The 55,979-nt window shown below is 67.3% G+C and carries 52 protein-coding genes and 1 pseudogene (2 of these 53 cut by a window edge); 29 read left to right on the top strand and 24 right to left on the bottom strand.

The window, feature by feature from the left end; genetic code table 11:
• The 3 genes in view from argH to VHA82_RS15285 are tightly spaced (at most 19 nt apart) and all read right to left on the bottom strand, a layout consistent with a single transcriptional unit that may run on beyond the window.
• A protein-coding gene (gene argH / locus VHA82_RS15275; protein WP_325545175.1) for an argininosuccinate lyase crosses the window boundary here: on the bottom strand, positions 1-766 show its 5' portion. The gene continues 728 nt to the left of window position 1, outside the view; the window shows 766 of its 1,494 coding nt (coding positions 1-766); the start codon lies at positions 764-766; its stop codon lies beyond the left edge, outside the window.
• Entirely contained in the window at positions 763-1,674 is a 912-nt protein-coding gene (locus VHA82_RS15280) for an arginase family protein (RefSeq protein WP_325545177.1), read from the bottom strand. Before VHA82_RS15280 ends, argH begins: the two co-directional genes overlap by 4 nt.
• A 19-nt stretch (positions 1,675-1,693) precedes the next feature.
• Positions 1,694-3,121 (bottom strand): MmgE/PrpD family protein, encoded by a 1,428-nt coding sequence (locus tag VHA82_RS15285; RefSeq protein WP_325545180.1) that lies wholly within the window; start codon positions 3,119-3,121, stop codon positions 1,694-1,696.
• Between the two features lie 154 nt (positions 3,122-3,275).
• Here VHA82_RS15285 and VHA82_RS15290 point away from each other — a divergent pair, with 154 nt between their 5' ends.
• Genes VHA82_RS15290 through VHA82_RS15310 form a run of 5 tightly spaced genes read left to right on the top strand, consistent with a single transcriptional unit; the run spans position 3,276 to position 8,261 of the window.
• A complete protein-coding gene (locus VHA82_RS15290; RefSeq protein WP_325545182.1) occupies positions 3,276-4,442 on the top strand; it encodes an amidohydrolase family protein in 1,167 nt (388 codons plus the stop codon).
• An 11-nt stretch (positions 4,443-4,453) separates the two neighbouring features.
• Complete coding sequence (locus tag VHA82_RS15295) at positions 4,454-5,476, top strand: ABC transporter substrate-binding protein (protein ID WP_325545184.1); 1,023 nt, start codon at positions 4,454-4,456, stop codon at positions 5,474-5,476.
• Entirely contained in the window at positions 5,477-6,535 is a 1,059-nt protein-coding gene (locus VHA82_RS15300; RefSeq protein ID WP_325545185.1) for an ABC transporter ATP-binding protein, read from the top strand.
• Positions 6,532-7,386 carry an ABC transporter permease gene (locus VHA82_RS15305; protein ID WP_325545187.1) on the top strand — a complete coding sequence of 285 codons (855 nt, stop codon included), beginning with the start codon at positions 6,532-6,534 and terminating at the stop codon, positions 7,384-7,386. The genes VHA82_RS15300 and VHA82_RS15305 overlap by 4 nt, the downstream gene beginning before the upstream one ends.
• On the top strand, positions 7,383-8,261 hold the full coding sequence (locus VHA82_RS15310; RefSeq protein ID WP_325545188.1) for an ABC transporter permease: 879 nt from the start codon (positions 7,383-7,385) through the stop codon (positions 8,259-8,261). Before VHA82_RS15305 ends, VHA82_RS15310 begins: the two co-directional genes overlap by 4 nt.
• Before the next feature lie 39 nt (positions 8,262-8,300).
• On the opposite strand, the gene VHA82_RS15315 is transcribed toward VHA82_RS15310, so the two are convergent.
• The 7 genes from VHA82_RS15315 to VHA82_RS15345 form a co-directional block, all read right to left on the bottom strand.
• Positions 8,301-10,265 (bottom strand): esterase-like activity of phytase family protein, encoded by a 1,965-nt coding sequence (locus VHA82_RS15315; RefSeq protein ID WP_325545191.1) that lies wholly within the window; start codon positions 10,263-10,265, stop codon positions 8,301-8,303.
• Between the two features lie 267 nt (positions 10,266-10,532).
• A complete protein-coding gene (locus VHA82_RS15320; protein WP_325545192.1) occupies positions 10,533-10,694 on the bottom strand; it encodes a DUF1328 domain-containing protein in 162 nt (53 codons plus the stop codon).
• A 162-nt stretch (positions 10,695-10,856) separates the two neighbouring features.
• Complete coding sequence (locus VHA82_RS15325) at positions 10,857-12,566, bottom strand: AMP-binding protein (protein ID WP_325545193.1); 1,710 nt, start codon at positions 12,564-12,566, stop codon at positions 10,857-10,859.
• A gap of 9 nt (positions 12,567-12,575) precedes the next feature.
• Complete coding sequence (locus VHA82_RS15330) at positions 12,576-13,559, bottom strand: Bug family tripartite tricarboxylate transporter substrate binding protein (RefSeq protein WP_325545194.1); 984 nt, start codon at positions 13,557-13,559, stop codon at positions 12,576-12,578.
• A gap of 16 nt (positions 13,560-13,575) precedes the next feature.
• Positions 13,576-14,559, bottom strand: coding sequence for a tripartite tricarboxylate transporter substrate binding protein (locus VHA82_RS15335; protein WP_325545196.1), 984 nt, complete (start codon positions 14,557-14,559; stop codon positions 13,576-13,578).
• 9 nt (positions 14,560-14,568) lie between these two features.
• Positions 14,569-15,702, bottom strand: a complete 1,134-nt coding sequence (locus VHA82_RS15340) for a mandelate racemase/muconate lactonizing enzyme family protein (protein ID WP_325545198.1) — start codon at positions 15,700-15,702, stop codon at positions 14,569-14,571.
• Between the two features lie 9 nt (positions 15,703-15,711).
• Positions 15,712-17,199, bottom strand: a complete 1,488-nt coding sequence (locus tag VHA82_RS15345; RefSeq protein ID WP_325545200.1) for a hypothetical protein — start codon at positions 17,197-17,199, stop codon at positions 15,712-15,714.
• A 109-nt stretch (positions 17,200-17,308) separates the two neighbouring features.
• Between VHA82_RS15345 and VHA82_RS15350 the strand changes: the two genes are divergently transcribed.
• From VHA82_RS15350 to VHA82_RS15400, 11 genes are all read left to right on the top strand, one after another.
• Positions 17,309-17,953, top strand: coding sequence for a TetR/AcrR family transcriptional regulator (locus VHA82_RS15350; RefSeq protein ID WP_325545203.1), 645 nt, complete (start codon positions 17,309-17,311; stop codon positions 17,951-17,953).
• 88 nt (positions 17,954-18,041) lie between these two features.
• Positions 18,042-19,106: an NAD(P)-dependent oxidoreductase gene (locus VHA82_RS15355; RefSeq protein ID WP_325545205.1), complete on the top strand. Its 1,065-nt coding sequence runs from the start codon at positions 18,042-18,044 to the stop codon at positions 19,104-19,106.
• The gene (locus VHA82_RS15360) at positions 19,093-19,992 is read left to right on the top strand and encodes a GNAT family N-acetyltransferase (RefSeq protein WP_325545207.1); all 900 of its coding nucleotides are present in this window, start codon (positions 19,093-19,095) and stop codon (positions 19,990-19,992) included. The genes VHA82_RS15355 and VHA82_RS15360 overlap by 14 nt, the downstream gene beginning before the upstream one ends.
• Before the next feature lie 135 nt (positions 19,993-20,127).
• Entirely contained in the window at positions 20,128-21,696 is a 1,569-nt protein-coding gene (locus tag VHA82_RS15365; RefSeq protein ID WP_325545209.1) for an AMP-binding protein, read from the top strand.
• On the top strand, positions 21,693-22,487 hold the full coding sequence (locus tag VHA82_RS15370; protein WP_325545211.1) for an enoyl-CoA hydratase/isomerase family protein: 795 nt from the start codon (positions 21,693-21,695) through the stop codon (positions 22,485-22,487). Before VHA82_RS15365 ends, VHA82_RS15370 begins: the two co-directional genes overlap by 4 nt.
• Before the next feature lie 64 nt (positions 22,488-22,551).
• Positions 22,552-23,340 (top strand): IclR family transcriptional regulator, encoded by a 789-nt coding sequence (locus tag VHA82_RS15375; protein WP_325545213.1) that lies wholly within the window; start codon positions 22,552-22,554, stop codon positions 23,338-23,340.
• Positions 23,341-23,485: 145 nt separating this feature from the next.
• Complete coding sequence (locus tag VHA82_RS15380; protein WP_325545215.1) at positions 23,486-24,457, top strand: ornithine cyclodeaminase family protein; 972 nt, start codon at positions 23,486-23,488, stop codon at positions 24,455-24,457.
• Positions 24,458-24,467: 10 nt separating this feature from the next.
• The gene (locus VHA82_RS15385) at positions 24,468-25,811 is read left to right on the top strand and encodes an acyclic terpene utilization AtuA family protein (RefSeq protein ID WP_325545217.1); all 1,344 of its coding nucleotides are present in this window, start codon (positions 24,468-24,470) and stop codon (positions 25,809-25,811) included.
• A 1-nt stretch (position 25,812) separates the two neighbouring features.
• Positions 25,813-26,172 (top strand): DUF4387 domain-containing protein, encoded by a 360-nt coding sequence (locus tag VHA82_RS15390; protein WP_325545219.1) that lies wholly within the window; start codon positions 25,813-25,815, stop codon positions 26,170-26,172.
• On the top strand, positions 26,165-27,139 hold the full coding sequence (locus tag VHA82_RS15395; RefSeq protein WP_325545221.1) for a tripartite tricarboxylate transporter substrate binding protein: 975 nt from the start codon (positions 26,165-26,167) through the stop codon (positions 27,137-27,139). The genes VHA82_RS15390 and VHA82_RS15395 overlap by 8 nt, the downstream gene beginning before the upstream one ends.
• 22 nt (positions 27,140-27,161) lie before the next feature.
• The gene (locus VHA82_RS15400; RefSeq protein ID WP_325545223.1) at positions 27,162-27,884 is read left to right on the top strand and encodes an aspartate/glutamate racemase family protein; all 723 of its coding nucleotides are present in this window, start codon (positions 27,162-27,164) and stop codon (positions 27,882-27,884) included.
• 31 nt (positions 27,885-27,915) lie between these two features.
• On the opposite strand, the pseudogene VHA82_RS15405 reads toward VHA82_RS15400, so the two are convergent.
• The 5 genes and pseudogenes from VHA82_RS15405 to VHA82_RS15425 form a co-directional block, all read right to left on the bottom strand.
• Positions 27,916-30,168 (bottom strand): annotated as a pseudogene (locus tag VHA82_RS15405) (molybdopterin cofactor-binding domain-containing protein); the annotation flags it as partial.
• Positions 30,165-31,121 (bottom strand): xanthine dehydrogenase family protein subunit M, encoded by a 957-nt coding sequence (locus VHA82_RS15410; RefSeq protein WP_325545227.1) that lies wholly within the window; start codon positions 31,119-31,121, stop codon positions 30,165-30,167. The pseudogene VHA82_RS15405 and the gene VHA82_RS15410, both read right to left, overlap by 4 nt.
• Complete coding sequence (gene paoA / locus VHA82_RS15415) at positions 31,118-31,753, bottom strand: aldehyde dehydrogenase iron-sulfur subunit PaoA (RefSeq protein WP_325545229.1); 636 nt, start codon at positions 31,751-31,753, stop codon at positions 31,118-31,120. The genes VHA82_RS15410 and paoA overlap by 4 nt, the downstream gene beginning before the upstream one ends.
• A 200-nt stretch (positions 31,754-31,953) precedes the next feature.
• Positions 31,954-32,886 (bottom strand): flavin reductase, encoded by a 933-nt coding sequence (locus tag VHA82_RS15420; protein ID WP_325545231.1) that lies wholly within the window; start codon positions 32,884-32,886, stop codon positions 31,954-31,956.
• A complete protein-coding gene (locus VHA82_RS15425; RefSeq protein WP_325545233.1) occupies positions 32,879-34,003 on the bottom strand; it encodes an LLM class flavin-dependent oxidoreductase in 1,125 nt (374 codons plus the stop codon). The genes VHA82_RS15420 and VHA82_RS15425 overlap by 8 nt, the downstream gene beginning before the upstream one ends.
• A 182-nt stretch (positions 34,004-34,185) precedes the next feature.
• On the opposite strand from VHA82_RS15425, the gene VHA82_RS15430 reads away from it, so the two are divergent.
• Genes VHA82_RS15430 through VHA82_RS15455 form a run of 6 tightly spaced genes read left to right on the top strand, consistent with a single transcriptional unit; the run spans position 34,186 to position 40,214 of the window.
• Positions 34,186-35,157, top strand: coding sequence for a tripartite tricarboxylate transporter substrate binding protein (locus tag VHA82_RS15430; protein ID WP_325545235.1), 972 nt, complete (start codon positions 34,186-34,188; stop codon positions 35,155-35,157).
• A 5-nt stretch (positions 35,158-35,162) separates the two neighbouring features.
• Complete coding sequence (locus VHA82_RS15435) at positions 35,163-36,545, top strand: MmgE/PrpD family protein (protein ID WP_325545238.1); 1,383 nt, start codon at positions 35,163-35,165, stop codon at positions 36,543-36,545.
• 35 nt (positions 36,546-36,580) lie between these two features.
• Positions 36,581-37,522 (top strand): MBL fold metallo-hydrolase, encoded by a 942-nt coding sequence (locus VHA82_RS15440; protein WP_325545240.1) that lies wholly within the window; start codon positions 36,581-36,583, stop codon positions 37,520-37,522.
• Positions 37,523-37,527: 5 nt separating this feature from the next.
• A complete protein-coding gene (locus tag VHA82_RS15445) occupies positions 37,528-38,343 on the top strand; it encodes an amidohydrolase family protein (RefSeq protein ID WP_325545242.1) in 816 nt (271 codons plus the stop codon).
• Positions 38,344-38,392: 49 nt separating this feature from the next.
• Positions 38,393-39,223 (top strand): HpcH/HpaI aldolase family protein, encoded by an 831-nt coding sequence (locus tag VHA82_RS15450; protein WP_325545244.1) that lies wholly within the window; start codon positions 38,393-38,395, stop codon positions 39,221-39,223.
• A 25-nt stretch (positions 39,224-39,248) separates the two neighbouring features.
• Positions 39,249-40,214 carry a tripartite tricarboxylate transporter substrate binding protein gene (locus VHA82_RS15455; protein WP_325545247.1) on the top strand — a complete coding sequence of 322 codons (966 nt, stop codon included), beginning with the start codon at positions 39,249-39,251 and terminating at the stop codon, positions 40,212-40,214.
• 66 nt (positions 40,215-40,280) lie between these two features.
• Here VHA82_RS15455 and VHA82_RS15460 read toward each other — a convergent pair whose 3' ends face one another.
• A complete protein-coding gene (locus tag VHA82_RS15460; RefSeq protein WP_325545249.1) occupies positions 40,281-41,063 on the bottom strand; it encodes an SDR family NAD(P)-dependent oxidoreductase in 783 nt (260 codons plus the stop codon).
• A gap of 39 nt (positions 41,064-41,102) precedes the next feature.
• Positions 41,103-42,221 (bottom strand): TauD/TfdA family dioxygenase, encoded by a 1,119-nt coding sequence (locus tag VHA82_RS15465; RefSeq protein WP_325545251.1) that lies wholly within the window; start codon positions 42,219-42,221, stop codon positions 41,103-41,105.
• 148 nt (positions 42,222-42,369) lie between these two features.
• Between VHA82_RS15465 and VHA82_RS15470 the strand changes: the two genes are divergently transcribed.
• Complete coding sequence (locus VHA82_RS15470; RefSeq protein ID WP_325545253.1) at positions 42,370-43,143, top strand: SDR family NAD(P)-dependent oxidoreductase; 774 nt, start codon at positions 42,370-42,372, stop codon at positions 43,141-43,143.
• 60 nt (positions 43,144-43,203) lie between these two features.
• Here the strand turns inward: VHA82_RS15470 and VHA82_RS15475 are convergent, their stop codons facing one another.
• Positions 43,204-44,259, bottom strand: a complete 1,056-nt coding sequence (locus VHA82_RS15475; RefSeq protein WP_325545256.1) for a tripartite tricarboxylate transporter substrate binding protein — start codon at positions 44,257-44,259, stop codon at positions 43,204-43,206.
• A gap of 126 nt (positions 44,260-44,385) precedes the next feature.
• Here VHA82_RS15475 and VHA82_RS15480 point away from each other — a divergent pair, with 126 nt between their 5' ends.
• Positions 44,386-45,162: an HpcH/HpaI aldolase family protein gene (locus VHA82_RS15480; protein WP_325545258.1), complete on the top strand. Its 777-nt coding sequence runs from the start codon at positions 44,386-44,388 to the stop codon at positions 45,160-45,162.
• Between the two features lie 109 nt (positions 45,163-45,271).
• Here the strand turns inward: VHA82_RS15480 and VHA82_RS15485 are convergent, their stop codons facing one another.
• The 3 genes from VHA82_RS15485 to VHA82_RS15495 are packed head-to-tail and all read right to left on the bottom strand — an operon-like array spanning position 45,272 to position 47,885.
• Positions 45,272-46,297 (bottom strand): aldo/keto reductase, encoded by a 1,026-nt coding sequence (locus VHA82_RS15485; RefSeq protein WP_325545260.1) that lies wholly within the window; start codon positions 46,295-46,297, stop codon positions 45,272-45,274.
• Positions 46,297-47,148 carry a fumarylacetoacetate hydrolase family protein gene (locus tag VHA82_RS15490; RefSeq protein ID WP_325545262.1) on the bottom strand — a complete coding sequence of 284 codons (852 nt, stop codon included), beginning with the start codon at positions 47,146-47,148 and terminating at the stop codon, positions 46,297-46,299. Before VHA82_RS15490 ends, VHA82_RS15485 begins: the two co-directional genes overlap by 1 nt.
• Positions 47,145-47,885: a 4-carboxy-4-hydroxy-2-oxoadipate aldolase/oxaloacetate decarboxylase gene (locus VHA82_RS15495; RefSeq protein WP_325545265.1), complete on the bottom strand. Its 741-nt coding sequence runs from the start codon at positions 47,883-47,885 to the stop codon at positions 47,145-47,147. Before VHA82_RS15495 ends, VHA82_RS15490 begins: the two co-directional genes overlap by 4 nt.
• A 222-nt stretch (positions 47,886-48,107) precedes the next feature.
• Between VHA82_RS15495 and VHA82_RS15500 the strand changes: the two genes are divergently transcribed.
• The 4 genes from VHA82_RS15500 (at position 48,108) to VHA82_RS15515 (ending at position 52,462) form a co-directional block, all read left to right on the top strand.
• Positions 48,108-49,460 (top strand): Rieske 2Fe-2S domain-containing protein, encoded by a 1,353-nt coding sequence (locus VHA82_RS15500; RefSeq protein WP_325545268.1) that lies wholly within the window; start codon positions 48,108-48,110, stop codon positions 49,458-49,460.
• Positions 49,457-50,428 (top strand): PDR/VanB family oxidoreductase, encoded by a 972-nt coding sequence (locus VHA82_RS15505; RefSeq protein WP_325545270.1) that lies wholly within the window; start codon positions 49,457-49,459, stop codon positions 50,426-50,428. The genes VHA82_RS15500 and VHA82_RS15505 overlap by 4 nt, the downstream gene beginning before the upstream one ends.
• A gap of 98 nt (positions 50,429-50,526) precedes the next feature.
• Entirely contained in the window at positions 50,527-51,342 is an 816-nt protein-coding gene (locus VHA82_RS15510; RefSeq protein ID WP_325545272.1) for an IclR family transcriptional regulator domain-containing protein, read from the top strand.
• A 124-nt stretch (positions 51,343-51,466) separates the two neighbouring features.
• The gene (locus VHA82_RS15515; protein WP_325545274.1) at positions 51,467-52,462 is read left to right on the top strand and encodes a tripartite tricarboxylate transporter substrate-binding protein; all 996 of its coding nucleotides are present in this window, start codon (positions 51,467-51,469) and stop codon (positions 52,460-52,462) included.
• A gap of 36 nt (positions 52,463-52,498) precedes the next feature.
• Here the strand turns inward: VHA82_RS15515 and VHA82_RS15520 are convergent, their stop codons facing one another.
• Positions 52,499-53,317 carry an enoyl-CoA hydratase/isomerase family protein gene (locus VHA82_RS15520; protein WP_325545276.1) on the bottom strand — a complete coding sequence of 273 codons (819 nt, stop codon included), beginning with the start codon at positions 53,315-53,317 and terminating at the stop codon, positions 52,499-52,501.
• Between the two features lie 138 nt (positions 53,318-53,455).
• On the opposite strand from VHA82_RS15520, the gene VHA82_RS15525 reads away from it, so the two are divergent.
• Positions 53,456-54,322 carry an isocitrate lyase/PEP mutase family protein gene (locus VHA82_RS15525; RefSeq protein WP_325545279.1) on the top strand — a complete coding sequence of 289 codons (867 nt, stop codon included), beginning with the start codon at positions 53,456-53,458 and terminating at the stop codon, positions 54,320-54,322.
• 106 nt (positions 54,323-54,428) lie between these two features.
• On the opposite strand, the gene VHA82_RS15530 is transcribed toward VHA82_RS15525, so the two are convergent.
• Positions 54,429-55,412 (bottom strand): aldo/keto reductase, encoded by a 984-nt coding sequence (locus VHA82_RS15530; protein ID WP_325545281.1) that lies wholly within the window; start codon positions 55,410-55,412, stop codon positions 54,429-54,431.
• 34 nt (positions 55,413-55,446) lie between these two features.
• Positions 55,447-55,979, bottom strand: the end of a protein-coding gene (locus VHA82_RS15535) for a hydantoinase/oxoprolinase family protein (RefSeq protein WP_325545283.1). The gene runs 1,540 nt beyond the window's last position; 533 of the gene's 2,073 nt are visible here — the last part of the coding sequence; its start codon lies beyond the right edge, outside the window; the stop codon is at positions 55,447-55,449.

The following is a 55,979-nucleotide window of genomic DNA, read 5'->3' on the forward strand; positions in this document are numbered from 1 at the left end:
CGTCGGCGATGCGGCCCAGGTTCTGCGCGAGCACCGCGAGCACGCCGGCATATTCCATCTCCAGGTCGTGGCTCATGATCGCGTCCCACGTGTGGGGCAGCGGCTCGTCGAAGCCGAGCAGGTTGGATACGCGCTCGCGGTTCAGCGGGAAGTCGCTGCCCGTCATGATGGCCGCGCCGGCCGGCGACCGGTTCAGCCGCTCGTGGAACGACAGCAGCCGCGCGGTGTCGCGCGCGAACACTTCCTCGAACAGCGTGGCCCAGTGCGCGAACGTGCTGGGCTGCGCATGCTGGCCGTGCGTGTAGCCGGGCATGATCGTGTCGAGATGCGCCGCCGCCAGTTGCAGCAGGCCCTCGCGCGTGTCGCACAGCGCCGTGAGCATGGCATGCACGTGCCGGCGGAAGGTGAAGCGGCGCGCCACTTCCACGAGGTCGCCCGAGCTGCGGCCCAGGTGCAGGCGTCCGCCGACTTCCTCGCCGCGCGTCTGGATGAGGTAGTGCTCGCCCGAGTGCATGCCGCCGCCGGCCTGCTCGCGCGCCTGCACCATGCCCGAGCGCTCCATCTCGGCGAACGCCTCGAGGATGGCGCGGCCGGTTTCGCGCGTGTTGATGCCCTCCTCGGACAGCATCAGTGCATGCGCCTTGTCGAAGGCATGGATGCCGTCGATGGATTCGCCGAGCAGCCCCGACTTGTGGAATTCCACGTGCGGCAGCGGCGCTTCGGTGAGGCGCGAGCCTACGCCGCGAAAGCCCTGGTAGCCGCTCACGCCCGGCCTCCCCGGCGCTGCGCGGGCGTGGCGCCGTGCACGGCGAAGGTGAACGCCAGGTAGGCAGCGACCATCGACGTCTGGTCCATGTGGTCGGTGGCCGGATTCACTTCGGTGATGGCCATTGCCGCGCAATGCGGCGCCAGCAGTTCCACCATCTCCATCGCCTCGGCTGAGCTGATGCCGCCCGGCTCGTGCGCGCCCGCGCCGGGTGCGTAGGCGGGGTCGATGGCATCGATGTCGAACGAGAGGAAGAGGTGGTCGGCGCCCGCCGTGCGTTCGAGGACGCGCCTCACGGTTTCCTCGGGCCCGATGCGCAGCACCTCGCGCGCCGACAGATGCGCGAGGTCGTTGTCCTTCTTGAACTGGCCCGACGCCGGAAAGTTGAAGAGCCGCTCGCACACCTGGATGCAGTCGCGCGGGCTCACGCGGTCGAGTTCCAGCGCGCGCCGCATGCCGCTCGACTGGCTGTAGCGGCCCTGCTTCTCGCTCGTGTCCATCAGGTCGAGATGCGCGTCGAAGTGCACGATGCCGATGCGGCCGGCAAGCGCATCGTGCACGCCTTGCGCCACCGGAAACAGGATCGAGTCGTCGCCGCCGATCACGATGGGGACCCGGCCGGCGTCGAGTGTTCCCTTCACGCCGCGCACGGTCGAATCGAATGTGGCCAGCACGTCGTGCGGGAACACGGGCAGGTCGCCGCGGTCCACGAGCAGGTTGTCGCCGACTTCGATGTCATCGTTGCGCTCCAGGCTGTAGATGCGGCCGCCCTGGATGCGCATGTTGATCCAGCCGGCGCACTTGCGCACGCGCTCGGGCGCGTCGCGCGAGCCGGGGTAGCCCAGCGTGGACTGGCCGTCGTACGGGACGCCCAGGAGGTCGAAGCCGCGAAGGGAGGGGGAGGCCATGGTGTTCAGGTCCTTCGGTTCAGGTGTTGCGTGCGAGTTCGGCGAGGCTCGTGGCGGTGGCCGCGGTGGCCGCGGTGGCCGCGGTGCTGGCGCTGCCGAGCGCCATGATCCGCTCCTCGAGCGCTCGCGCGCGGAGCGCGCCGAGCACCGGCGCGGCGAGCGAGCGGTACTTCTCCAGCAGCTGCGCCTGCGGCAGCGCATTGCCGGGCGATCCGAGCGGCACGTCGACGGCGAGGCGAGCGCTGCGGCCGTCGTGCGAAGCGATCCGCACGCGCGCCGCGACATTGCTCGGAAGCGTCTCGGCGGCTTCGACGTCCACGCGCTCCATCAGCGCGCGCACCCCGGCACTCGATCGCGTCGCTTCGTCGAAGAGGTCGATGCCGGCGCCGCCGTGGAGCAAAGCGATGGCCACGGCATAAGGCAGACTCATCTGCGCATCGACGACGGTCGCCACGTGCTTGTTGCGGCACATCTTCTCCACCGTGGGCGTCACCGTCACGGTGATCCGCTCGATGGTCTCCGCGGGGAAGTCGCCGCGCAGCTTCAATGCCGCTTCCACTGCGGCGTGCGTGCCGCGGCACGAGGCGAAGGGCTTGATCGACGAGCGGTGGATGCGCCATTCGCGGCCGAGGTCGGCGGTGAGGAGATCAGGCTGCGCCGAATCGCGTGCGTAGGTGCGGAAGAAGCCGCCCCATGGCGCTTCGAACACTTCGGCAGGGCCCGTCAGCCCGGCGCGGGCCATCTCGACCGCGACGAGGCCCGAGCTCGCCGCGTGGCCGGGATGCATGCGCTTGGTCATCGCGCCGTCCGCGAGAAACGCCCAGGTGCCGGATGCGAACGAGCCCGCGATGCCCAGCGCGTTCGCCGTGGTCGCGGCGTCGCAGCGCAACACGCGCGCGACGGCTGCCGCGGCGGCGAAGGTGCCGCAAGTTCCCGTGGAGTGCCAGCCCGCGCCGTTGTGGCCGTCGTAGCCGCCGCTTGCTTCCATCACGCGGCGGCCCACGTCGTAGCCCGCGACGATCGCGGCGATGACGTCGCCTTCATCGGCGTCGCAGTGTTGCAGGCCGAGCGCGGCGAACACCGCGGGCACCACCACGGCACCGGAGTGGTCGCAGCCGCTCGCGTCATCGAGTTCCAGCGCGTGGGCCGCGGTGCCGTTCACGAGGGCCGCGAGCGCCGGCGGCGCGCGATGCGGCGTGCCCCACACGGGCGAGCCGCCACCCTTGCCGAAGCAGACGAGGCCCGCGGCAAGAGCGGCACGCGGCTCGGGACGCGCCGCGCCGGCGAGCGCCGCGCCGAGCGTATCGAGCGTGTGCCGGCGCACCGCGTGCACGGTGTCGGAGGGCAGAGCGCCGCTGCGCAATCCCGCGAAGAATTCGCCGAGCCGGCCGGAAAGAGTCTGCGTCATCTCGATGGAAGTGTACTTCTGCGAAACTTTTTCGATCAAGGGAAAGTTTCGTCATGGGAAACCCTTGGATCGATTTTGACCGACAGCGAGCGTTTTCTCTATGGGGGATACGCCAAACGGCGCATGCGGCGAGGTGCTTGGTGCGTCACAAAGCGATTGACATGCGGAGTTTCTCGTAAGTACACTTTTTTGCATGCTTCGCGAACCTCCCCTGCTGCTGTTGCGTGCCGCCGAAGTCTTCGCGCCCGAAGCCCTCGGCGCGCAGGACGTCCTGGTGGGCGGCGGCAGGATCCTCGCCGTCGGGCGCGACCTCGACGCGCGCGACTGGGGCGCGCTGGTGCGCGTCGAAACCGTGCCGCACGCGAAACTCGTGCCGGGCTTCATCGACCAGCACGTGCACTTTCTCGGCGGCGGCGACGGCGACGGCGCCCGCATGCCGGAGCTCGCGGCGCAGGCGTTCGCATCGGCGGGCATCACGACCGCGGTGGGCCTGCTCGGCAGCGACATCGAGACCAAGACGCTGCCGCAACTGCTTCGCAAGGCGGTGGAACTCGATCGCGAAGGGCTCGATGCGCGCATCTATACCGGCGCGATGGCGCTGCCCGCGCCGTACATCACCACGAGCCCGCGCGCGGACATCGTGCTGATCGACCGCGTGATCGGCGCGAAGAGCGCGATCGGCGAACGCACGGTGCCCAACCTCGACTTCCCCGCGCTCGCGCAACTCGCCGGCAGCCTCGTGCAGGCCAAAGGCATGAGCGGCAAGGCCGCGCCGTTGCACCTGCACGTCGGCCGGATGAAGGAAGGCATGCAGGCCTTGTTCGATCTCGTGGACAAGCTCGACTTCGCACCGGCGCAGGCCGTGCCGAGCCACGTGAACCGCGCGCCCGACCGCTTTCCGGTGTTCGAGCAGGGGCTGCGCTTCGCGAAGCTGGGCGGCAACATCGACTTCACGTGCTGCCTCGGACCGCGCAATCATCTGCCGGTGGGGCTCGACCCCGTGGAGGCCGTGATGCGCGCGCTCGACGCGGGCGTGCCCGCGGAGCGCATCTCGCTCTCGTCGGACGCGGGCGTGGCCGTGCCCGACGGACGCGGCGGCGCCGAAGCCGTGCCGCCGGCCATCCTCTATCGCGACGTGCTTCGCCTCGTGCAGGAAGCGCGTCTCGGCTGGCCCGAGGCGCTTGCCTTCGTCACCACGCACGTCGCCCGCATGCTGGGGCTCGCGGCCACCAAGGGCGCCATCGCACCGGGCATGGACGCCGACCTCGTGCTGATCGGGGAGGACCACCGCATCGTTCGCACCCTTCGCGCCGGACGCACCGTGTTCGACGCCGCAACTTCCCACGTTACCGCCCACTGAAAGGAATTTCGATGAACACCGCCTCCCGCTTCACGCGCCGCACGCTCGGCGTGCTCGCCGCTTCGCTGATGCTGTCCGGCGCCGCGTTCGCGCAAGGCAAGCAGGTCAAGGTCATGACCTTCGGCTCGACCTGGGAACGCGTGCTGAAGCCGCTCGCGCCCGCCTTCAAGCAGGAAACCGGCCTGGAGATCGTGCCCGTCATCGAGAACAGCTCCGCGGAAGGCCTGGCGAAGCTGCAGGCCTCGCGCGCGAACCCGGGCGTGGACGTGTGGTTCACGGGCGAGGCGATCGCGATGCGCGCCGCCACCGACAAGGACCTCTTCGTGCCGCTGCCGAAGGACAAGCTGCCCAATCTCGCGCATCTCATGCCCGGCGCGCACAACGACATGTTCGTCGCGTTCTGGTACTTCCCGACGGGGATCGTGTATCGGCCCGACCTCGTGCCGGGCGGCAAGGTGACGTCGTGGAACGACATCTTCCAGCCGGCCTTCAAGAATGCCGTGGCGCTGCCCGCGCCCACCGTCTACCCGGGCCGCACGATCCTGATCACGGCGCTCCTGAACGGCGGCTCGATCGACAACGTGCAGCCCGGCATCGACTTCCTCGCGAAGATGAAGGACCATGTCGCGATGTTCCACAGCTCGGACACCAATGCGCGCCGCGCGCTCGCCCGCGGCGAGATCATGGCGATGATCGGTTCGCCCTCGGCCGTGAAGGAGCTCGCCGACCAGAAGATTCCGGTGGCGATGGTGAGCCCCAAGCCCACGCCGCTCATCTTCGAGGGGATGATGATGGTGAAGAACGGCAACACCGACGCCGCCGCGACGTTCATCAACCGCGCACTCGCCGCCGACTGGCAAAAGCACATGACCGACGTGTACAACCTCGGACCCGTCAACAAGGACGTGAAGCCCGCCGATGCGCTCGTGGCCGTGCTGCCCACGCCCGCCAACTCGGTGACCTTCGACGAAGCGAAGATCAACGCGCATCTGGGCGAGTGGACGGAGATGTTCAACAAGGCCGTCGCGAAGTAGATGAGCGCTGCTCGGTCCTGCCGCCTCGAGATCGATGCGGTCGCGAAGTCCTACGGCAGCGTGCGCGCCGTCGACGGCGTGAGCCTCGCGGTGGAGCCCGGCGAAGTGATGACGCTGCTGGGCCCATCGGGCTGCGGCAAGACGACGGTGCTGCAGTCGATCGCGGGCTTCGTGGTGCCCGACGGCGGCGACGTGCGCATCGACGGCGCATCGATCCTCGGCGTTGCGCCCGAGAAGCGCCGCACCGCCATGCTGTTCCAGCAGTACGCGTTGTTCCCGCACATGAGCGTGCGCGACAACGTGGGCTTCGGGCTGCGCATGGCGGGCGTGCCGAAGGCGCAAGCGGCGCGGCGCGTGGAGGAGGCGCTTCGGCTCGTCCGCATCGAGAGCCTCGCTGCCCGGCGGCCGGCTCAACTCTCCGGCGGACAGCGGCAGCGCGTGGCGCTCGCGCGCGCGGTCGTCACCGAGCCTCGGCTCCTGCTGCTCGACGAGCCGCTCGGGGCGCTCGACCAGAATCTGCGCGAGGAGATGCAAGTCGAGCTGCGCAAGCTGCAGCGCAAGCTCGGGGTCACCACCGTGATGGTCACGCACGACCAGCGCGAGGCGATCGTGCTGTCGGACCGCATCGCGGTAATGAAGGACGGCCGCGTCGAGCAGGTGGGCACGCCCACCGACATCTACGACCATCCGCGCACGCGCTACATCGCCACTTTCACGGGCGTGGAAAACCTGCTGCCCGCGCGGTGCCGCGCGGACGGCGCGGTGGAAGTGGGCGGCATTGCATTGCCTGGCCTGCGCGCGCCCGAGGGCCATCATGCCGACGCCACCGTCGCGGTGCGCTCCGAGGCGATATCGCTCAGGCCCCGCGGCGAAGGCGCGCTGCCGGGCACGGTCACCTTCGTGCAGGTGCTGGGTGCCTCGGTGCGCTACGACGTCGCGGTGGGCGACGGCATGAACGTCGCCGTGACGGAAGTGCGGCGCGATTCGCCGCCGTTCGAAAACGGCCAGCCCGTGTCGATCAGCCCGGCGCCCGCGCGCTGCACCGTGCTCGCCGCATGAGCCGCACCGCGCTCCTGCTGGCGTTGCCGGCCGCGCTCATCCTGCTGCTGTTCGTGGCCGTGCTCGGTTCGTTCGCGAGCGTGAGCTTCATGGTGCTGGAGCCCGGCACGGCGGTGTTCCACGGGCCCGCCAGTCTCGCCAACTACACGAAGCTGCTGGCTTCGGAGGGCGCATGGAAAGCGGTGCTGAACACGCTGCGCCTCGCCGCGGAAATCAGCGCGCTGTGCGTGCTCGCCGGCTACCCGCTCGCGTTGCTGCTGGCGCGCTCGGGCTCGCGCGGCCTGCGGCGCTTCATCCTGTTCTGCCTGGTGGCGACGTTCCTGTCCGGCGGCGTGACGCGCGCGTACGCGTGGCTCATCATCCTCGGCAACAAGGGTCTCGTGAACCAGGCCGCGCAGGCCATCGGGCTGCCGCGCATGGCGCTCATCAACAACGAGTTCGCGGTGGTGGTGTCGGTGCTCAATTTCATCCTGCCGTTCTTCGTGCTCACGCTGTTCGGCGCATTGCGCACCATTGCGCAACCGCTGGAACATGCCGCCCGCAACCTCGGCGCGTCGCGCATGCGCTGCTTCCTTCACGTCACGCTGCCGCTTTCGCTGCCGGGCCTCGCGGCCGCCACGTCGCTGTGCTTCGCGCTCAGCCTCGGCGCCTTCCTGTTCCCGCAGATGCTGGGCGGCGGCCGCGTGCAGGTGCTCGCGACCGCGATCTACGAGCGCATCCAGGCAAGCTACGACATTCCCGCCGCCGCGGCGCTCGCCATGCTGTTCTTCGTGCTCGTGCTGTTGATGCTGCTGGCGGTGGGTGCGCTCAGGCGCGCGGCGTCGGCGCGCTTCGCCCCGGAGGCCGCATGAACATGGCCGACGCGCCGAAGCGCATCCTGCCGGCGGCCGGTGCATCCGCCACCCTGCGGCCGCGCCCGGCACGCGTCGATCACGCGCGGCCCGTGTCGCGGCTCGTCTCCGCGCTCGGCCTCCTCACACTCGCCTTCGTGGTGCTGCCGCTGCCGTTCATCGTGCTCTATTCGTTCAGCAAGAGCAACTATGCGCTCTTCTCCTCGGCCGGATTCACGCTCGACTGGTTCCGGCGCTTCTTCGAGAACGAGCGCTTCACGGCGGCGCTCGTGAATTCGCTCATGGTGTCCGTGATCACGACCGTCGCGGCGGTGCTGATCGCGCTGCCGACGGCCTTGCTCGCCGTGCGGCACCGGTTCCGGGGACGCGACTTGCTGATCGGCCTCGTCTCCGCGCCGCTGCTCGTCCCCGGTGTGATCACCGGCACCGCGGCGTTGAGCTTCGTGTCGGAGACGAGGATCGGCACCGGCTTCTGGCCGATCACGGCGGCCATGATCTGCTTCACGCTGCCGTTGGTGCTCAGGCCGCTGGTGGCGAATCTCTCCGGCCTCGACCCCGATCTCGAGAAGGCGGCGCGCAATCTCGGCGCGGGGCCGCGGCGCGCGTTCTGGACGATTACCGTTGCGCAGCTCGTGCCGGGCCTCGTGGCCGGCGGCACGTTCGCCTTCGTCGAGGCGATGGACAACTTCTCCATCACGGTGTTCCTCACGAACATCACGACCACGACGCTGCCGGTGGAAGCCTACAGCTACATCCGCGACATCGACGACCCCACCGTCGCGGCGATGGCGACCCTGCTGATCGCCATGAGCGTGGCACTCGTCTTCGCCATCGAGCGCGTGCTCGGGCTCGACCGGTTCCTCGACATGTCGTGATGCCCGGGCTCGCACGAGCCTGCTGCCTGCCGGCCCGCCTTACTGCCTGAACCGGGCAGGCACCTTCGTGAGATCGATCCGGACAATCTCGCCGAAGTCCTGCGTCCTGCCGTCGGCAAGGAACTTTTCGCTCGGCGGAAACGGCGCCGTGGCGGTGGAGGGCTCGTCGGTGATGCCGAAGTCGGAGTCGTTGGAGATGTAGATGATGTTCGGGTCGGCGGGATCCACCGCGACGCCCTCGACCTTGTCATGACCGAAATACATGCCCTTCGGATCGATCGACGTGAAGAGAGCGGCGTAGTTGAGGTACAGCGATTCGGCGCCCGTGCCGACGCCGACGGCGGCCAGCGCCGCGATCGCGTCGGCGTCGCTCTTCGTGCCGGCGATGTCCTCGATGCTCTTGCCGTCGATGTCGAGGCCCGACGTGGCATCGTAAGTCACGGTGTGGCCCGCTGGAGGCGAGGTGAGCAGGGGCGACTTCGGGCCCACGTCGGTGGCGTTGGCCAGATCGAGCTTCCACAGGTTCTTGTCGGCCCTGGCCGTGCCGTTCGCCGTGCCGTCGCTCGTGCCTTCGAAGTTGCCGTCGCGCTCGTCGACGATGAACGTGCCGTCCGGCAGCGCGGTGATCTCGCTCACGGCCTGCCCCCCGGGATTCTTCGTCTGGCCCTTGGTGTGCAGCGAGTAGAGGTACTCGTGCACGTCCGTCGGATCGGTTAGCGATACCTTGACCACGCGCGTGACCGCGACGTTGCCCGCTCCCTTCGCGTCGGCGGCCGCGACACCCGTTCCGTTGTTCTTGTCGAGGGCCGACTGCATGATGCCCACGAGGTACTTCCCATCCGGCGTGACGGTGAGGCCTTCCATGCCCTTGTTCGGCTTGCGGCGTTTCAGCTCGGACGGCAGCGGATGGACTGTGGCGGAGTTCGTCGCGGCATACGGATTGAACCGCTCGATCTCCTTGCCGGTCGCATCGAAGTGCACGATGTAAGGACCGTATTCGTCGGAGATCCAGAAGGTGCCGTTGGAAAGCGCCACGATGCCTTCGGGGTCGAAGCCGGCGTCGCTCTTGGGCAAGGCGTTGCCGTTCACGTCGAAGATGGTCTCGGCCGTGTCGGCCTCGGGATTGACGCGGCCATTCATTTTGGTGCCATCGGGGCGGGAGAGGCCGATGGTGCGCACGACCATCGCCTTGCCGTTCGCGATTTGCAGCTCGGCGATCGCGGGCTGGAAGTCCAGGTACGGTTCGATCTTGTTGCTGCCGTCGGGCGCGGTCACGTTGGGTCCGCGGTCCGTGAGGCCGTAGAAGAACCCGGCCTTGCCCGGCTCGGGTGTCAACGCCGAGCCGTACCCCGAGCCCGCGATGGGCAAGGTGCCCCAGTTGGCGTAAGGGGGAAGGGCCGCCCCCGTCGAAGAAGCCTGCGCGTAGAGCCGGGTGCCCAGCGTCGCGGCGGACACGGCTTGCGTGAGCGTCGCATTTCTCGCGAGCGACGGGACAGAATCGATGTAGTTGGCGAAGTTGGCCCACGCGAGCGGACCCGACACGGCGCAGGCGGACGCATCCGTGGGCGAGCAGCCTGCCGGGAAGGCCGTGGCCGAAATCGCGATGCCGTTGCCCGGGTCGTGATCGCTGTCGAGCGACTGCAGCACCTGCAGCATGCTCGTGAGCGCGCTGCCGCTCAGCGCGGCGCCCGATCCGTTCTTCAGGTCGGCCGGCGTCACGTTGGCGCTTGCGGCCGCGGTTCCGAGGACGGTGCCGAAGAGGGAGAACGTCACGGTCTCGCCCGGAAGGAACCTGAACGTGCCGGCCGCGTCCGTGTCGCCTTCCTGTGTCGCGGTCTTGAAATGGATGCCCCGCACCGCCGAATCGCCGAAGACACCCTGCGAAGGGGTGACGCTCTGCGAACCGCCGCCATCACTGCCGCCGCAGCCCGCGAGGGCCAGCACGGCCAGGCCGGCCAGTGCGGGCATACCCATGCCCATCCGCTTGTTCATCGACCACGACATCCTCATGCTCCTTGCCTGGTTGGCTTCCAACATTTGTCCGAAGGTATCCGCTCTCGCGCATCGCGCGAAAGGAACTCGAAATGCTGAAGCGGGCAAGTGAAACCGCAATGACACTCGGGCCGGCGCGCGCATAGGCGAGCATCCGGCCCGGCTGCGGGCGGACTACATCCGCATGGAGAAAGTGATCGGGAAGGGCCGCATCGTTCTCGCGCCCTGAAGTTCAGCCGAAGGGGCGCTGTCCCGGTCGACCGCGCCCCTCACATCCGGTCAGAGCCTGCGCCTGCCGAAGATGAACGCGACAACGGCGAGGATGATGAAGATGAAGAAGAGGATCTTCGCGATCCCCACGGCGCTCGCGGCGATCCCGCCGAACCCGAGGACGGCGGCGATCAAGGCGATGACCAGAAACACGACGGCGTAGTGCAGCATGTCGACTCCCTTCTATGTGGCGCATCCCGAGCGGATGCATGCGCCGAAGGTTATGTCGATCGGGCCGCTCGCCTGATCAGCCACCATCGTGGCTTCATGTCCGCGACCGTTCGTACGGCCTGTAGGAGCGCCCGGACAGAGGCAGCGTGCCGGGCGCGATCTTCAACTCTCGCCGCGCAGCCCCGGGAAATCGTCTTCGGTGAACGCGGCGGCGCCTTCCCGCCGCGCGCCGCCCGTCGATGCTTCCTGCGCGCGCAACTGCACGCGGCGAATCTTTCCCGAGATGGTCTTGGGCAGCTCGGTCACGAATTCGATGCGGCGCACGCGCTTGTAGGGTGCGAGCCGGCGCCGCGCGAAAGCAAGGATGCTCTCCGCGGTCCGGCGTCCCGGCTCGCGTCCCGCCTTCAGGGTGACGTACGCCTTGGGCACCGCGAGCCGCACCGGGTCCGGACTCGGAACGATCGCGACTTCCGCGACGTCCTCGTGTTCCATCAGCACGCTTTCCAGCTCGAACGGACTGATGCGGTAGTCGGACGCCTTGAACACGTCGTCGGCGCGCCCGACGAACGTGAGGTAGCCGTCCGCGTCGCGCATCGCGGTATCGCCCGTGTGGTAGTAGCCGCCGCGCATCGGGTTCGGCGACTTCTCGCCGCTGTCGAGATAGCCCGTCATGAGACCGACGGGCCGCTCGGACAGGTCGATGCAGATTTCGCCTTCCTGCGCCGGATGCCCGTCGACGTCGAGCAGCTCGATGCGATAGCCCGGCAGCGGCACGCCCATCGAGCCCGGCTTCAGCGGCAGGCCCGGCGAATTGCCCGCCTGCGCGGCCGTCTCGGTCTGCCCGTACCCGTCGCGCAGCGTGAGCCCCCAGGCCGTGCGCACCTGCTCGATGATCTCGGGGTTCAAGGGCTCGCCCGCGCCGGTCACCGAGCGCAGCGATAGGCGATCGCGCCATGCGGCGAGGTCTTCCTGGATCAGCATGCGCCACACGGTGGGCGGCGCGCACAGGCTCGTGACGCGGCAGCGCTCGAGCGTCTGCAGCAGCGACGGCGCGTTGAAGCGCGGCGTGTTGTGGATGAAGACGCAGCAGCCCGCGTTCCACGGCGCGAAGAAGCAGCTCCATGCATGCTTGGCCCAACCCGGCGACGAGATGTTCAGGTGGATGTCGTCGGGCGTGAGCCCGAGCCAGTACATCGTGGAGAGGTGGCCGACGGGATAGCTCTCGTGCGTGTGCAGCACGAGCTTCGGCCTGGATGTGGTGCCGGAGGTGAAGTAGAGCAAGAGCGGGTCCGCAGCGAGCGTCGGCGCATCGGCGCGGAACTCCGGTTGGGCCGCATCGCTTCGTGCGTAGTCGACCCATCCTTCGCGTGTGCCGCCCACGACGATGCGCCCGAATTGCCCTTCGAGCCCGTCGAACTTCGCGGCGTTGGCGGCGCCGGCGATCACGTGCCGCACGTTCCCGCGCTCGAGGCGGTCGCGCAGGTCGTCGGGCGTGAGCAGCGAGGTCGCGGGGATCACCACCGCGCCGAGCTTCATGGCGGCCAGCATGCATTCCCACAGCGGCGCTTCGTTGCCGAGCATGAGCAGCACGCGGTCGCCGCGCGCGACGCCGTGCTCGCGCAGGAAGTTGGCGACCTGCGAAGAGCGGGCCGAAAGCTGTGCGAACGAAGCGCGGTATTCGCGGCCATCGGCCTCCACGATCCAGAGTGCCGTGGCGTCGTTGCCGCGCGCGATGGCATCGAAATGGTCGAGCGCCCAGTTGAAGTGCCGCAGGCGCGGCCACCTGAATTGCGCGCTGGCCTCGGCCGGCTGGTCGCGAAGTGCGAAGAGAAGGTCGCGTGCTTCGTGGAATTCGCGGGTGGCCGTGTGCATGTCAGCTCCTCAGTTCGTGCTGGTCGCTCCCACCGATTTTGCCAGCCGCTTGATCTTCGCCACGTCCTGCACGAGCAGCGCCGCGAAGTCTTCGGGCCGGCCGGTGCTTACCTCGGTGCCCATCTTGAGGAACTGCGCCTGGATGTCGGGTTGCGCGAGAATCTTGCGAATCTCCGCGTTGAGCCGCTCCACGATCGCGCGCGGCATGCCCGCGGGGCCGACCACGGCCTGCCACGTGGTGAACACGAAATCCGGATAGCCCGCCTCGCGGAAGGTGGGTATGTCCGGCGCCATCGCCGAACGGTTCGTGCTCGCGACGGCGATCGGCTGCAGCTTGCCCGCGCTCACCTGCGCCATCACGTCGGAGATGTTGGCGAACATCACGTCGGCCGTTCCCGCGAGCATGTCCTGCATCGCGGGCGCGCCGCCCTTGTAGTGAACCGTGACCCAGTCGATGCCCGCGATCTGCTTGAACTGTTCGCCCGAAAGCCGCACGAGCGTGGTCGGCCCCGGCGATGCGAGATTCAGCTGGCCCGGCTTCGACTTGCTCAGCTTCACGAGTTCTTCCGCGTTCTTCACGCCGAGCTTCGGTGTCGTCACCGCGAGGATGGGCACGGTGGCCACCTGCGCGATCGGCGTGAAACTTTTCACCGGGTCCCACGAGAGCTTGTCGGTGAACGCGGGCGCCGCGGCGAACGACGAGGCCGCCATCAGCAAGGTATAGCCGTCCGGCGGCGCCGCCGCGACGACGTCCGCGGCGATGTTGCCGCTCGCGCCCGCGCGGTTTTCGACGACCACGCTTTGTCCGAGCGACTGCGTGAGCCTGGCGGCCACGAGGCGCGCCGCCTGGTCGGTCGAGCCGCCGGGCGGAAAGCCCACCAGCATCTTGATGGGATGTTCGGGCCAGCTCGCCTGCGCGGCGGCCGCGAAAGGCATTGCGGCCCACGCGAGGCCGAGGGTGGTGAGCGCCAGCAGGCGTCGTCGGGTTTTCATGATGGCTTGCTCCTTGTCATTCCGGCTGCACGCCGGCCTTCGTGCCGACGCGTTTCCACTGGTCGATGTCCGTGCGCAGGAAAGCCGCAAGTTGCTCGGGCGTGCTCGTTTCCACCGTCATGCCCATGCCGGTGAGCCTGGATTGCACGTCCGGCAGCGCCAGCACCGCGGCCGCGTCGCGCTGAATCTTCTGCACGACGTCGGCGGGCGTGCCCGCGGGCGCGAAGAGCGCCTGCCAGACCGACGTGTCGATCTTCGCGCCGGTCGCCTCGGCGAGCGTGGGCACATCCGGCAGCAGAGGCGAGCGCGCCGCGGTCGTGACGGCCAGCGCGCGGATGCGGCCGGACTTCACGTGCGTGGCCGCTTCGACGACGTTCACGATCATCGCCTGCACCTGTCCGGCGAGGACGGCCTGCAGCGCGGGCGCGCCGCCCGCATAGGGCACCATCACCACGTCGGTGCCCGTGGCCTGCTTGATGAGCTCGAAGGTCATCCGCTGCCCGCTCGATGCGCCCGGTGCCGCGAAGTTGTACTTGCCGGGATGCGCGCGAACGATGTCGAGGAATTCCTGCATCGTCTTCGCCGGGACATCCTGGCCGACCACGAGCACGTTCGGAATGGTCGAGACGAGCGTGACCGGCGCGAGGTCGCGCATCGCGTCGTAGCCGAGCTGCTTGAACACGACCGGGCTGATCGAAAGCGCGGTCGTGGCGAGAAGCAGCGTGTGGCCGTCGGGGGGTGCCTTTGCCACGAAGGCCGTCCCGAGGTTCGCGCCGGCGCCGGGCTTGTTTTCCACGACGACCGGCTGGCCCCATCGCGCCGCGAGCTTGTCCGCCATGAGGCGCGCCGTCGCGTCGGTGGAGCCGCCCGGCGGGAACGCGACGACGATCTTCACGGGCCGCGAGGGGAAAGCGGATTGCGCGAACGCGGCAACGGGCGTCGTCATCGCCGCCGCGGTGGCAAGCAGCAGGGTTGACAGCAGGGCCAGGAACTTCCTCATCGTCACTCCTCATTCAGGCAAATCGGAAATGAGCAAGCGCTGGACGCGCTCCTCGTCGATCTGCGCGCCGAGTCCCGGCGCGTCGGGCACATAGGCGATCTGGTCGCGCACGGGTAGAGGTTGCGCGAGGTAGTCCTCGGCGATGAACTGCGGCCCGTTCAGGTCCACGGGCAGACGAATGCCATACGCGGCGAACAGATGCACCGACGCGGCGAACCCGATGGGCGCATCCATGAGTCCGGAGCCGATGAGCGTGAGCCCCGCATTCAGCGCCAGGTCGCACATCTGCCGCGCGTAGTGGAGGCCGCCCACCTTGGACACCTTGATGGCGATGCCTTCGACCGCTTCGCGCCGGATCAGCTCGATCACGAAGGGCAGGCCGATCGCCGCTTCGTCGAGCGCCACGGTGAGCCCGGTGGCGCGCAGGAGCTTTTTCATCGCGTACACGTCGCTCATCGCGACCGGCTGCTCGAAGAGCGTGACCCCGAGCTTTTCGAGCGCGCGCGCCATGCGCAGCGCTTCCTCCAGCGTGTAGCCCTGGTTTGCGTCGGCCCACACATAGCCCTCGCCGGCGGCTTCGACGACTGCGGCGACGATGGCGGCATCGAGTTCCTTGTGGTGGCCCACCTTCACCTTGAAGCCGCGATAGCCCTCGCGCTTCGCTTCCGCCGTGATGCGGGCGGCATCCTCGGGTGTCGCGGCGGACACGAGCCGCGCGAGCGGCACGGAGTCGCAGCGCTTCGCGCCGAGCCAGCTCTGCGTGGAAATGCCGAGCCGCTTGCCGATCAGGTCGTGCAGCGCGAGGTCGAGCGCGCACTTGGCGATGGGCTGCCCCGGGTCGAGCCCTGTCGCGAGTTCGGTATTCATGCGCGCGTGCAATCCGGCAATGTCGAAGATGTCGTGGCCGATCACCGCGGGCGCGAGGTAGCGGCGGATCGACGTGACGCAGGATTCCAGCGTCTCGGCCGACCAGCGCCGCGAGGGGCCCGCTTCGCCCCAGCCGACGTGGCCGTCGGAGTCGGTCATCTTCACGAGCGCCACGCGCTTGCCTTCGTCGAGCGTGCGGCTCGGCCCGCGCGGCAGGGTCAGCACCGCCTTGAGCGGCAGGCGCACGGGATAGACGTCGATGCGGGCGATCTTCATGAAGGGGCTTCAGCGATAGTTGACGAAGACGGGGCTGGCCCATGCCATGTGGCCGTTCTTCTGGCGAACGCGCAGGTAGATGTGCGAACGGGTTTCGGGCACGGCGAGCGAGACGCTGCCGCGAACCTTCGTCGCACCCGCGCCGAGCAGACGATGCCACTGCCAGCCTTCTTTCGGGAATTCGCCGACGAAGTGATTGGACGATCCGCGCCTCAGATCGGCGAGCGAAACGGTCACGGCCTGGTCCACCGGCTGGGTGAGACGCAGCGACAGCGTCGTGGCAGCGTCGCCCTGCAATTCGAGCACGACGCTCTGGTTGGGGTTTTGCCGGTAGGCGTTCTGGCGCGCGGTGTAGGAGCGGATGTCGAGCGAGCTGCCCACCTGCTCGAAGCGGTGGCGCCGCACTTCGTCGAAGGGCATCGACTGCAGGCAGGGAAAGTGGCGCAGGATGCGGCCGCCCTGAACGTCGAGGCGCATCGCCCAGTCGCATACGCGATCGAGCGCGAGGTCGCCCCAGGGGCCCCAGCCCCACTCGAGCCGCAACTGCACCGGGGTATCCGGCCACGCTTCATCCGCCACGTCGTCGCTCGCGTAGGCTCGGTGCACGACGCGGCCATCCTGGATCACTTCCACCACGTCGATCTCGTCGCGGCCTTCCACCGCGAAGCTCGCTTCGACCTGTCGCCCCGCTTCGACGGTCGCGCCCATGGGATGGCCATCGACCCGGAAGTCCACCTCGATCCGGTCGCCGGTGAGCGCATACGTGCGCCGCGCGTTGATCGCCTCGAAGATGCCGGCGCGCGTGAAATCCGTGACGAGCGCCGCCATCAAGCCTTCCCCGTACGCGCCGGGAAATCCCGCGTGGTCGTCCGACGAGCCGACGAAGCCGAAGCGCAGCCCGGACAGCAGCCCCGCGGCCGCCGTGTTGGAGGTCTGGCGGCCGCCCATCGAATGCGTGAAGTAGGTGAGGGGGCCGCGATCGTCTTCCGCGTTGCCGTGCTCGGAGTAGATTTCCACCACGGGCGTGCACTCTTCGCAGAAGGCGTGCCAGTTGACGCCGCGCCGCCCGCTCGGATAGGCGAGGTGGTGCGGGATCATGAGGGCGCGCTCGTGACGGCAGAAGCGGCGCAGCTCCTGCGGATCGGACGTGTAGAAAAGCGGCCGGTCGTCCTCGGGAAACACGACGCACTGGTCGCCCCAGTGCGAGGAGTGCCACTCGAAACCGAGAAAGGCGCAGAAGCGGCCGTCGCGATTGCCGTCGGCGATCACCCGCTGCACGCGCGGCCACGTGTCCTTCAGCCGCTTGAAGCCTTCGATCCAGTGGCGCTCGCGCTGCCCCTCCATCGAAGGCATGTCGTGCCAGCTCGAGTGGCCCGTGAACGCGAAGAAGTCGAGGTGCGTGCGCGCGATGTCGAGCGACCGCTCGATCGAGCCGATGCCGTACCCGTGCGCGTTGTGGTTGTGGATGTCTCCGTAGAGGATGCGGTAGGACTGCATGTCGGCAACGAGGAAGCGATGCCGGGGTACGGCCGATGTATGATTTATATCAACTATTCAGTTGACAGGCAAACGCACACCCGGACGCGGGCAGACGGCGAGGCGGAACATGACAACGATCGCAGCAAGGAAGGCGCCGCCGCGCCGCGATGCGGCCGCGTCGCGCGGCGCCCTGCTGGCCGCGGCGGTCGCCGAATTCGCGGCACACGGCTTCGCCGGGGCGCGCGTCGACCGCATCGCGCAGCAGGCGGGCGTGAACAAGCAGCTCGTGTACCACCACTACGGCAGCAAGGAAGACCTCTATCGCGCCGCGCTCGAATCCGTATATGCCGACCTGCGCGAACAGGAACGGGCCTTGAGCCTCGCGAGTCTGGCCCCCGTGGCGGCCATGGAGCAGCTCGTCGGCTTCTCGTTCGACTTCCTGAGCAGGCACCCCGAATTCATCGCGCTGCTCACCGACGAGAACCGCGCCGGCGGCAGCCACCTGCGATCGTCGGCGACGCTTCGCAGGATGCACACGCCGCTGGTCGAGATGATCGGCCGCACGCTGCGCCGCGGCGTCGCGGCGCGTCTTTTCCGCGGCGACGTCGATGCCGTGCAGCTCTACATCTCCATCGCCGGACTGTCCTACTTCTTCTTCTCGAACAACCACACGCTCTCCGCCATCTTCGGCAAGCGGCTGGACACGCGCGCGGCGCTGCGGGAGCGGCGGCGCCACGTCGTCGAGTTCACGTTGAACGCATTGCGCCGATGATCGCCGGGGGGCCTCTGGGCACCGGGGGTGCCATCAATCAACCAATTGGTTGACAGGGCGACGCCGCCTGCCTACATTGCGATTGCATATGAACCCCTCACGCTTTTCGCCCGTCGTCCTGGAGGACGTTGCGCTGCCCGCCCGCTTCGAGAACGAAGCCGCGCTCGACGACTACCTGTCGATTCCCTCCCGCGCACTCGTGGCGGACCTGGCCGCCATCGATGGCGACGTGCTCGTGCTCGGCGCGGGCGGCAAGATGGGGCCCACGCTCGCGCGGCTCGCGCGCAACGCGCTTCCCGCTTCGCGCAAGGTGACGGCCGTGGCGCGCTTCACCGAGGACGGCGTGCGCGAGAAGCTCGAAGCGGGCGGCATCGCGACGATCGCGTGCGATCTGCTCGATGCCGGCGCGGTGCGCGCGCTGCCCGGGCATCGCAACGTCGTTTTCATGGCGGGGCGCAAGTTCGGCGCGGGGGGCGATCCGGCGCTCACCTGGTCGATGAACGCCTACGTGCCGGCGCTCGTGGCCGAGGCGTTTCGCGAGTCGCGCATCGCGGCCTTCTCCACCGCATGCGTGTACCCCTTCGTCCCGGTCACGGGGCAGGGCGCTGCCGAGGAGGTCGCGCCCACTCCGCCGGGCGAGTACGCGAACTCCTGCGTCGGGCGCGAGCGCATGTTCGAATATTTCTCGCAGCGGCACGGCACGCCCGGGCGCCTCCTGCGGCTCAGCTATGCGATCGACATGCGCTATGGGGTGCTCGCCGATGTCGCGGCCAAGGTGTGGCGGGGAGAATCCGTGGACGTCACGATGGGCCACGTCAACGTCATCTGGCAGGGCGATGCCAACGAGCAGGCGCTGCGCAGCCTGCGCGTCGCGACGACGCCGACTTCACCGCTGAACGTGAGCGGCCCGCAGACGCTTTCCATCCGCTGGCTCGCGCAGGAATTCGCGCGCGTGCTCGATCGCGAGGCGCGCATCACGGGCGAGGAGGCGCCCACCGCATGGCTCGTGAACACGACGCGCGCCGAGCAGCTTTTCGGGTATCCGCGGGTGAGCTTGCGCACGATGATCGAATGGGTCGCCGACTGGGTGCGGCGCGAACAGCGCAGCTTCGGCAAGCCGACGAAATTCGAAAACCGGGATGGCAACTACTGAGCCGTCGCCGCAGCCCGGACCTCTGCGCGATGCGAATCGCGAGGAACTCGCGATGCTCGCCGAACTCGTCGCCGCGAGCCGCTGGAACCAGATCGAGTCGGACTGGCGGCTCTTCCTCGACCTGGGCCGGGTCTACGTGATTCGCGACGGCCACGCGCGCATCGTCGCGAGCGGCGCGGTCCTGCCGATGGGCGGAGAGCCGAACGGCGTCGCGTGGATCAGCATGATTCTCGTGCTGCCGGCGCAGAGGGGCGCGGGTCTCGGCAAGGCCGTGTTCGCGCAATGCCTGCGGGAGATCCAGCGCATGGATCGCGTGCCGATGCTCGACGCGACGCCAGCGGGCGAAGCGCTGTACCGCCAGTTCGGCTTTCAGGCGCTCTGGCGCAGCGCGCGATGGCGGCGGCAGGCTGTTGGCAGCGCCGATGCCGGACCGCATTGGGCGGATCTCGCGCGGTTCCCGCGGGCAGCGGCGCGTGACGTCGATGCCGTGAGAAACGAACTGATCGATCGCGACGCGCTCGCGCTTGGCTTCCGCCGCGAAGCGGTGCTGGGCGCGATGATGCGGCGGCCGGACACGGTGTGCCGCTCGAACGATGGCGCCTGCGCGATGGTCCGCGCGGGCCGCGTGGCGCATCAGGTGGGTCCGCTGCTTTCCGATGGCGAAGGCGCGGCCGCGGAACTGCTGGAGACGATCGCTTCGGAGTCGGCACGCGAACTCGTCATCGACGTTCCCGACGACAGGCCCCGCATGGAAGAGGCGCTGCGCCGCCTGGGCTTTCTGCACGAGCGTCGGTTCGCCCGCATGGCGCTCGTCGCCCCGGGGCAGCACGTGCCCGAAGGGCGGCTGCCCATGCTGCACGCGATCGCGGGCCCCGAGTTCGCCTGAAGGCATCCATTCCCCTGCAACGAGGTTTCCCGCACGGGATCCTTGCGGCCGGGCGCGTGCCTGATGTATTATTTTCCACCATATCGTATTGGAATAAAATACCGCCTGGGAGGCAGGGCGGCACGACACGCGCGCATGACCGAATTTCCGCCGTACTTTCCGAAGCGCTTCCCGCAGGACAGGCTCGACATCGCACCACTGCTGTTCGAGGGTCTGCGAAGCGTCGACGGCCGCTGCATCCTCGCCTGCGAGGGGCGCGAGGTCACGGGCGCCGAACTTGGCGCGCGGGCAGCCACGCTGCAGGCGAGCCTTGCCGCGCGCGGACTGAAGGCCGGCGACCGCGTCGCGGTGATGCTGTCGAACTCGCTGGACCACATCGCGCTTCTGTATGCGCTTTTTCTCTCGGGGATCGTCTGGGTCCCGGTGAACGTGCGGCTTCGCGGCGCGGCGCTGGCGTACGTGCTGGAGCATTCGCGCCCCGCGCTGCTCGTCTTCGACGAGGAGTTCGAGGAGGCCGTGGCCTGCCTCGCCGCCGCGAGCCCGTGCCGGCTCGACGACCTGGCCCCGACTGTTTCGTCCGACGGCGTCGCCGCGTTGCGGGTCCGCCTCGAGACGGCGCCGTCCGATACCCTGTGCATCATCTACACCTCCGGCACGACGGGGCCGCCGAAGGGCGTGATGTTCACGCATCGCATGATGCGCATTGCCGGCGAAGCGGTGCTGCGCGTCGCCGCGATCGGCGATGGCGACAGGGCCTTCCTGTGGGAGCCGCTTTGCCACATCGGCGGGGCGCAGATGCTCATGGTGCCCTTTCTCGCCGGCGCGCAGCTGCATGTGGTCAAGCGCTTTTCGTCCAGGCTGTTCCGGGGGCAGTGGCAGTCCGCCCGCGCGACGCACTTTCACTACCTGGGCGGTGTGCTGGACCTGCTCATGCGCTTGCCCGATTCCGACACGCAGCCGCCTCCTTCGATCCGCGTGGCGTGGGGCGCCGGCGCTTCCGCGCTGTCCTGGGCAGGCATTCGCGACCGCTTCGGCTGCGAGCTGCGCGAGTGCTACGGCATGACCGAGTGCTCCAGCTTCGCGACCCTCAACGAATCGGGCACGCCCGGCTCGATCGGCGCGCCGCTGCCCTGGATGCGCATCGATCTGCTGGACGACGCGGGGCAGGCCGTGGCGGCCGGCGAGATCGGCGAGATCGTGCTGTCGAGCGACCTCGAGGGCGTCTTTCTTCCCGGCTACCTCGACAACCCCGAGGCGACGGCCAAGGTGATACGCGACGGCAGGCTGCACACGGGCGACATGGCCCGCGAGCTTCCCGGCGGCGAATTCGCGTTCGTGGGCCGGCGCACCGACAGCATGCGCGTGCGCGGCGAGAACGTGTCCGCATGGGAAGTCGAGCGGGTGTTCGCCCGGCATCCGTGCATCGAGGCGGTGGCGGCCGTCGGCGTGCCGGGCGAGATCGGCGAGCAGGACATCCTGCTCTACGTTCAGTTCAAGGACGGGCGCTGCGCGATCTGGAGCGAGCTCGCCGAGTGGGCGCGGCCGCGCCTGGCCGCCTTCCAGCTGCCGCGCTACTACGCGGTCGTGGAACGCTTCGAACTGACCCCCAGCGAGCGCATCCGCAAGCACCTGCTGCCGAGGACGGCGCAAGGCGCCTGGGACCGCGCGGCGATCGACACGCGGCAACGAGGAGAACGATCTTGACCCCATCCAGCGAACTGATCGTCGTCGAGCGGCACGATGCCGTCGGCGTCGTTCGCATCAACCGTCCGGAGAAACTCAACGCCTGGACCGGTGCGATGCGCGACGACATCATGTCTGCCCTGCGCGCGTTCGACGCCGACGCGTCCGTTCGCGCCATCGTGATGACCGGCACCGGCGACAAGGCCTTCTGCGCCGGGCAGGACCTGCAGGAGGCGCACGACTTCACCGTCGACGAGGCCGAGGCCTGGATTCGCAGCTGGGAAGATCTCTACTCGGTGCTGCGCGGACTGTCCAGGCCGCTCGTGATGGCGCTCAACGGCGTCGCGGCCGGTTCGGCATTCCAGGCCGCGCTGATGGGCGACATCCGCGTCGGCCATCGCGGCGTGAAGATGGGGCAGCCCGAGATCAACTCCGGCATCGCGAGCATCACGGGGCCCTGGATCATGAACCTGATGCTCGGGATGTCGCGCACCGTCGAGCTCACGCTCACAGGTCGGCTCATGGACGCGGAAGAGTGCCGGCAGCTCGGCATCCTGCATCACATCGTCGAGCCCGAGCAGGTGCTGGAGCGATCCATCGCGATCGCGCGCGAGCTCGGCGCGAAGCCTCCGGTCGCGATGGGCATCGACAAGGCCTGGTTTCGCGAGATGACGGAAGCGTCCTTCCGCCAGACGATCGAAGCGGCGATCCGCCACCACCGCAAGTCCTACGAGAGCAACGAGCCCGCACGCATGATGGAGGCCTTCTACGAGGCCCGGGGCTCGCAGGTCCCCGCGAAGCGCACCGCCTGAGGGCGATGGCCGCGAGCGCGGCGCCCCACCCTGTCCGGCGCAGGGCACTGCAATAATCGCCGCCATGGTTCAGAAGAACGCGCAAGGCGCAGAGGCGGGGGCCGACAGCCCGCTCATGGTCAACTCGGTGCAGAAGGCGTTCCGGGTGCTCACCGCGTTCAGCGGCACCGAGCCGCGCCTCACGCTCAAGCAGATCGCCGAGAAGCTCGACATCGACAAGAGCACCGCGCAGCGCTTCACCCACACGCTGGTCGTGATGGGCTATCTCGACAAGGACCCCGTGACCCGGACCCTCGGCGTGACGGTGAAGGTGGTCGACCTCGCGCACATCTACCTCACGACCAACCCGCTCATCGCGGCGGCGATGCCGTATCTGCTGCACCTGCGCGGCGGCACGGGCGAGACCGTGAACCTCACGGTGCTCGACGGCGCGGAGTCGGTGTTCGTGTCGCGCATCGTCGGCAATCACCTGCTCTCCACGGGCGTGGGCATCGGCACGCGCCTGCCGGCCTATGCCAGCGCATCGGGGCTGGCGATGCTCTCCGTCCTGGACGACACGCAGGTGAAGCGGCTGCTTCGCATCAGCAATCTGAGACCGATCACGCCGAAGACCGTGTACGAGCCCGCGAAGATCCTCGAGCGGCTCGCATCCATCCGCGGCAAGGGCTACGCACTGAGCGTCGCGGACTACTTTCCGAACGACATATCGCTGGGCGCGCCCGTGCGCTCGCGCACGGGCGAGCTGGTGGGGGGCATCTCGCTCGCGGTCTCCACCGACCGGTTCACGGCCAAGGAAGCGGAAACGAAGTACGCGAGGATGGTCGTTTCCGCGGCGAAGTCGATCCTCGTCTAGCGCCGCGCGCGCAAGCGCGAGCGTCTCTCCCCTCTTCCTGCCGCATCCATTCGGGCAAATTTTCTTGCGCCGTCGCCTGCGCGCGCGTAAACTACATAAAGCACTTTGATATTGCATAGAAATACTTCAGCGAGTATAGGTTCGAATGGCAGCCGACCGGGCGCTTCTCCACCTCACGGACGCGGATGTCCGTGCGCTCGGACTTGACGCCCGCGCGGTGCGCGAAGCCGTTCGCGACGCGTTTCTTTCGTATTCGAGCGGCACGATCCGGTGCGAGGCGAAGACGGTGCTCGGGCTGGGCGAGGGGCATTCCTTCCAAAGCCTGTCGGCAGCCGACACGCAACGCCGGTGCGCCGTCCTGAAATGGGTGGGCGTCGTCCCGCCCGGCGCGGGCGAGACCACCAACATTCATGCAAGCATGCTCCTGTCGGATGCGGACACGGGGCGCGTGCTCTGCCTCATGGACGCGCGGCGCGCGACCGCCTGGCGAACAGCCGCCATGTCGGCGCTCGCCGCGCAGCATCTCGCACGCGCCGAGAGCACGGTCATCGGCTTCGTGGGCGCGGGGACGCAGGCCGGGAATCATCTCGCCGCGCTGCTTGAAGTCCTGCCGAACCTGAAGGCGGTGCGCGCGACCAGTGCCACTGGGCGATCGGCCGAGCGTCTCGTGCGGCAGGCGCGCGAGTTCGGGTTGGACGCGAGCGTGTGCGGCGCGCAGGAGGCTGTGTCGGGCAGCGACGTCGTGGTGACGACCGTTCCCTTGCGCGCGGGCTTCGCGCCTTTCATCGATGCGGCGTGGCTGCGCGCGGGCGGCTTCGCCGCCGCCGTGGATCTGGGCCGCTCGTGGAAACGCGACGGCCTGGCATCGATGGACGTCACCGCCGTCGACGAATCCGCGCTGAGGCACTACGGGAAGCCGGGCGGGCTCGTTCCGTCGCTCGAACACGCCGAGGCGACGCTTGTCGATCTCGTGGCCGGCCGGCATCCGGGCCGCGGCGGCGCGCGCGAGCGAACCATGTTCTTCAGCAGCGGCTCGGCGGTCGCGGATCTCGCGGTCGCCATGCTCATCCACGAACGCGCGCTGGCGCACGGAGCCGGCACGTGGCTTGCAGATTGACGGACCTCTCATGAAACAGATCAGGATACTGGCCCCCACGGGCATGATGGGCGCGGGCTTCGGCCAGGCGGCGCTCGAACGCGGCATGTCGATGAAGCCCGACGCCATCGCGGTGGACGCCGGCTCGACCGATCCCGGCCCTTATCACCTCGGCTCGGGCGTGCCGCTCTACTCCGACGGCATCATCAAGCGCGAGATCGAGGCGCTGCTGCCCGTGGCCCGGGCCGCGGGCATTCCGTTCGTCGTGGGCAGCGCGGGCGGCGCCGGCACCAACGCACAGGTCGACCGCGTCTGCGAACTGGTGCGCGAGGTCGCGCGCGAGCGCGGCCTGCGCTTCCGGCTCGCCCGCGTGTATGCGGACATCCCGCGCGAACGCGTGGTCGAGGCCATCGCGCGAGGCGAGGTGCGCGATTTCGAAGCGGGGTTCGAACTGACGGCCGATGCGGTGCAAGCGTGCTCGGGCCTCGTGGCGCAGATGGGCGACGAGCCGATCCGGCGCGCGCTCGACGAAGGCGCCGACGTGGTCATCGCGGGCCGCGCGTGCGACGACAGCGCGATCGCGTCGTTCGCGATCTGGAAAGGCGCGAACGAGGCGCTTGCCATCCACATGGGGAAGATCCTCGAATGCGGCGCCTTCAGTGCCGAGCCCTTCGGCATGGACGTGATGATCGGCACGGTGGACGAAAGCGGCTTCACGCTCGAGCCCGGTAGCCTCGAGCGGCGCGCATCGCTCAAGTCCGTGAGCGCGCATTCGCTCTACGAACGCGAGGATCCGTTCGAGCAGCACGGCCCGGGCCGCGTGATGGATCTTTCGCGCTGCGAGTTCGAACAGCTCGACGAGCGCCGCGTGCGCGTCTCGGGCACGCGCGGCAAGCGCACGGAGGACTACTGGATCAAGCTGGAGGGCGCGCGGCCGGCCGGCTACCGCTCGATGACGATCGCCGGCGTGCGCTGCCCGACCATGATCCGCTGCATCGACAGCGTGCTGCAGCAGGTGAAGGAGGCCACGCACAGGCGCGTGGACAACCCGACGCTGCGCATCGGCATTCGCAAGTACGGCATGGACGCCGTGATGCGCGAGCTGGAAGCGGACAAGACGCTGCCCCACGAACTCGGCCTGCTGCTGGAGACCACCGCTGCGACGCAGCAGGCGGCCTTCGACGCGTGCAACGCGATGGGCGGCAAGCTTCTGCATGCGGCGTACCCCGGGCAGAAGAACACGTCGGGCAACGTCGCGTTTGCGTATTCGCCGCGCGTGCAGAACCTCGGCATGCAGTACGAGTTCGGTGCGTACCACCTGATGAAGGTGGCGTCGGCGCTGGAATGTTTCCGCGTGATCACCGAAGAGGTCTGACATGCAGCCCGCGCGACCCATCAAGCTCGGCAACCTCGCCGCCATCGTGCGCAGCAAGAATGCCGGACCGTACCGCCTCACGTTCGACGTCCTGTTCGACCGGGAGGAGAACTACCTCGCGGTCTCCCGAAGCGGGGCGCTCAGCGCGGAATCGGTGGCGCGGGCGTACGGCGTCGATGCGAAGCAGGTGTCCTCCTTCTTCGAGATTCCCGTCGCGCGCGCTTTCAAGATCACCTTCGTGCGGCCGCACGCGCAGTGCGGCGAGGGCGAAACCGACGTCTACGGAGCGCAGCAGCACGTGCCGCTCATGAACATGCTCATTCCCGTCACTACCACCGTCAAGGAGTTCGATGATGTCTGAACGTCGTATCACGCGCCGTGCCGTCCTGACGCGGGGCCTCGCCGTGGCGGCGAGCCTGCCGCTGGCGGCCCGAGCCGAGGACTATCCCAATCACACGATCGAGATCATCGTGCCGTATGCGCCCGGCGGCTCGACCGACGCGATGGGGCGCGTCGTCGCGCCGCGCCTGTCCGAACTTCTCAAGGTGCCGGTGGTGGTCTCGAACCGCGCCGGCGCCGCGGGCGCGATCGGCACGGCCTACGGCCTCGCCACGAGCGACGGATACCGCATCGTCGCGGGCGGCAATTCCAATCTCGGCCCCGGCCTCATCTCCGGCCAGCGGCCCAGCTACACGCTCGACGACGTGACCTCGATCGCGCGGGCCACGATCAATCCGCTGCTGCTCGTGGCGAAGACGGGCCGCTTCGCGAGCTTCGAGGCGTTCGCGAAGGAAGCGCGCGAGAAGCCCGACACCATCACCTTCAGCACCTGGGGGCCGCGCTCGCCCGCGCACTTCTACGGCGAGATGATCGCCGAGAGCGTCGGCGGCAAGCTGCGCCACATTCCCTACGACAGCGGCTCCAAGGCCATGCTGGCCGCGATGGGCGGGCAGGTCGACATCGCGGTGGCCACCGCGGCCACGGCCAAGGCTCAGATCAATGCGGGCACGCTCATGGGCCTGCTGGTGAGCACCGAGTCGAAGCTGCCCGACATCCCGAGCGTCGAATCGATCAAGGCGCTCGGCTATCCGAACGCGGTGTACGTATCGTTCGAGGGCTTCGTCACCGGCTCCAAGGTGCCCGCCGACCGCGTCGCCGTGCTGCGCCAGGCGTTCGAGAAGATCCTGAACGAGCCCAAGATCAAGACCGCGCTGGCGGACGGCGGCGCGGTGCCGAGCTACCAGAGCGGCCCGGACTACGACCGTCACCTGCGCCAGAACCTCGTGACGCTCAGCGCGGTCATGGCCAAGGTGAAGATGGACGATTGAGGCAACGAAAAGGCGGAAAGACATGACGATCATCGAAGGCGGCATCAACGTCTACGGCGCCGCGGTGGGCGTGATCACGCTCGACACGCGTCTGCCGCGCGCGCACGGCGACGTGGCGAATGCGCGCACCTGGCCGTTTCCCATGCTCTATCGCGTCGCGCGAGGCGCGTCCCCGCACGTCGTGGTGCACGAGCGCGGCCAGGGCCTGAACAAGATTCTCGTGGACACGGCGAAGGAACTCGTGCTCTCGGGCGCGCGGGGCATCACGACGACGGGGGGGTTTCTCTCCCTCTTCCAGGAGGAGCTGTCGGCCGCCTGCGGCGTGCCCGTGGCGAGTTCGTCGCTCATGCAAGTCCCGCTGGTGCAGAAGCTCCTGCCGCCCGGCAAGCGCGTGGGCGTCGTGACGGTGCATGGTCCGCGCCTGGGCCCGGACCACCTGATCGCCGCGGGCGCGCCCGGCGACACGCCAGTGGAAGGCACGGAAGCGGGCGAGGAGCTCACGCGCGTGCTGCTGAAGGGCGAAGCCCGGCTCGACCTGGAGAAGGCCGAGCGCGACGTCGTCTCGGCGGGCCAGCGCCTGGTGAAGCGCCATCCCGACATCGGCGCGCTGGTGCTCGAGTGCCACAACATGGCGCCGTATTCGGCCGCCCTGTCGGCCGCGGTGCGGTTGCCGGTCTACGACCTCTATTCGTTCATCGTGTGGTTCCAGGCGGGGTTGTCGCCGCGGTCGTTCTCGAAGGACTGAGCGCGATGGGGCTTTCGTTCGTCCCGTCGCGAATCAGCTTGTCGAGCGTCACCGGGTAGTCCCGCACGCGCACGCCGGTGGCGTTGTAGATGGCGTTGGCAATGGCCGCGCTCACGCCGCAGATGCCGAGCTCGCCCACGCCCTTCGCTTTCAGGGGCGTGGCCATGGGATCGAGCTCGTCGAGAAAGATCACTTCCTGGTGCGGGATGTCGGCATGCACCGGCACCTCGTAGCTCGCCATGTCGTGGTTCACGAAGAAGCCCAGCCGCCTGTCCACGGCGAGCTCTTCCATCAGTGCGGCGCCCACGCCCATCGTCATCGCACCGATCACCTGGCTGCGCGCGGTCTTCGGGTTCAGGATGCGGCCCGCCGCGCACACGGCCAGCATGCGGCGCACGCGGACTTCGGCCGTGAACGCATCCACGCCGACTTCCACGAAATGCGCACCGAAAGTCGACTGCTGCGTCTTCTTCGAAAGCTCGCCGAACTCCATCGTGTCTTCGCCGACCAGCTCGCCGTCCGCCGCCACGTCGCGCAGTGCAACCGAGCGCTTGCCCGCGCGCACCTGGCCGTCAGCGAACGTCGCCGTGTGGGGATCGACGCCGGCCTTGCGCGCGATCGCCTCGCGCAGCTTCACGCACGCCGCATAGACACCGGCGGTCGAACTCGCGGCGCCGAACTGGCCGCCCGAACCCGAAGAGACGGGGAACGCCGAGTCACCCAGCCGAACGACGACCGCCTGCAGCGGCACGCCCAGCATTTCCGCCGCGGTCTGCCCGATGATCGTATAGCTGCCCGTGCCGATGTCCGTCATGTCGGTTTCCACCGTCACGACGCCGCGGCGGTCGAGGCGCACGCGCGCCGCGGACTTCGTCGTGGGCGCGCCCCGGTACGCGGCCGCCACGCCCATCCCGACGATCCATCGGCCGTCGCGCATCTGCCCGGGTTGGGCAATGCGGCGGCTCCAGCCGAAACGTTCCGCGCCGAGCTGCAGGCAGCGCACGAGCTGCCGCTTCGAAAACGGCTGGCTCGCGGTCTTCTCGTCGTTCTTTCCGGTGTCGGGCTTCTCGGTCTGCGGGTCGTCCTTCGGTTTTTCTTGCGTGCGATCCGGCACGACCTGAGTGTCGTTGCGGATGCGCAGCTGCACGGGGTCCATGCCGAGCTTCTCGGCGAGTTCGTCCATCGCGACTTCCAGCGCCATGTGCCCCGTCGCTTCGCCCGGCGCGCGCATCGCGTTGGCCTCGGGCAGATCGAGTGTCGCAAGGCGCGTGGCCGTCATGCGGTGGGCGCCCGCGTAGAGCATCCGAGTCTGATGCACGGCGCTGTCGGGCTTGCCGCCGGGCAGGTCGCCGGACCAGCTCTCATGCGCGATCGCGGTGATGGTGCCGTCGCGCTCGGCCCCGATCCGCACACGCTGGATCGTTGCCGGCCGATGCGTCGTGTTGTTCGGCACCAGGGCGCGTTGCAGCGCGACCTTCACGGGACGACGTGCGGCTCGCGCGCCGAGTGCAGCGAGCAGCGCATCGGCCCGCAGGAACAGCTTGCCGCCGAAGCCGCCGCCGACGTAGGGCGAGACGAGCCGGACTTTATCCTTCGGCATTCCGAGCGTCGCCGCGAGATCGGTGCGGCTGTCGTCCGCCATCTGGTTGGAAGTCCACACCGTGAGCTCGTCGCCGTTCCACACCGCGAGCGTGGCGTGCGGCTCCATCATCGCGTGCGACTGGCCCGGCGTGGTGTACGTCGCGTCCACCCGCACGGGCGAGGCGGCGAATGCACGGGCGAAATCGCCCACGGACGAATCGGGCGCGCCGCCCGTCATGCTGTCCGGCTTGACGGCGGTGTCCTTGCCCTGGGCGAGGTCGAAGCGGCCGGGCGTGCGTTCGTAGTCGACTTTCACGAGCTGCGCCGCGGCTCGCGCCTCTTCCAAAGTTTCGGCCACCACCAGCGCGATCGCCTGGTGATAGTGATCGATCTCCGGTCCGCCCAGCAGCCGCGCCGTGTTGGAATGGCCCTTGCCGAGCGGGCCGGCGGACTGCGCCGTCACGATCGCGATCACGCCCGGCGCACGCCGCGCGGCTTCGAGTTCCATCGCACGGATGCGGCCCTTGGCGATGCCTGCACCGATCACCCAGCCGAATGCGGGATTCGCTGCGACGTCGTGGCGTTCATACGCATACGGCGCGGTGCCGGTCGTTTTCAGGAGGCCGTCGATGCGATTGACAGGCTTGCCGACCGCTTTGCCCTGGTCGATCGGGTTCTCCGTCGCGGGTGTGTCGAACTTCATCCCGCTCTCCTCGCCTCGTTCAGCACGCTGTCGATCGTGCGTTGCGCGAGCGGCACCTTGAACGCGTTGTGCTCGGTCGGGCGCGCATCGGCGAAGAGGCGCGCCGCCACCGCCTTCGCGCCGCGCGGCAGTTCCGCGTCGGCCGCTTCCATGCGCCACGGCTTGTGCGCGACGCCGCCGAGCGCGACGCGGCCGCTGCCGTCACGCTGGACGATCGCGGCGACGGACACGAGCGCGAACGCGTACGACGCGCGGTCGCGCACCTTCTGGTAGAAGTGCCGCCCGCCGGGCGGCCGCGGCAGCGTCACCGAGGTGATCAGCTCGCCCAGCTCGAGCGTCGTCTCCACGTGCGGCGTTGTGCCCGGCAACCGGTGGAACTCCGCGATCGGGATCACGCGCGTGCGCCCCGCCGCGTTGACCGTCTCGACCGTCGCGTCGAGCGCGCGCAGCCCCACCGCCATGTCGCTCGGATGCGTGGCGATGCAGGCGTCGCTCGAACCCACCACCGCGTGCTGCCGGCTGTATCCGCCGATCGCCGAGCATCCGCTGCCCGGCGCGCGCTTGTTGCAGGGCATGTCGGTGTCGTAGAAGTACGGGCAGCGCGTGCGCTGCAGCAGGTTGCCCGCGGTCGTCGCCATGTTGCGCAGCTGGCCCGAAGCGCCGGAGACGAGCGCGCGCGCGAGCACGCCATAGTCGCGGCGCACGCGCGCATCGGTGGCGAGGTCCGCGTTGCGCACGAGCGCGCCGATGCGAAGGCCGCCTTCGGCTGTGCGCTCGATCCTGTCGAGGCCGATCGCATTGATGTCGACCAGGTGCAGGGGTGTCTCGATGTGCAGCTTCATGAGGTCGAGGAGGTTCGTGCCGCCGGCGACGAACTTCGCGCCCGGCCGCGCAATCACGGCCGCCGCGGCCTGCGCGGGCGACGTCACCCGTTCGTAGCTGAACGCCTTCATGCCTTTCTCCCCGCGACTTCGTAGATCGCGTCCGCGATGTTCGAGTAGGCGCCGCAGCGGCAGACGTTGCCGCTCATGCGTTCGCGCAGCTCGGCGGCCGAGAGCACCGGCTGCTCGGCGATGTCGCCGGCCGCGTGGCTCGGCACGCCGCGGCGGATCTCGTCGAGCATGCCGATGGCCGAGCAGATCTGCCCGGGCGTGCAGTAGCCGCACTGGAAGCCGTCGTGCTTCACGAACGCGGCCTGCAGTGGGTGAGGACGCGAGGGCGTGCCCAGGCCTTCGATGGTCGTCACCTTCGTGCCCGCGTTCATCACGGCGAGCGTGAGGCAGGACACGGTGCGGCGGCCGTTCACGAGCACGGTGCAGGCTCCGCACTGGCCCTGGTCGCAGCCTTTCTTCGTGCCGGTGAGGTGCAGGCGCTCGCGCAGCGCGTCGAGCAGCGTGGTGCGCGTATCGACGTCCAGCGTGCGCGCCTGCCCGTTGACCTCGAGCGTCACGCGCGCGGTGGAAGGTGGCGGCTCCCCAGGCAGGCCCTGGGCCGCGGAGGGGCTCGGCACGGTGGTGGCGGCCGAGGCCGCGCCCGCGATGAGCAGGTCGCGCCGGGTGAGCGAGAACTCGTCGGAAGAGTCCATGTCACGTCCTTCCAAACCGATGCATCGAGCGGCCAAGCTTGCACGCCGACGGCGTTCGCCGATGTAGGCAGGCGTGCCTCGCGGCCGTCGGCGGCAGCTTCTTCGAGTACGCGATGAGTTCCGGCAGCGTGCCGGCTACTCCTGCGCGTGAACGCCGGCGGATGCCAGCAGGTGCGGTCGCCGAATCGGCATGAGGAGGCTCAAGCGGGCTCGCGGAGCCGACGGATGAAGTCGTTCATCGCCGCCACGGCCGCGTCGGAGTTGCGTCGCCGCAATTGCGCAACGATTTCTCGCCGCAGCGGGATCAGGTCCTGTCGCATGCGGATGGGGTGCAAATAGACCATGCGATGCCGCAGCAACGTGGTCAACGTCTGGGCGACGAGTCCGAGCGCATCGCTGTGCGCCGCGTCGGCGATGCGGGCGAAAAAGCGCACTGCCGCCTCCGCGCGCGCGGGCAACTCTTCGTCGCGGACGTGGCGTTCGATGTCATCGATTGCGCGGTCGATCGCATCCAGGTCGGCTTCGGTGGCGCGGGCCCCCGCCAGCTGCAGCAACCCGCCATAGACGGTGCGGTTGGCCTCGTCGAGCGCAGTCACGTCCACGCGGCCTTGCATGACCATCGCGCGCAGCGACTGCGCGAGCATCATGTAGGCGCCCTTGTAGAAGACCAACGCCTCGTTGGTTTCGCCGCCGCGCATGGACTCCACCTCGCCGATGAAGATCACGTGGTCGCCCGCCTCGTGGCTTGCGTGGACGCGGCACTCGAAACTTGCCAGGCAGTCGTCGATCAGCGGCAAGCCCCGGCTGCCCGCGGACCAGGCGATACCTTCGAATTTGTCGGTGATCCTGCTGCTGGCGAAGCGGGCGGACAGGGCGTCCTGTTCCTGCGACAGGATATTGATGGCGAAGGAAGGCGCGGCCAGAAATGCCCCGAGCGAGCTGCTTGCCTTGCGCAGGCTGAACAGGACGAGCGGCGGCTCGAGCGAAACGGAGCTGAACGAGTTGCACGTGAGTCCAACCGGCTCCGTACCCGCGGTCCGGGTGGTGATGATTGCCACCCCGGTGGGAAACGTCCCGAGCAGGCGGCGGAACTCGGCGGCATCGATCGTCCCTGCCTTGGGCGCTTCAGGCACTGCGCAGCCCCATGCGCTCCAGACGGGGCAGCACCTGCGCGTTGAAGAAGGGTAGTTCCTGCAACTGGTTGGTGAACATCATCGCGACGCCGTTTGCGCCGCTCGAGTGCATGTGTTCCAGCTGTGCCGCGACGTCATCGGCGCTGCCCACGAGGTAGACCGCCGTTGCCTTGGCGACATCGCGTCGAACCGCGTCCAGCTCTCCGGCGGGAATGGCGCGCCCCGAACGCTGCTTCGCCGACAGCAGGTTGTTCACGGCTTCCTCGTCGGCATGCTCGGTGCAGTATTGCTGGAACTCCTCGGCCTCCTGGCGGCTCTCGCGGCAGATCACCACGCAGGCAGTGAAGATCGGGAAGTGCGGCTTGTCCGCGGCCGTGCGGATGCGGTCGATGGTGGGTGCAAGCTTCGAGGGGTCACGCCCGGGGGGCGCGGAGAACAGGACGTCGCAGTTGTCCAGCGCAAAGGCCGTGCCCTCCGGCGATTGGCCGGCGTTCAGAAGCAGGGGCCGGCTGTCGCCATAGGGCTTCGGCATGGCCCGCACGCCGTGCAGGCGAATGTGCCGGCCCTCCACGTCGAAGGTGTCCGTGCGGGCCCAGATGTCCTTCACGGCATCGAGCCACTCGCGGGCGTATTCGTATCGCGTCTCCTGGGACCGGGGCACGCCGAACATCTGGAATTCGTCGTCGTTCCAGCCGCACACGATGTTGAGGCCAAAGCGGCCCTTGCCAACGTGATCGGCGGTCACGCACTGCTTCGCCGCCAGCACGGGGTTGATCAGCGGCACGTGAACGGTCGCGAACACGGTGATGCGCCGGGTCAGCGCGAGCAAGGCGGTCGCCCAGGTGATCGTCTCGAGGGAGGTGCCCTGGGGATCGGTGGTGCCGCCGTAGCCTTTCCAGCGCGCCACGGGAAGCAGGAAGTCGAGTCCCGCCTCCTCCGCCATCTGCGCCACCGCGACGTTGGCGTCCCAGTCGGCCATCCATCGCTCGGGCACGGCTGTCATGCCGATGCCGGCCAGGTTGGCTCCGAAGAGGCCGAGCTTCAGGCGGTTGCGGGTGCCGAACGTGGTGCGCGTACCGGCGGAACGGTGCGGATCGACGATGTCGCTGATGTGCATGTCGGCAATAATTGTCGGACTATGATTGCGGATATTACGAGGATCATTCCTGAAATGTCCAGCGGATCGTCCGTTTATTGAGTTCTAAAGGGTTCAAATTGACCTGTAATAGGTGAAAACCCGAGTCGGCTCTCATCTGTATTTGGTACATTGTCGGACTGTTTTCAACGCAAGGATATTCCATGAGACAGCTTGCCAGCCTGGCTGCGCTTGCCTTCGCAGCAATAGCAGCGCTGCCCTTTTCCGCCATCGCCCAGACAGATGCGCGGCCGCTGAAGATCATCGTCCCGTACCCGGCCGGCGGCCAGACCGATGCAATGGCACGAATCCTTGCCGATTCGATGCGCAAGACCCTGCATCGCCCCGTGGTCGTGGACAACAAGCCAGGCGCGGGAGGCCTGATCGGCTTGCACGCCCTGCAGGCGGCGCCTGCCGACGGCGATACCGTGCTGATGCGTGACCTCGCGCTCGTGATTGCACCGATGCTGCAGAAAACGGCCACTTACAACCCCAACACCGACATCGTTCCCGTGGCCACCGTGGGCCGCAGCGACCTGTTCCTGATGGTGCCGAAGGACGTTCCGGCCAAGACCGTGCCCGAACTGATCGCATACGCCAAGACGCTTCCCGGGGGGATTTCCGCGGGCAACAACGGCATCAATACGGGCGCCCACATCGCGGCCGCGCTGTTCGGCAAACGCACCGGCGTCAACGTCGTTCACGTGCCGTACAAAGGATCCGCAGACGCGACCATGGCATTGATCACGGGCGACTCGAAGTTCCAGTTCAACACGACGACGGACGCGCTCGCCTCACACATCAAGGACGGCTCGGTGCGCATCATCGCCACCGCCGCGCCGGTGGTTTCGACATTTGCGCCCGGCGCGCCGCCCGTGAGTCAGTTCATCCCTGGCGCGTGGCCGTTCGAGGGGTACTTCTCCGTCTTCGCCGTGCCGGGCGTGGCGCCGGAGAAACTCGGCGCGATCACGAAGGCGCTGGAGCTCGCCGTCGCGGAGCCGGGAACGCGCGAGAGGTTCGCGGCCTTGAACGTGCAGACCCTCTACAAGCCGCCGGCCGAAGTGGCCAAGGACATCGTTCGCTACCAATCGATGTACCGTGACCTGATCAAGGAGCTCGGCCTCGAGCCGCAGTAAATTCCTTGGATTCGACCGACGTCACCCCGTCGCTGATCGACGCGCTGGCTGCGTTCGTGTCGCGCCTGGACGCTCGCCGCCTTCCGCAGCACGTCGTGGACGCTGCCCGCTGGCGCCTGCTGGATGCGCTTGGCAGTGCGCTTTGGGGAGTGCATCGCGGCACGGCGCAGGCTATGCGCGAAGTCATCGAACCCAACGGCGGTGCGCAGGAGGCAACGGTGCTGGGCCGAGGCCTGAAGCTTCCCGCCCTCGCGGCCACGTACCTCAACAGCAGCGCATCGCCGGCGTTGCTCGACACGTGCCGCTTCAGCGTGACTCACCCCGGCATCGTCACGGTTCCGGCGGCGCTGGCCGCGGCGCAACTGGCGCATGCGAGCGGCCGCGATTTGCTGGGGGGCATCGTTGCGGGCTACGAGGTGCTGACGGCCCTGGGCCGCGCGACGCGACCGGCCGATCGCGGGTTCGTGCCGACCACGGTGATCGGCCCTTTTGCTGCCGCAGCCGCGGCTTCGCGCATCCTCGGCCTGGATGCGCCGCGGACCGCCAACGCGCTGGCGCTGGCTGCCACCACCGGCGGCGGGCTGCTGGATGCCTATGCGGCCATCGACGGAGGGCGCAGCCAGTTCGGCCGCGCCAGCGAGGGCGGCGTACTGGCTGCGCTGCTCGCGCGGCAGGGCGTGCTCGGCAACCGCCGCATCCTCGAAGGCGGAAGCCTCGACGGCACGCCAGGCTTCTTCGAGTGTTTCGGCCAGCCTGTGGACGGCGCTTCCGTGGCGGCCGCCCTGGGGCGCGACTGGGGGCTGCCGTACGTCGCAGCGAAAATTCACGACGGGTGCCGCTACACCAATGCGGCAGCCGACGCCACTTTGCAATTGATGCGCGATCACGGCCTTCGCGCCGACGACGTCGAAGCGATCGAGGTGCGAACCTTCGCGCTTGCGCTGAAGGTTTCCGTGCGCAACCCTTCGACGGTCAGCGGGGCGCTGTTTTGCATCGAGTACGTCGTGGCAACTGCATTGCTCGCGGGCGATGTGTTCAATGACAAATTCACGCTCGAGCGGCTGAACGATCCGCGCACGCGGCAGCTGATGTCGAAGGTTTCGGTCGGACTCGACGACGCGCTGGAAGCTGCGTATCCGCAGCGCCTCGGGCTGGCGATGGATGTCCTCGTGAAGGACGGCCGCCGGCTGCGCAGCGCGCTGGACTTCCCGCGGGGCGAACCCGAGAACCCTGTCACCCCCGAAGACTGCACTGCACGGTTTCGCCGCATGGCCGAGCCGCTCATTGGCGCAGCCCGTGCGCAGCGCATCGTCGATATGGTCCGCGACATCGAGGCGCTGGATGACGTGGAGCGGCTCGTCGCCCTCTGCGCCCCCGCAGACACGTAACCCCAGCGAACCACACCAGCCTGCCAGGAGTGCTCATGTTCCATTTCCGCATCGGGGATTTTTCCGTCGTCCGCGTCGAAGAACTGATCGGCCCCGCCTCGATCGCGGGCGATTTCTTCCAGAAGTTCGACGCCTCGGTGTTCGAGGAGGAGCCCTCGCTCGCGACCGAGCGCTTCTTCCAGCGCGACACCGGTCGCCTCGTGTCTTCCATTCACAGCTGGGTCTTGCGCGACGGCAAGCATGTCGTCGTGATCGACACGGGAGTCGGCAACGGCAAGGACCGGCCTGATCCGCGTTTCAAGGGGCGCTTCCACCGCCTGAAGACGCCCTACCTCGAGCACCTGCGCGCGGCCGGCGTGGAACCCGAGTGCGTCACGCACGTGATCAACACGCACCTGCACAGCGACCACGTGGGATGGAACACCATGGAAGTGGACGGCCGATGGGTGCCGACTTTTCCGAATGCGCGGTACATCATGGGGGCGAGCGAGCTTGCGCACTTCACGAGCCCGAAGACACTGTCCCGTCCCGGCGATGTGGCGCGTTGGGTCGCAGACAGCGTCACGCCCGTGCTTCTCGCGGGCCTCGTCGACACCGTCGGGGCGGGTGACACGGTGCTCCCCGGCATCACCGTGGAGCCGGCCTACGGGCACACACCTGGCCAGCTCGCCGTGCGGGTCCGCTCGAACGGAGAAAGCGGCATCTTCACCGGCGACGCGATGCACCAGCCGATGCAGGTTCTGCATCCCGACTGGGCTTGTCCGTACTGCGAGGACAAACCGGAGGCCGAACGCACGCGCCGGCGCATTCTGGCCGAAGCCGCGGACACCGGGACGACCGTTTTCCCCGCGCACTTTGGCGCGCCCCACGCCTTCCGCATCCTGCGCAAGGGCGATGGCTTCACCTTCGCCTGCGCACCGGCCGCCTCGATGGCGACAACGTTGCGAGCCGACGAAGCGGCTGTTCCTGCGAAGTGACGGCCGTGGACGTCGTCGACTCGCAAGTGCACCTGTTCCTCAACATGGACGCCCGCCAGGGTCTGGCGGCGATGGATGCGCTCGGAATCCGCTCTACCTTGATCGACGAATACTGGGCGCTCGACGCCGGCGGCACGCCGACCAACGCCTTCTCGCTGGTCAACGGTGCGCGGCGGCGCGTACACCCGGGTGCGGAAATGGCGAGCTTCCAGCACCCCGATCGATTCGCCTACCTGGTCAAGCTCACGCGCGACGACCCCATGGTCGAGGCGTTGTTCGAATTGGCCGCGCAGCACCCGCATGTACGCGCCGTCCGTGTCGACGTGCGCGCCGAGTCCGAAGTGATGGCGCTGGAGCAGGGCGCCTATTCCAGCTTCTTCAGGGCGGCCCAGCGCAGCGGCCTGCCTCTCTTCGTGCTGCTGCCAACGGACCGCGCGCCGACGCTGCGCGCCTCGCTGGAGGCGTTCCCCGATCTGCGCTTCGTCCTGGATCACTGCGGCATGCCGAGCAACGCGCAGCGCTTCACGACCGATGTCCTGCCGCTGGCCCGCCTTCCGAACTTGCACCTCAAGTGGTGCCACGCGCCCGCGAAGCTCAGCGCCACGAGTTATCCGTTTGCAGACTGCATCCAGTACCTGCAGCGCTCCATCGATGCTTTTGGCGTCGAGCGCATCCTGTGGGCGAGCGACTTCACTGCGATCCGCACGGGGACCACATGGGCCGAGTCGCTTTTCTACTTGCGACACGCTGCCGCCCTGGCGGACAGCGACAGGGAGTGGATCTTGGGCCGCTCCGCCCGGAAGCTCCTCGCGTGGCATTGATTTTTGTCGGACCGTCGGGCAAAATGCGGCATCGAATCGAATGGCGATCATGTACCCGCACAACAACCCCCTGAAGGAGCGCATTGCCGAAGGCAAGGCGGTCCACGGCGTTTTCATTCAGATGGACTGCGCCGAGATGGTGGAAATCGCGGGTCTGGTGGGCTATGACTTCGTCGTCATCGACTGCGAGCATGGCTCGCTGGATCTCGCCGCGGCCATGCGGCTGATTCGCGCGGCGGAGGCGGTGCGCGTCACACCTCTCGTGCGCGTGCCCGACCACAACCCCGTATTCATCGGCAAGGTGATCGAGGCCGGCGCCATGGGCGTCTACGTGCCGGAAGTGGCCACCGCGAAACAGATGCGAGACATCGTGGCCGCGGTGAAGTACCGCGAGGGCGACAACGGCGGTGCGCGCGGCGCATGTCCCGGCATCCGCGCGGCGGGCCATCAAGCCGACGATTGGGGAAAGTTCTTCCGCTGGTCGAACCGCAACACCGTTGTCGTACCGCTGATCGAGACCGAAGAGGGCATTGCGAACTTCGACGAGATTCTGAAGGTCCCAGGCATCGACTGGGTCGGCATCGGAACGTTCGACCTCTCGCACGCGCTCGGTTTCGAAGGCCGCCGCGATCATCCCGCCCTCGACCGCATCTATTCCGACATGACGGCCAAGCTGCTGGCGGCCGGCATCACCTTCAGCCGCTATCCGATGCCGCTGAAACAACCGTTCGACCCGGCCGACCCGACGCAGTCGCCCGACTCTTTCAAGCGCGACAAGGCCCGGTGGATGAAACTTGGCGCTCGCGTGTTCATGATGGGCAGCGACCGCGGTCTCTGCAAGCAGGCGCTCGCCCAGCGCCTGGCTCCCATGTTCGACTGAATCACAATACCTAGGAGACATCGATATGTTGAAGCGCCGAGAACTCGTACGTCTTGCCGCACTGGCGCCGATTGCGGCCAGCGTGCGGCCGCTGTGGGCGCAGCAGAACATCACGAAGCTGTGCGTGCCTTATTCAGCCGGCGGCGCCATGGACGTCATGGCGCGCATCATGGCGGAGTCGATGGCCAAGACGCTCAAGCGAACCGTCATCGTCGAGAACAAGGCCGGCGCGGCTGCCGTCATCGGGACAAAGTACGTCCAGGCGGCGCCGCCGGATGGCGCCACCTTGCTGTTCCACAACTCGGGGTACGTCGCGACGCCGCTGCTTCAGAAGGCGCCCGCCTACGATCCTCTGAAGGATCTCGATCCGGTGGCGATGGTAGGCAACGTGCCGAACTTCCTGATCGTGCACGAGAGCGTCCCTGCCAAGACCGTGCCCGAACTGATTGCTTATTCCCGCACGCTGCCTGCGGGCATCGAGTGTGGAAATGCGGGCAACAACAGTGGTGGCCACATTTCGGCGATCATGCTCGAGAAGCTCGGTGGCATGAAGATTCTCCACGTGCCGTTCAAGGGAGGCTCCGAAGTTGCCACCGCGCTGATCGGCGGCCAGGTAAAGATGCAGATCAGCTCGCAGAACGACAGCTTGATGGGTCAGATCAAGGCCGGCAAGCTGCGCGTCCTCGGCGTTGCCACCAGCAAGCGCAGCGACCTCGCGCCCGACGTGCCGGCGATTTCCGAGTTCATCCCGGGCTATGCGATCGATGGCTGGTACGGGGTTCTGGCACCCGCAGGAACGCCCCTGGCTTTGCGTGCGACGCTGGCGAACGCCGTGAAGGTGGCGATAGAACAACCTGCCAACAAGGAGCGCCTGAACCAGTTCTACATGGATGTCGGTTGGCGCAACCCCACGGAGTTCGGGAAGGTGATTGCCAGTTCGGTCGCTTACTACCGGAAGATGATCGATACGCTCGGACTCGTCCCCCAGTAGGGCGAGGAAAAGACGAAAAGGGCCCGCCGAAAGCGGGCCCTTTTCGCTTGGCGGTCTCTGTTCCAGCTAGTTCTTTCCGCCGTCCAGCCGGATGACCTGCCCATTGACGTAGCTGGCATCCGGCGACACGAGGAAGCCCACGGCTGCGGCGACCTCTTCCGGCTCCGCCGGACGGTTGGGGGGGAACAGCTTGAACACCTCGGCGATCTGCTGCGCGGTCATGTTCTTTTCCCAGGCGTCGCGAATGCGCGTGCCCGGCTTGCCGAGCACCAGGCCGGGCATGACGATGTTCGCCGTGATGTTCTGGTCGGCCAGGTCGAAGGCGAGCTGGCGCGTGAGGCCGTTGACGCCGGCTTTGGCCGCGATATAGGGCAGGCGCGTTCCGGATACGGGCGACCGGGTCCCGTTCGATCCGGCGGTGGAGAAGTTGACGATGCGTCCGTACTTCTGGGCCTTCATCACCGGCACGACCGCGCGGTTCACGACGAAGGTGCTGTTGAGATTGAGGTCGATCAACTCGGCCCACAGCTCGTCGTCGATGTCCTCGATGTCCGTGACGCGCTTCGCACCCGAATGCCCGACGATATGGACCAGGGCGTTGATGGGCCCGTAGGTCTTCTGCGCGAGCGCGACCGCCTCCTTCATCTGGGCACCGGAACGCACGTCGGCCACAATGCCTTTCATGCGGCCGCCGGCCCCCTCCACCTCCTTCGTCATGGCGTCGAGCTTGTCCTCGGCGACGTCGATCACGAAGACCGCGAAGCCGTCCGCGGCGAGCCGCCGCGTCACTTCGCTGCCGATATTGCCCACACCGCCCGTGATGATGGCGCAGCCGAGGTCTTTTCCCATGCGAGTTCCTTGAGGAGAGGTGATGAAAGTGGCGCCGCCTTAGGCGCGTTCGGTGGAGCGCTTCACCTGCTCGTGCGCCATGGCGGCGGAAGTGCTGGCGTAGCGATGCAGGTAATCGGCCGAGGCGGGGGAGCCGCCAGGCTTGGGGTCGACGCCCGGACGGCCCGACTTGTTCTCGTAGACGAACATCTGCTGCGGCACGTTCCAGCGCGGGCTGCTCACCAGCCACAGGCGCAGCATCAGGCGCTTGCGCTCCTTCTCCTCGAAGTCCTCGAATTCCGTGCGGGCGTGCAGCGTGGTGTAGTTGTTGGCCAGAAGCACCTGGCCTGGCCGCAGGTCGAATTCGATACGGTTGGCCGTGCTGTTGCCGGCGCGATCGAATGCATCCAGTGCCTCCAGATCCACGCCTTCCAGCGGTTGCCCCAGTTCACGATGGGCGACTTCGATCGATGAGCGCACGTAGTGTGACGAGAGCATCCCGTCGACATCCTGGAACACCGGCACGTAGTAGGGCGTGACGATCGGTGCGCCATCCGCCTGCTCGCCGCGACGGTGGTACCTGTAGCCGCGGAAAAGGGGCTGCAGCAGCTGCGGCGATCGTTCCAGCAGCTCGTTGTAAATCGTGTGCACGCTCGACATCACGGTGGTGCCCCCGCTGCGCGACGTTCGCACGCACATCAGGCCCATTACGTCGCCCCCGTCGGTGTGCAGCGGAAGGACGCGCCGTCCGATGTAGCCACGCGCGGATTCCTTTGCGCCCGGCGCGGTACGGTCCTCGACATGGCCCAGAAAGTCGCCCGCCGCGCTTTGCGAAAGGGGTTCGCCGAGCGTCTGGCCGAGGAGCCAGTAGAACTTCTCGAGCTGCTCGAGCGAGTAGCGGCTGGCGTCCAGGCCATCCAGGAGCACGAAGCCTCTGCCCCCGTAGACCTGGGGGCGGACGTGATCTCTCATGAAGGCGTTGAGCGCGACGGGATTGAACTCTTCGAGCTGGATGCGATGGAAGGGCTGCGTCCGAAACGGCTCACGGGTCATCAGGACCTCGAATTCCGCGATCACCGGCTGCGGGATCGTGACGGTGAAGTCGGCCGGTGTCTTGAACGTGTCGGCTCGCCAAGCCGATTCCCCTCGAATGGGCTCGCCGCGACGATAGTTCTGCATGGTCTGTTTCCTATTGAACTTGTCGGATTGTTGAACCGTAAGCAACGACTTGCCATAGGGTTAACCCTTGTTTATTGCGCTGAATCGTGCTCCTCTCGTTGACCGAATCATATTCTGGTCCGACAATTCAGGATCAAAGGAGACACTCATGACCCAACCCTGGTCCCCGCGTCGTGCCGAAGGCAAGATCGCCGTTGTCACCGCTGCAGCCAACGGCATCGGCCGGGCGTCCGCCATCCGCATTGCCCGCAACGGAGCCGCCGTGGTGGTGGCCATCGACATCGCCCCGGAGCTGGAGGAGGCCTGCGCCGAGATCCGGGCCGCGGGGGCCGAGGCTGTCGCCGTGGAACTGGATGTGACGCAGGAAGACGCGGTGCGCAAGACCTTCTCCGAAATCGAACGACGGTTCGGTCGCATCGACATCCTGGTGAACTGCGTCGGCGGGGGGGCACGAGAGCGTTCTTCGGAGTTTTACGAGTCGGAGTCGCAGACATGGCGCCTGGTGATCGACCGCTCCCTGGTGAGCGCGATGCTGTGCACGCGCCAGGTCGTGCCCGGCATGCGCGAGCGGCGACAGGGCAAGATCGTCAACGTCTCGTCCACGGTGTGGCTGTCGCCATCGCCGAAGATGGTCGACTACGCCGCGGCGAAGTCGGCGCTCCTTGGGTTCACGCGCGCGCTGGCGATCGAACTGGCGCCTTTCCACGTCAACGTCAACGTGGTGTCCCCGGGAGTGACCAACACCAAAGGTCTCGACCGCATTCCTCCCGAGATCAAGGCCAAGAACATTTCGGAAGTGCCGATGAAGATGATGGGCGAGCCTGAGGACATCGGCAACGCCATCTCATTTCTCGCGAGCGACGATGCGCGCTTCATCACAGGACAGCACTTGGCCGTCAACGGCGGCCGCGGCTTCGTCTGAACGTCCCCGCGGCGCGGAGACCCCCGGCTTGCTCAGGCCCCGCCGGGGGCTTGAACCGGATCAGGGCTTGAACCCGATCTCGTCGAGCATGCGCTTCTCGTTCTGGAATGAGGCGCGCGCGTAGCGGTCGTAGTCGGCGGTGCTCAGATAGGTGGAGAGCTCACCCTGCGATGCCAGTACAGCCTGATAGGCCGGGTCCGCCATGCTCGTGCGGAACGCATCGTGCAGCACCTGAACTACCTTGGGATCCATACCCCTGGGTCCAGCGACGCCCGACAATGGCGACATGACGATGTCGTAGCCAAGCTCCTTGACTGTCGGCACGTCCGGCCAATGCTTGACGCGCTGCGGCTCGAAGGTCGCAAGCAGGCGCATCTTGCCTTGATCGACGAAGGCGCCAAAGCCACTGGCCACGACAGCGTCGATGTGCCCACCCTGGAGGGCCGTCCACATCTCGGGACCGCCTTTGTAGGGAACGATGTTCGGCTCGATGTGCGCTATTTTCGCCAGACGCGCCGTGGCGATGTGGCCCGGTGTCCCGGTGCCGAGGGAACACCACGATACCTTGCCCGGTCTCGCCCGGGTATCGGCGACAAGTTCGGCAAACGACTTGTACGGCGAGTCGTGCCGCACCACGATGCCGTGCGGCGAACTGTTCAGGCCGATGATGAAGGTGAAGTCGTTCAGCGCGTCGTAGCTGACCTTCTGCATGTGCGGCAGACGGAACAGCGTCGACGAGGCGATGCCGACCGTGTAGCCGTCCGGCGCGGCTTTCGCCACAGTCAACATGCCCATCGTTGCGGACACGCCGGGCTGATTCAACACGATAACGGTCTGCTTCAACTCTCTCGCCAGCGGGACGATCAGCGCGCGTGCCTGCACATCGAACGAACTGCCCGCGGGCAGGCTGAGCACCAGCGATATCGGCTTGGAGGGGTAAGGCGCAGGCTGGCCGTGCGCAGCATGAGGCAGTGCCACAGCTGCAGACGAAGCGATCGCGAGCTGGACGAAGTCGCGCCGGCGCAGGGAAGTCATCGTCATCGGGCCTTCCTGCTGACCGCGTTCGGCGGGCAGGCGAAGGTCCTGCGGCTTTTCGATGGGGGTCGTCGTTCGCACGGAGTCTCCTGGGTCTGCGCCGCTGCGCAAGTTGTAGAAAACGGGGGGTAGATCGCCAGTTGGCCGTTTTGCCGGTTTGTCGGACAATCATAGCAAGATTACCCGGAAAGTCAAAACGGATTCGCCATGACTACCTTGAAAGAACTTCTCGCCGGCTCGGCTGAACTGTTCGGAACCTGGTCCCAGCTCTCGTCGCCCGACGTGCTGGAGATGTTGGGAGGCGCCGGCTTCGACTTCACTGTGATCGACTGCGAACATGCAGCGTTCGGCCTCGAGACAGCCGAGGCCATGGTTCGCTCGTGCCGGGTGGCGGGTCTCGCAGCCCTGTTGCGCGTGCCGTCGAATGACCGCAGCTGGATCGGCCGCGCACTGGATGCGGGTGCAACTGGCATCGTGGCACCAGCAGTCGAGTCCGCAGACCAGGCTGCGGCCGCGGTGGCGGCAGCGCGCTTCGCGCCGCGCGGAACTCGGGGCGCGTGCCCCTGCGTGCGGTCGGCGAGTCACTCGACTTCCGACTGGCCGGCGTACGAGGACGCCCAAGAGGCGGAACACGGAGTTCTTGCGCTCGTGGAAACACGTGCGGGTGTGGATGCGATCGAGGCCATTTGTGCCGTCGAGGGATTGCGCGCAGTCGTGGCCGGTCCCTTCGACCTGTCCGTCGCGATGGGACATCGAGGCAACGTGCTCCACGAAGAGGTGCTCAGTGGGCTGCAGCGCATGGTTCGCGCGGCGAAAGCCAGTGGCATTCCCTTGTTCATGCCCGTCTTTGCCGCCGAACTGCCGAGCGCGAAACGCCAGCTGGACGCATGGCGGGAGCTTGGCGTTTCGCGCTTCCTGGTCGGTACGGACAAGATACTGATCCAGGACCAGTTTCGCCGTTACCGGCGTGCGCTGTCGGTTTGACTTGTCATTGGAGATAGGCAAGCGCTGTGGCGGCCTCCAGCGTGGAGCCGGCACGTCGAGGCACCGATCGTAGCGAGCTGCTTGCGGTAACACGGGTCCGACAAGGGCGTCACCCGGCTGCCAGCCCGAGTTCCATCTGGACGCGCGAGATGCGTTGCAGAGTTTCGCGATCGAACGGCCCGTCGGCGGCTGCCTGGGCGGCTTCGGTCAGCTGTTCGCGGCTCGAGAAACCGATTGCGAGCGTGTGCATCGTGGGGTTGGACAGTCCGTAGCGCAAAGCGGCCGCCACCAGACTGCGCGCCAGGCCCTCTTGCACGAGGAAGCCGAACCGACGCGCATATGCGACGTCCTGCTCGTAGTCCTTGCCGGAGCCCGTGCCCTGGCCGAGCGGAACCACCGAGCGCATGGCAGTGGGATGCCGTTCGACCGAACCACTGAGCGAGCCGCCCGCCAGCAAGCGGATGCCGATCACACCGATGCCGCCGCGCCGCACGGGTTCCAGCAACCGTCCATAGTCTTCTGCCTGTGCCGCCGGGGGCAGAGGCGTTTCGGCCGATGGATTCAACAGGCTGTACGCGACTTGAGCCGTATCGAACCCGCCATGCTCCAGTACTTGAATGGCGTCGGGTGCATGGCCCAGTGCCGACATGCCCACGAAGCGGACCTTGCCCTCTCGGACCAGGCGCTGGAACGCGGGAAGCACCTCCTCGAGCACTACGCCGGGCGTGAGGCCACTGCCGGCCCGCGATACCGATACCGGGTTGTGCAGTTGGAGCAGGTCGAGGCACTCCGTGCCGAGGCGGCGCAGGCTGTCTTCTGCGGACGCGGCGATCAGGGTGCCGAGCTTGTGCATCTGTGCCGGGTCGTCCCGGGTCGCGGGGTCGATGCGGATCTTGGTGCCGACGACCGCGCGGCGGCGCAGTTGCTTGAGCACCCGCCCGAGGTTCGCTTCCGACTGTCCGCCGCCATAGAAAGGGGCCGTGTCGAAGTAGTCGATGCCGCAATCGAGGGCGTGTGCCACGGCGTTCTCCTGGTCGGCGACGCTGCCGCCCACCATCAGCCCACCCACCATGCCGCACCCGAACCCGATGGCCGATACGTCGAGGCCTGTGCGGCCGAGGATGCGCCTTTCCATCATTCCTCCGCGACGACGGGATTCGAGAGCGTGCCGATCGACGAAATCTCAACTTCCACGCGGTCGCCGGCCTTCAGCCACAGCGGCGGCGTGCGCATGGAGCCCACGCCGCTCGTGGTGCCGGTGCAGATGACGTCGCCCGGCTGCAGTTCGAGAAACACGGAGAGATAGGCCACCAGCTGGGGAACCGACCAGATCATGTCGCTCAGCGAGGTGCTCTGCACAATCCGGCCGTTCAGCCGCGTGACGAGATCCAGCTGCGCCGGGTCGGCGATCTCGTCCGCCGTGACGATCCAGGGCCCGAAGGCGCCCGTGGCCGGAAAGCTCTTGGCCGGGCCGACCTGGGTGCTGTGCTTCTGGAAGTCGCGCAGTGTGCCGTCCATGTAGCACGCATAGCCGGCGACGCAGTCCATCGCCTGGTCCACCGACACGGCGCGCGCGCGCTTGCCGATCACGACGGCCAGCTCGCCTTCGTAGTCGAACTGTTCGGACACTCGCGGGCGCACCAGCGCTTGCTCGTGTCCCACCTGGCTGTTGGCGTAGCGCGGGATCACCACCGGGTTCTTCGGCTCGGGCAAGCCGAGCTCGCGCTGGTGGGCCCGGTAGTTCAGGCCGATCATGATCAGCTTCGGCGGCTCCGGCAGCGGCGGCAGCAGCTCGACGGCCTGGAGGTCGTGGTCGGGGGGCAGGTTCGCGAGGTTGCGCAGCTTGTCGAGCTGGTCGCCTTCGAGGGCGGAGCGCAACGTGGGCCAGTCCGCGCCGAGGTGGTTGCTCGCATCGACGATACCGTTGCGGCTGACGACGCCGTAGCCGATACGCGCGTCGCGCGTGCGGAAGGTCACGAGTTTCATGGGGTTCCAGTCAGGGAGTGTGTGGAGGGGGCGGCCTGGAGCCCAGCATCCGCCGGCGTGTCGACCCAGACCATGCCGAGGTCGACCAGCCGCTGGCGCATCGCGCCCATGGCCGCGGCGGCGGGGCCGCCGGCGGCCATGCGCACCCGCGCGGTCTCCTCGCGATCGCTGCGTTCCTGGGCGGCGCGTGCCACCTCCGCGGCCCGTGCATGCGGAACCACGACCACGCCATCGTCGTCCGCCACGATCACGTCGCCGGCCTGCACGGCGGCGCCCGCGCAGACCACGGGCACGTTGACGGCGCCGAGCGTGGCTTTCACGGTGCCTTGCGCCGAGATCGCCTTGCTCCATATCGGGAACTTCATCGCGCGGATCTGGCGCACGTCGCGGCAGCCCGCGTCCAGCACAAGGCCCGAGACGCCCCGCGCCTGCATCAGCGTCGCCAGCAGGTCGCCGACCATGCCGTCCGTGCTGTCGGCGGTGCACGCAACCACCAGCACGTCTGCGGGAGCGCAGACTTCGCAGGCCACGTGGATCATCCAGTTGTCCCCCGGCGTCGTCAGCACCGTGACGGCGCGGCCGGCCACTTGTGCGCCATCGAACAGGGGTCGCATGTGCGGACGCATCAGGCCGACGCGGCCCATGGCCTCGTGCACGGTGGCGACGCCGAGCATGCGCAGGTGTTCGACCACGGCGGGATCGGCGGGTGGGAGTTGACGGATGACGACGTGCTTCACGATGCGGATTGGCGGGAGATTTTCAATGGAATCCGATAATCGAACATAAAACCGTTTATCGGACGATGACCGAAGATATTCGGATCTTTGACGAGTGTCAAGGTTGACAAGTTGAAAAGCTGCATCTAGGATCCTTTCCGTTGAGTCCGATTAACGGATATAAGTCCGATTATCGGAATTCCCGATCGCGTAGACACATCCCCCGTATCGACCGGAGCAGCCATGACCCAGACACCCGCCGCCGCGCAAGCACGGCCCCGCCTCGACTCCCAGGCACTCACCCGCGTCGGCAAGGGCACGCCGATGGGCGACTTCATGCGCGAGTACTGGATCCCCGCCATCATGTCGAGCGAACTGCAGCGCGATCGGGAGCCGGTGCGCCTGCTGCTGCTGGGGGAAAAGCTCATCGCGTTCCGCGACAGCAATGGGGAGGCGGGCATCATGGACGAGCGCTGTCCGCATCGCGGCGTGTCGCTGTTTCTTGGCCGGGTCGAGGAGGGGGGGATACGCTGCGTATATCACGGCTGGAAGTTCACCACCGCCGGCCAGTGCATCGACATGCCGAGCGTTCCGCCGGCGCAGGAATGCAAGCACCTGGTGAAGGCGCGCGCCTACCCGGTGCGTGAGTGCGGAGGCGTGGTCTGGGTCTACATGGGCTCGCGCACGCGCCCCCCCGCGCTGCCCCAGATCGAAGCCGCGGTGCTGCCGGGCGAAGAGGTCAACGTGTACTGCCTGCAGCGCGAGTGCAACTACCTGCAGATGGCCGAGAGCGATCTCGACACGTCGCACTTCGGCTTTCTCCACCTGGGCTGCCTTGAACCCGACGACTTCCCGGAAGACAACCCGCTGCGGTTCGCGGCCGAAAACCGCGCGCCGGAGTTCGCGTCGTCCGAAATGCCCTGGGGCACCTCCTATGGCGCCCACCGCGCCGCAGGCGAACAGGACCGCTATTGGCGCGTCGCCAACTTCCTGTTCCCGTTCTGGACGCAGACGCCGCAAGGCGATTTCAGCGACCACATCGACGCCCGTGCGTTCGTGCCGATGGACGACGAACACACCATGATGTTCCACTTCTCGTGGCGCCGGAAGTCGCGTCCGCTCGTGGTGGAAGACAAGGAAGGCAAGCCCCTGCCCGGACTGAAGAACAACAACGAACTGCTGCCGAACACGAGCGACTGGTTTGGCCGCTGGCGCCCGAAAGCCAACCCGGCCAACGACTGGCTGATCGATCGCGAAATGCAACGCAATGGTGTCACCTTCTCCGGGCTGGACAACATTCGCACCCAGGATCAGGCGGCCGTGGAGAGCATGGGACCGATCGTCGACCACGCGCTCGAACACCTCGTTCCGTCCGACCAGATGGTTGCGAAGACCCGCCGGCGCATGGTGAAGGCGCTCCAACGATTCGCGCAGGAGGGGACCGTGCCCCCCGGTGTGGACGACCCGCAGGTGTTTGCCGCGGCGCGAAGCGGCTTCTTCGTTGCCTCTGCGAAGCTGGAGTGGCCGGTGGTCTACCATGAGCGTGCCGGCAGCCTGAAGCACGTGGCGCCCGATCCTGTCGCGATCGGTTCATGAGCACGGGGGCGCATCCGCACGTGGCGCCGACGCGCGCCATGCGGCTCACGGCGCTGGTGCATGGCGGCCGCGACATCGTGCTCTACGAGTTCCGTCCCGTTGATCGTGCTCCTGTCGCGCCCTTCACGGCCGGGGCCCATGTGGACCTGCACTTGCCCAACGGCATGCTCAGACAGTATTCGCTGGCCAACGACCCGCGCGAGGACCACCGCTATGTGCTCGGGATCAAGAACGATCCGGCCAGCCGTGGCGGCTCCCGCTACATTCACGAGTCGCTGCGGCCGGGGCAGGTCCTGGAGGTGGGACGGCCCCGGAACAACTTCCCGCTGGAAGAAGCGGCACCCCACACCGTTTTCATCGCGGGCGGTATCGGCATCACGCCGATCCGATCCATGCTCCACCGCGCCGAGGCGCTGGGGCTCTCCTGGGAGATGCACTATGCCGTGCGCGACCGGGAAGATGCCGTGTTCTCTGTGGAACTCGCTGCGGACCCGCGCGTGCACATTCATGTGGATGCCGAAAGCGGTGGCCGGCCCCTCGACCTGCTTCCCATAGCCGCCGGATTGCGCGGCGACGCACACGCGTACTGCTGCGGTCCGGGGCCGATGATCGAAGCTTTCGAGCGCGCATTCGCCGCGGTGCCGCCAGGGCGGCGCCACGTGGAGCGCTTCAGCGCCCCGAAGGTGGATCCCGAGCCCGGGGGCGCTTTTCGGATCGTGTTGGCGCGCAGTTCGCGAACACTCGCGGTCGGCGCCGGCCAGACCATCCTCGAAGTGGTGCGCGGCGCCGGGATCGACGCAGACGCTTCGTGCGAGCAGGGCATCTGCGGGTCGTGCGAGGTGCGTGTGCTCGGCGGCCAGCCGGACCACCGCGACATCCTCCTTTCGCCCGAGGAACGCGCCGAAGGCCGGTGCATGATGATCTGCTGTTCCCGCAGCAAGACAGCAGAACTGGTGCTCGACCTATGAGGCACCCCGCGGCGCTCACCAGGGAACACGGCAATGCCAGGGGCGAGGCGCAAAGTCGGCGTGTGCAAAAATCGATTTCAAACGCACGCGGCTCAAAGATGGCAACCAGGAAGAACTCGCATCCCGCACACAACGAGGCGCCGCAGAGTGCTGCCGACGAATTGGGAGCAAACGGCGACCCCAACTTCATGACTTCGCTGGCGCGGGGTCTTGCCGTGATTCGCGCGTTCAGCGCCGACGAGCGGGGGATGACGGTCCTGCGGATCAGCCAGAAAATTGGTCTGCCCCGCACGGCCGTACGCCGCTGCCTGCACACGTTGCAGTGCCTGGGCTATGTGGAATCCGAGGGAAGCGTCTATTACCTGCGGCCGCGCATCCTTTCCCTCGGCCACATGTACCTGGCGTCGACGCCACTTTCCGTCACCGCCCAACCCTTGCTGGAACGTGTCGCGCGCGAGTTGAAGGAAACGACTTCGCTGGCGGTTTTCGACGAGGGCGAAGTGCTGTTCGTCGGGCATTCCAGCCAGGTGCAGCTGGTGTCCGTATCGTTCGCGGTCGGCAGCCGCCTGCCGGCCCATTGCACAGCCAATGGCCACGTTTTGCTGGGTGGCTTGTCGCGCTCGGCACTCAATGCCTACTTCGCCGAAGCTCACCTCAAGCGCATGACGCCGAAGACCGTCACGACGCGCAAGGAACTGCTGCAGCGCATCGAAAAGGCGCGCGCGGATGGCTATGGCCTCGTCGATCAGGAGTACAACATGGCCGTGCGCAGCATCGCCGTCCCGGTCTTCGGCATCGATGGGAACGTCATCGCCAGCCTCAGCGTGTCGGCTCCGGCCGAGCGGTTTTCCGTGACCCAGTTGCGAAACGCCTTCCTGCGGCCGCTCACCGAGGCCGCCGCCGAACTCCACTAACCAATCCGGAGATGCACGCCCGACCGGGCGCTCCCCGAACCACGCCTGCAACGCAAGTCCGATAGTCGATCACATGTCCGGAAATCGGACGACCTGCCCTTATCCAACCACCAAGGAGCCTTCCATGCATTCAGTGCTTCGCCGCCGCCAGACACTCGGGTTGCTCGCAGCCTCGGCACTTCTTCCGGCCGTCTTCCGTTGCGCTCCGGCGCGGGCCGCGGACATCAATGTCGCGAAGATCATCGTCGGCTACCCGCCGGGTGCTTCGACAGACATCATCTGCCGCAGGACGGCAGAGGCCCTGACCGGGAAGTACGCCAATTCGATGATCGTTGAAAACAGGCCGGGCGCAAGTGGTCGAATCGCGGTCGATATCGTGAAGCAGGCTCCTGCGGACGGTTCCGTCCTTTCGCTGGTGCCCAACTCGATCCTGACCCTGCAGGTGTACACGGGGCCGGTCAACTACGACCCGTTTGTGGACCTCGTGCCCGTCACCATGGCCTGCAACTACACGTTCGCCATGGCAGTCGGACCCGGCGTTCCCGCCTCCGTGCAGACGCTGGCCGACTGGCTCGCGTTCGCCAAGGCCAATCCCGAGAAAGCCAACTATGCGTCCCCTGCGCAAGGAGCGACCCCTCATTTCATCGGGACCCGGTTGGCCAAGTTTTCCGGACTGGATCTGCACCACATTGGCTACCGCGGGATCCAGCCTGCGATGATCGCCCTCCTGGCGGGAGAGGTGTCCGCCTACATCACGCCGTTGGGCGATTTCCTGCCTTACGTTGCCGAAGGCAAGATCCGGCTCATCGCGACTTCGGGAGAGAGCCGGTCCCGTTTCGCGCCCAACGTGCCCACGTTCGCAGAGCAGGGATTCAAGGAAATCGTTCACACCGAGGGCTATGGCTACTACTTGCCCCGAGGCGCCTCCAAGGCCGTGCAGGACAAAGCGCATCGCTACCTCGCCGCTTACATCGGGTCGCGACCCTTCGTCGAGTCGATGGCGCGCATCGGCCTGGAAGCCGATCCGACGACGCCCGCGGAATTGATGCGACGGATTGCTGTGGGCAACCAGCGCTGGAAGGCGCTCATCGAGCAAACCGGCTTCAAGGCCGACTCCTGATTCGCGAAGGCGAGTCGGGTATCGGCCGTTGGCCAGTTAGCCACGTTGGTCCGCGGGGCCTTTCGGCACGTCCACGAACACCGGTTGTTGCTTCGCAAGGAAGGCGCGCGCGCCTTCCCGGAAATCGCTTCCCTGCGCCAGCTTCGCGCTGAAGGCGAGGCTCTGCTCGATCGCCTGCCGTTCGGGCAGGCCGCTGCCGCTGTCGATGGCTTCGCGGCACAACACATGGCATTCCAGCGGGTTGCGCGCCAGCTTCCTGGCGAGGTCCAGGGCAGTGCGCAGCGCCTGGCCCGTCGCCGCCACGCGGTTGACCAGGCCCCAGGACAGCGCGGTGGCCGCATCCACGGGTTCGCCCAACAGCATCAGCTCCTTGGCCCGAGCGACGCCGATGCGATGCGTCACGCGGAAAGTGCCCCCGATCGCGGGAAGCGCGGCCAGCCGGATCTCGGGCAGCCCCAGGCGCGCACCCTCGCCGCAGACGATGAAATCGCAGCACGCGGCCAGTTCCAGCCCGCCACCCAAGGCATAGCCTTCGATGGCGGCCACCGTGGGTCGAGGCAGTCGTGCCAAGCGGGAGAACACGTCGTTTTCGTGACGCAGCTTCCCGCTGACCAATTGACCCGCGCGAGTCAGTTCCTCGAACGCGCGAATGTCCGACCCGACGCAAAACGCGCGTTCACCGGCCGCCGTAACGACAACAGCCCGGATCGATGCGCCGCGTCCAATTCGATCGATGTGCTCGTCAAGCGCCACGATGATTTCCTTCGTGATCGTGTTGAGCGGCGGATGATCGAGTGTGAGGATGGCTACCTCTCCATCGAGCTCGATGCGGACCGTGCCGAGGCTTGGTGTCATAGGGTGCTCTCTTGCTTGGGGGCCTCTTGCGATTTGCATTGACCTGGGACGTCGATGTTCTTAGAATTGTCCGACAACCCGGCAATTATTTCAACGTATGTCACGCGCTCTGATGCGCCTTCAGGAGATTCCATGCGAATGACAACCAAGCTCCGGCAATTGCTGGCATCCGACCGCGTGGCTTGGACCGCCGCCGCCTATGACGGATTGACCGCCAAACTGGTGGCCGAGGCCGGCTTCGACTGTGTCGCCGCCGCCGGGTTCCAGATCTCCGCCGCCATGGGCCTGCCTGATGCCGAGCTCTACACCATGAGCGAGAACCTCGCGGCGGTGCGCAACATCGTGCGCGCAGCGGGTATTCCCGTGATGGCGGACATCGACACCGGTTACGGCAATGCGATCAACGTGATGCGTACCGTGCGCGAATTCGAGCAAGCCGGTGTGGCGTCGGTCCAGATCGAAGACCAGGTGGCGCCCAAGACCTGCCCGGCGATGGGCGACACCGAGATGATTTCCCTGGAAGAGGGTGTCGGGAAGATCAAGGCCGCCGTGGCCGCGCGCACCGATCCGGACCTGGTCATCAGCGCCCGCACCGACGCGACGACCGTGGAAGAAGCCTGCGTCCGGTTGAAGGCCTATGCGGCTGCAGGCGCGGACCTGGTGTTCGTGATCAACAAGTGCGTGAACTCCCTCGACGATCTCAAGCAGATCCGGGCGGCCGCCGGCGTGCCGCTCAAGCTGCACCTGATGGGGTGGCTGGAAAAGCTCACTGCGGCGGAGATCCGGCAAGTTTCCAACTGCGCCGGCTGGGCGTGGCCGACGATCATGACGGTGACCGAGTCGCTGAGGCTGAACCTCACGGCGCTGCGCGAAACCAAATCCTCGCAGAACCTGCCGGTTCCCCAGACATCCCTCGGCGACTTCAAGAAGTTCATCGGCTTTCCGGAAATCGAACGGCTGCAGGACCTGTACCTGCCGCAGACCGACCCGCGCAGCCGGCGTTGAGGTAGTCGCCCGGGCTGGCCAGGCTGAACAAAACGGCGCGAGGCGAGCGGGCCCGTCTACGAGGTGCACTCAAGTGATGTAGGAGTCGCCCCTCACGCGTCGCGTTCTACAGGCGGTCTCGTCGGAGCGCGGCTTCGGTGTTTCGGGCGCCCGCAGCGGCACCCGCGGGCACGATGCGCTCGATCTCGGAGAGGTCTTCGCTCGACAGCGAGAGTTCCGCGGCCTGAACGTTCTCTTCCAGAAACCGACGGCGCTTGGTGCCGGGTATGGGCAGCACTCCCTGCCGGATCACCCAAGCCAGGGCGACCTGAGTCGACGTCGCCGAGCGCCGAAGCGCGAAGCTCTCCAAGGCATCGACCATCTCCAGATTCCTGGAGATGTTCCCATTCTGAAAGCGCGGCAGGTTGCGCCGGGCGTCGCCGTCCGCGAGGCCTTGAGCCGACGAAATCTTGCCGGTCAGCAGCCCCCGGCCGAGAGGTGAGAAAGCGACGAAACCGATCCCCAGCTCCCGCACCGTATCCAGCACCCCGTTGGTCTCCGCGTCTCTTTCGAACAGCGAATATTCCGACTGAACGGCAGTCAGGGGGTGGACCGCATGGGCCCGCCGAATCGTCTGCGCCGAAGGCTCGGAAATTCCGAGGTACTTGACCTTTCCTTCGCTGACGAACGTGGACATTGCACCGATCGTCTCCTCGATCGGCACCTTGGGGTCCGTCCGGTGAAGATAGTAGAGATCGATGTGGTCGGTTTCCAGGTGCTTCAAGGAGCGCTCGAGCGCCTTGCGTGCGTAGGCTGCCGAGCCGTTGATCGACTTGATGGTTCCGTCGTCGGCGATCTCTGTGGCGAACTTGGTCGCGATCGTGAACTCGGCCCTGCGCATCCCCAGCGTCTTCGCGATCAATTTCTCGTTCGCGAACGGGCCGTAGATTTCCGCAGTGTCGAAGTGCGTGATGCCCAGATCCAGCGCGAGCCTCAATGTCGCCCTGGACTCATCCTCGTCCCGGTTTCCATAGAAGGCGCTCATGCCCATGCAGCCCAGCCCGAGAATGGAAGTCTTCAGGCCCTGCCGACCCAGTTTCAGTTCGTTCATGGAAGTCGGCGAACGAGTTGGTGGAGCAACGCGGTCAGCTCCGCGATTCCTCGGTGACGAGCAGGCTCGCCAGGGGGTGCACTTCGGCGACCTGCCCCGCCAGCAACAACGTCGTGCAATCGAGTTGCGTGAGCACGGCGGGGCCATGCACCCTGACACCCGCCGCAAGTTTCATTCGGTCGTATACAGGGGCATCGACGTAACCACCGTCTTGCCAGAGCGACACCGTTCCATTGCGGGCGTCCTCGGCGCTTCCCGTCGCGGGCGCAGGCTGCAAGGAGGGCGGCTGGAAGAGGCCAATCGCATCGACACGCAGAGTCGCGATTTCCACCGGCGTGTCTTCCTGCGCGAAGGTGTACATGCGCTTGTGAGTGTCGTGAAACGCCTGGATGGTGGCCGCGAGCCCGGCCTCATCGAACTTGTCGCCACCCCACGGCACGGTGAGCTCGAAGCCCTGGTGCTCGTAGCGAAGGCTCGCAACGCGGCTGATGCGCCGCATCCCCTGGGGGACTTCCTCCTTGTCGAGCCATGCGACTGCGTCTCGTTCGAGCTGTCCATAAACGGATG

The organism is Ramlibacter sp., from assembly GCF_035548915.1.
Lineage (GTDB): Bacteria > Pseudomonadota > Gammaproteobacteria > Burkholderiales > Burkholderiaceae_C > Ramlibacter.

Coding starts and splice junctions, on each gene's coding strand:
- VHA82_RS15280 (WP_325545177.1), bottom strand. CDS start 1,674: ATGGCCTCCCCCTCCCTTCGCGGCTTCGACCTCCTGGGCGTCCCGTAC.
- VHA82_RS15290 (WP_325545182.1), top strand. CDS start 3,276: ATGCTTCGCGAACCTCCCCTGCTGCTGTTGCGTGCCGCCGAAGTCTTC.
- VHA82_RS15295 (WP_325545184.1), top strand. CDS start 4,454: ATGAACACCGCCTCCCGCTTCACGCGCCGCACGCTCGGCGTGCTCGCC.
- VHA82_RS15300 (WP_325545185.1), top strand. CDS start 5,477: ATGAGCGCTGCTCGGTCCTGCCGCCTCGAGATCGATGCGGTCGCGAAG.
- VHA82_RS15305 (WP_325545187.1), top strand. CDS start 6,532: ATGAGCCGCACCGCGCTCCTGCTGGCGTTGCCGGCCGCGCTCATCCTG.
- VHA82_RS15310 (WP_325545188.1), top strand. CDS start 7,383: ATGAACATGGCCGACGCGCCGAAGCGCATCCTGCCGGCGGCCGGTGCA.
- VHA82_RS15315 (WP_325545191.1), bottom strand. CDS start 10,265: ATGTCGTGGTCGATGAACAAGCGGATGGGCATGGGTATGCCCGCACTG.
- VHA82_RS15320 (WP_325545192.1), bottom strand. CDS start 10,694: ATGCTGCACTACGCCGTCGTGTTTCTGGTCATCGCCTTGATCGCCGCC.
- VHA82_RS15325 (WP_325545193.1), bottom strand. CDS start 12,566: ATGCACACGGCCACCCGCGAATTCCACGAAGCACGCGACCTTCTCTTC.
- VHA82_RS15330 (WP_325545194.1), bottom strand. CDS start 13,559: ATGAAAACCCGACGACGCCTGCTGGCGCTCACCACCCTCGGCCTCGCG.
- VHA82_RS15335 (WP_325545196.1), bottom strand. CDS start 14,559: ATGAGGAAGTTCCTGGCCCTGCTGTCAACCCTGCTGCTTGCCACCGCG.
- VHA82_RS15340 (WP_325545198.1), bottom strand. CDS start 15,702: ATGAAGATCGCCCGCATCGACGTCTATCCCGTGCGCCTGCCGCTCAAG.
- VHA82_RS15345 (WP_325545200.1), bottom strand. CDS start 17,199: ATGCAGTCCTACCGCATCCTCTACGGAGACATCCACAACCACAACGCG.
- VHA82_RS15350 (WP_325545203.1), top strand. CDS start 17,309: ATGACAACGATCGCAGCAAGGAAGGCGCCGCCGCGCCGCGATGCGGCC.
- VHA82_RS15355 (WP_325545205.1), top strand. CDS start 18,042: ATGAACCCCTCACGCTTTTCGCCCGTCGTCCTGGAGGACGTTGCGCTG.
- VHA82_RS15360 (WP_325545207.1), top strand. CDS start 19,093: ATGGCAACTACTGAGCCGTCGCCGCAGCCCGGACCTCTGCGCGATGCG.
- VHA82_RS15365 (WP_325545209.1), top strand. CDS start 20,128: ATGACCGAATTTCCGCCGTACTTTCCGAAGCGCTTCCCGCAGGACAGG.
- VHA82_RS15375 (WP_325545213.1), top strand. CDS start 22,552: ATGGTTCAGAAGAACGCGCAAGGCGCAGAGGCGGGGGCCGACAGCCCG.
- VHA82_RS15380 (WP_325545215.1), top strand. CDS start 23,486: ATGGCAGCCGACCGGGCGCTTCTCCACCTCACGGACGCGGATGTCCGT.
- VHA82_RS15385 (WP_325545217.1), top strand. CDS start 24,468: ATGAAACAGATCAGGATACTGGCCCCCACGGGCATGATGGGCGCGGGC.
- VHA82_RS15390 (WP_325545219.1), top strand. CDS start 25,813: ATGCAGCCCGCGCGACCCATCAAGCTCGGCAACCTCGCCGCCATCGTG.
- VHA82_RS15395 (WP_325545221.1), top strand. CDS start 26,165: ATGTCTGAACGTCGTATCACGCGCCGTGCCGTCCTGACGCGGGGCCTC.
- VHA82_RS15400 (WP_325545223.1), top strand. CDS start 27,162: ATGACGATCATCGAAGGCGGCATCAACGTCTACGGCGCCGCGGTGGGC.
- VHA82_RS15410 (WP_325545227.1), bottom strand. CDS start 31,121: ATGAAGGCGTTCAGCTACGAACGGGTGACGTCGCCCGCGCAGGCCGCG.
- paoA (WP_325545229.1), bottom strand. CDS start 31,753: ATGGACTCTTCCGACGAGTTCTCGCTCACCCGGCGCGACCTGCTCATC.
- VHA82_RS15425 (WP_325545233.1), bottom strand. CDS start 34,003: ATGCACATCAGCGACATCGTCGATCCGCACCGTTCCGCCGGTACGCGC.
- VHA82_RS15430 (WP_325545235.1), top strand. CDS start 34,186: ATGAGACAGCTTGCCAGCCTGGCTGCGCTTGCCTTCGCAGCAATAGCA.
- VHA82_RS15440 (WP_325545240.1), top strand. CDS start 36,581: ATGTTCCATTTCCGCATCGGGGATTTTTCCGTCGTCCGCGTCGAAGAA.
- VHA82_RS15450 (WP_325545244.1), top strand. CDS start 38,393: ATGTACCCGCACAACAACCCCCTGAAGGAGCGCATTGCCGAAGGCAAG.
- VHA82_RS15455 (WP_325545247.1), top strand. CDS start 39,249: ATGTTGAAGCGCCGAGAACTCGTACGTCTTGCCGCACTGGCGCCGATT.
- VHA82_RS15460 (WP_325545249.1), bottom strand. CDS start 41,063: ATGGGAAAAGACCTCGGCTGCGCCATCATCACGGGCGGTGTGGGCAAT.
- VHA82_RS15465 (WP_325545251.1), bottom strand. CDS start 42,221: ATGCAGAACTATCGTCGCGGCGAGCCCATTCGAGGGGAATCGGCTTGG.
- VHA82_RS15470 (WP_325545253.1), top strand. CDS start 42,370: ATGACCCAACCCTGGTCCCCGCGTCGTGCCGAAGGCAAGATCGCCGTT.
- VHA82_RS15480 (WP_325545258.1), top strand. CDS start 44,386: ATGACTACCTTGAAAGAACTTCTCGCCGGCTCGGCTGAACTGTTCGGA.
- VHA82_RS15485 (WP_325545260.1), bottom strand. CDS start 46,297: ATGGAAAGGCGCATCCTCGGCCGCACAGGCCTCGACGTATCGGCCATC.
- VHA82_RS15490 (WP_325545262.1), bottom strand. CDS start 47,148: ATGAAACTCGTGACCTTCCGCACGCGCGACGCGCGTATCGGCTACGGC.
- VHA82_RS15500 (WP_325545268.1), top strand. CDS start 48,108: ATGACCCAGACACCCGCCGCCGCGCAAGCACGGCCCCGCCTCGACTCC.
- VHA82_RS15505 (WP_325545270.1), top strand. CDS start 49,457: ATGAGCACGGGGGCGCATCCGCACGTGGCGCCGACGCGCGCCATGCGG.
- VHA82_RS15510 (WP_325545272.1), top strand. CDS start 50,527: ATGGCAACCAGGAAGAACTCGCATCCCGCACACAACGAGGCGCCGCAG.
- VHA82_RS15515 (WP_325545274.1), top strand. CDS start 51,467: ATGCATTCAGTGCTTCGCCGCCGCCAGACACTCGGGTTGCTCGCAGCC.
- VHA82_RS15520 (WP_325545276.1), bottom strand. CDS start 53,317: ATGACACCAAGCCTCGGCACGGTCCGCATCGAGCTCGATGGAGAGGTA.
- VHA82_RS15525 (WP_325545279.1), top strand. CDS start 53,456: ATGACAACCAAGCTCCGGCAATTGCTGGCATCCGACCGCGTGGCTTGG.
- VHA82_RS15530 (WP_325545281.1), bottom strand. CDS start 55,412: ATGAACGAACTGAAACTGGGTCGGCAGGGCCTGAAGACTTCCATTCTC.